Below are 56,825 nucleotides of genomic sequence, written 5' to 3' on the forward strand. Positions count from 1 at the left end.
GCGAGCGGCCGTCATCGTGCCGCCACAGGATGTCGGACTTGCCGTCGCCGTCGAAATCGTCGGGCGTGAACGGGCGGGTGACATGGTCGGGCTGGAGCGCGACGATCACGCCGGGAGTCCTGCCGCCCTGCGAGGGGGCGAGCGCCGCGATATCGAGCGCGCCGCCGCCGTTCAGGTCGAGGAGTTCGACATCGTAGATGCCCGAATCGAACAGGGGGGTCCGCGGCTGGAAGCTGGCATTGCCGTTGTTGACGAACAGCGAGGTGCGTGCGCTGCCGTTGGCGGGGAGGTTGACGGAGACGATATCGACGGTCCCGTCGCCGTTCATGTCGCCGGCCTTGATCGCCCATAGCGCCCCGCCGGCGGCGAGCGTCTGCGCCGTCGTGAATGCGCCGCTGCCGTTCCCGGTGAGGATGGAGATGGACGTGCCCGTACCCATCGCGAGATCGCTGATCCCGTCCCCGTTGAAGTCGCCGACGACAACCTTGGAAGCGCCGCCGCCGATGACGGCGCTCGTGGTATTGAAGGTGCCGTCGCCGTTGCCGAGCAGCACCGAATATCCCGTCGCGGTCGTCAGCACGAGATCGAGGAAAGAATCACCATTGAAATTGCCGCTCGCAACGCCGGTATGCTCCGGCACAACCTGCTTGATTTCGGCACCGAACGTCCCGCCGGCGGCGCCGAGGCGTACCGATACCAGCACCTGGGACGTGTAAGGATCGCTATACTGACGCTTGGTGGTTATCAGGTCGATGCCACCATCGCCGTTCAGATCGCCGAGGAGCAATGCTCCGCCGATTCCCGGATTCTGGTACCCGCCGCCGGAGGTGAAACTGCCAGCGCCATTGCCGAGGAAGATCCGGATCGCGCTCTGCCCGATGTTCGGCATCGAATAGTCAGCAGGATTGTTGAGCGCAGTCACAAAGTCGAGATGGCCGTCGCCATTCACGTCCGCGACGGCCAGGACACCGCCATTCGCGCTTTGACCACCGACTCTAACCGGCGCGCCAAAGCTGCCGTTGCCGTTGTTGGTAAGCAGCGTGAAGAAGCCGCCGCCGAAACTGCTGTCGAAATTCCGGACGAGCAGATCGATATCGCCGTCCTCGTCGAAATCGCCGCCCGCAATGTCGACCGCCGGGGTCGCCATGTTCGGAGGATTGGTCGGATAATAAACGGGCGGCTCGAATGTGGGGACGGGGGCAGCGGGCATCTTCTCGGCTCCTTGTCGTTCGCGGCACGGGCGTATCGGCCGCCATTCGGCACTTGGGCAATAACCATGACGCCGCCGCGACGGGGCGGCGGGAGCCCGGCAGGACTACCGAGCGATATCAGCACTCTATCGGCGGATGCTGTCCCAAACAAGCGAGGCAGCGACAACGCGATTGAACCCTTGTCTCAGCGGGAAGGATGCCGCCGTCGGACCTTGGCCAGCGCGCGCATTTTCGCCTAGGCTGATCGCGCCGGCAACGAGTCCGGTCCCGAGAGGAAGGTTTGGCTCAGATGAAGTTGATCGTACCGGCGGCCGCTGCGCTTGCCTTGCTGGCGCCCGCCGCCTTCGCGCAGACCGCGCCGGCCGCCGCTCCCGCACCGGCGGCAGCGGCGAAGTTCACGCTCGACACGCCGATCGAGGCGCTGGTCGCCGATCCCAAGGCCAAGGCGGTGCTCGATGCCGATCTGCCCGGCGTCACCGCCCATCCTTCCTATGACATGTTCAAGGGCATGAGCCTGCGCGCAGTCCAGCCGATGTCGAACGGCAAGCTCACCGACGAGGCGCTCAAAAAGGTCGAGACCGACCTCGCCGCGATCAAGTAGACCGAAGATACAAAAAGGGCCGGGGATCGCCCCGGCCCTTCGATATTCAGCCCTTGCGGCTCGCCTCGAACAGGAACCAGGCGCGTTCCTCGGCCTGATCGGTCCATTCGTCGACGATCCCCGAGGTCGCGTTGTCGCCGGCATCCTCGGCCGCCTGCTTCACCGCGCGGAAGCTCTCGACCAGCTTGAGATTGTCGTCGCGCAGCTCGGCGAGCATGTCGCCCGGAGCGACGAAATCCTCGTCGTTGTCCTTGATCGTCTGGCGCCGCGCGATGTCGCCGATCGAGCGAATCGTGACGTTGCCGGTCTTGCGGACGCGCTCGGCGATCGCATCGGTGACGCCGTAGATTTGCGCGGCCTGATCGTCGAGCAGCAGATGATAGTCGCGGAAATGCGGGCCCGAGACGTGCCAGTGGAAATTCTTGGTCTTGAAATAGAGCGTGAAGCAATCCGCCAGCGCGCTGTTCAGCGCGTCCGCCACGCTCCTGGTGTCGTTGCGGTTGAGATCGGTGGGCGTCGCGAGTGCCGCCTTGGTGTCTGCCATCATGTCCTCCGGAAAAACGATACGTGAGCCCAACGAAGCGCATATAGGACGGGCTCCGCGGGCTGCCACGGCAATTTTCGATGACTGCGATCAGCCCTTTCGATCAGCCGGTCAGCCGCAACGCGCCGAGGCCGATCGCCGTCCCCGCGATCAGGAACAGCGCCGAGGACGCAAACCGCAGCCAGCGCAGCGGCAGATTGCTCCATCCGGCTTCGCCCAGGACAGCGGCGACGATCGCCACGACGAGCGCGCCCAGCGTCGTGCCCGCTGCCGCGAGCCACGGATTCCCGCCGGCAGCCAGCGCGAAGGTGAAGAATTGCGTCTGCTCGCCCAATGCGAGCACGAAGACACCGAGCAACGGGGTGAACAGCGGCCCGAAGCGCCAGCGATCGAGCCGGCTCGGCAGCCTGGTGCGGATCATCCCGGTGACCGCGCCGGCCAGCAAGGCGACCGCGAGCAGCAGCGACCGGGCCTCGGGCGTGAGCGTCGGCGCGACCGCCGCTCCGGCCCATGCGGCGAGCAGGCTGCCGGCGCCATGCGCGAGCCCCGCTACGAGCGCGACCGTCAGCGGCCGCCCGAACCGATCGGCGAGGATCGCGGTCAGCAGCGCCGGCCGATCGCCGGGCTGGGCGAGCAAGGCGAGCAGAAAGGCAGGGACGATCGCTTCCATTGCCTCTTATCGTCACATCGTTCCGGCCCCGGCAACTCGTATGCGCGCCGGCTGCGAGCTGCTGCCATTGATACTTACTTGCAACAAGCCGTGCGCCGCGCTAGGCGCCGCGCCGCTTCATCAGGGGTAATCATGCGTATCCGGGTCCGTTCGCTGCTCGCCGTCTCTTCGCTCGCACTCGCTGCGCCCGCGCTCGCGCAACAGGCGCACGACCCGTCGGAAGCCGAGGAGCAAGGCGAGATCGTCGTCACCGGCGCACGCACCGTCCTGCCCGCCAACGCTCTGCCGCTGACCATCGACGTGATCGATCGCGCGGCACTCGACCAGCAGGTGGCGATCGCCGGTTCGGTGGTCGACGCGGTCGCCAATCTCACCCCCAGCTTCTCGCCGACTCGGCAGAAATTGTCGGGCGCGGGCGAGACGCTGCGCGGCCGCTCGCCGCTCTACGCGATCAACGGCATCCCGCAATCGACGCCCTTGCGCGACGGCGCCCGCGACGGATTCACCATCGATCCGTTCTTCATCGATCGTGTCGAACTGATCTATGGATCGAATGCGCTGCAGGGGATCGGAGGCACTGGCGGCATCGTCAATCAGGTCACCGTCGCCCCGCCAGCGGCCGAAGGACTGAGCGGCCGCGCGCTGGTGCAGGGCAATGCCGATACCGGCTTCCGCGACGATGGAATGGGCGGCAAGCTTGCCGGGCTGCTCGCATGGCGTTCGGGGCGCTTCGACGCGATGGTGGGCGCGGCCTATGAGAAGCGCGGCGCCTTTTACGACGGCGCGGGCCGCCGCGTCGGCACCGACCTCACCCAGGGAGAGACGCAGGATTCGCAGAGCTGGTCGCTGTTCGCGCGGCTGGGCTATGCGGTCAGCGACACGATGCGGCTCGATCTCACTGCCAGCCGCTTCGAGCTGAAGGGCGACGGCGATTATGTCGCGGTCAATGGCGATTACCGGATCGACCTGCCGACCAGCTCGGTGCGCGGCACTCCGCCCGGGGTCCCCGCGACCAACCGGACCGAGAGCGTCGCGCTGTCGCTGACCGATTCGTCGCTATGGGGCGGCAATCTGGTCAGCCAGCTCTTCTACAATCGCTCGCGCGACACCTATGGCGGCGAGATCGCCCCGATCGCCACCTTCCAGGACGCGCGGATCGCGCCGGTCGGCACCCTGTTCGATCAGTCGCAGAACCGCTCGCGCAAGTTCGGCGGCAAATTGAGCTATGAGCGCGCGATCCCGGGCTTCGAGGCGCTCACCGCCACGCTCGGCTTCGACGCATTGTTCGACAAGACCGAGCAGCGTCTGATCGCCACCGATCGCGTCTGGGTTCCGCCCGCCGAATTCCGCAGTCTCGCGCCGTTCGCGCAGGCCAATCTGGCGCTGTTCGACAAGAAGCTGCGGCTCGCCGGCGGCGTGCGCCACGAGAGCGTCAAGATCACCATCGACGATTACACCACCCTGGCGTCCTATGCCGGCGGCCATTTCGTCTCGGGCGGAAGCCCCGAGTTCAGCGACACGCTGCTCAACGGTGGCGTGATCGTCGAGCCGTGGGCGGGCATCCGGGCATATGCGAGCTATGCCGAGGGCTATACCGTGCCCGATGTCGGCCGCATCGCCCGCGCGATCAATCGCGACGGGGTCGATCTCGACCATTATCTCGATCTCACTCCGATCGTGTCGAACAATCGCGAAGTCGGGTTCGAGCTCAAGCGCGGGCCGCTCGACGCGAGCGCCAGCTATTTCTGGTCGAGCAGCGATCAGGGCTCGCTGCTCGTTTTGGTCGGCGGCTCGTACGAGGTCCAGCGCCAGCGCGTCGAGATCGAGGGGCTCGAGCTCAACCTCGCGGTGCGCACCCCGCTGGACGGGCTCAGGATCTCGACCGGCTATGCGCATCTGATCGGGCGTACCGATGCGGACGGCGACGGCAGCGTCGATCAGGACCTCGACGGCGCCAATATCTCGCCCGACCGGTTCAACCTCGCCGCCACCTATGCGGCCGGCCCGATCTCGGCGCGGGTTCAGACCCAATTCTATCTGTCGCGCCGCTATGACGGTCTCGCCCGCGTCTTCGATTTCGGTGGCTACAACGTCACCGATGCCAGCATCCGCTACCAGACCGGCTTCGGCGGAGTGACGCTCAGCGCCCAGAACCTCTTCGACGCCTTCTATATCGACTATTACAGCGACACCGTCCGCCCCACCGACAATGCCCATTATTTCGCCGGCCGCGGGCGCAACTTCACGCTCGGCTGGGACCTGCGGTTCTGACGCGATGAAGCTGCTCGATCTCCTCCACCGCTGGACCGGCGGGCTGATCGGGCTGCTGCTCGCCTTGATGGGGCTTTCGGGAGCGATCCTCGTCCATCGCGACGCGTGGGTGATGCTGCCGCACGCCGGCGATGCGCAGGTCCAGTCGACCGCGGCGATCGCCGCGGTGACCGAGAAACTGTTCGCCGATCCCGCAGCGCGCCCCCAGAGCCTCACTTTCGCCAATGCCAATTTCGGGCTCGACCGGATGGCGACGCCGGGCGGCGGCGGCGCCTATACCGATCAGGCCGGGAACATAGTGCTCAGCTGGAGCAGTCAATGGGCGCGCCCCGAGCTCTGGCTGTTCGACTTCCACCACCATCTCTTCGCCGGCGACACCGGCGAGACGGTGATCGGGGTGGCCGCGCTGATCGGGCTGTTCTTCGTGATCTCGGGCGTGATCCTGTGGTGGCGCACCCGCAAGACTTTCGCGTTTCGCCTGTGGCCCGCGCGGATGACCCGGCCGGCGATCGTCCGCCAGCACCGCGATCTCGGCGTGGTCATGGCGCCTTTGCTGGCGTTGTCGCTGCTCACCGGCGCGACCCTGGTGTTCCGGCCGCTCACTGCGGTCTTTCTCGGCCCTTCGGCGCCCGCGACGATCGACGAGGCGATGAAAGCCCCAAAGGCGCCGCCTGCGAAGCTCGCCGACCGTCTCGACTGGCGCAACATGATCGTCACGGCGCGCACGCTCTATCCCGATGCCGAAATCCGCAGCCTCGCGATGCCGCGCGGCAAGAGCGGCACGATCACCCTGCGCATGCGCAAGCCCGACGAATGGCTCCCGAACGGCCGCACCACCTTGTGGTTCGCCGCCGACACCGGTGCGCTGATCGCACATCGCGACGACTCGGCGCTTCCGCGGGTCGTGAAGGCCTACAACACGCTCTACCCGCTCCATGCCGCCAAGGTCGGCGGCCTCGGCTATCGGCTGGTGATGACGCTGTCCGGCCTCACGCTGGCGATGCTGGGGAGCTTCGCGGTGTGGAGCTTCTGGTTCCGCCGCCCGCGCCCGGTCAGGCGAGCGCCGGCCCGCGGAACGGGATATCCCGCCGCCAGTAAGTGAGCGCCCGCCACAGCCATTCGACCGGGCCGTAGCGGAAACGCCGCAGCCACCAATGCGCCAGCGCCAGCTGCGCCGCGATCGCGCCGAGCCCGACCCATAATCGGGTCAGCTGGTTCCAATCGTCGTACAATCCGAGCCCGAAGCCGTAGAAGATCGGCACGAAGATCAGCGACTGGAGGATGTACAGCGTCAACGTGGTGCGCCCGACCGCAGCGAGCGGGCGGAGCAATGCGCGCGCCGGGCTCTCGTACAAGGCGAGGAGCAACAGAAGCCACAATGTCGTCCCGGCCAGCTCGAACCAGCTGCCGAGCAGATAGGAGAGCAGCCGGTCCGACGCCTCGCCGTGATGCTGCGCGGCGAACCATGCCTTGAAGCCGTCGCGCCCCAGATAGAGCCCGACCGCCACCACCGCCGCGACCGCGAAGGCGATCCACCGCGCCCGCGCGAATTCGCCGAGCCGCGCGAAGAATCCGATCCGTCCGAGCACCATCCCGACCAGGTACAGCCCGAGGATCTGCACCATGCGTCCCGATTCGACCATGAACCACCATTTGGGCAGTTGCCCGGCCCAGAGATTGGCGCGGACATGCTCGATCCAGTTGCCGTGCAGATAGACCGCCATCGCCGGGTCGTCGAAATGGTGCGGCGGCTGGTTGGCCCAGGGCGCGCCCGCCATCGCCGCCCAGAGCTGGACCAGCATCACCGGGCTGGCGAAGCAGAATGCGGCGATCGCGATCAGCACGCGATTGTCGCATATCCGGTGGAAGGCGAGCAGCAGGAAGCCCATCAAGGCGAGCAGCTGGATGATGTCGCCGCGATAGATCACCGCATGGGCGAAACCGATGCCGAACAGGACGGTCAGCCGCCATGCGAAGCGCGCCGTGAAATCCACGCCGCGCCGGGCCGCGCGGCCCATCAGGATGAAGAAGCTGAAGCCGAAGCACAAAGCGAGCAGCGAGAAGCTCTTGCCCATGAACAGCAGATAGACCGTGTCCGACACCGGCCCATTCTTCGGATCGGCCCAATAGAGCTCGTAGCTTTCGATCATGTGGACGAGGAACAGCGCCATCAGCGCGAAGCCGCGCACGATATCCACCGATTCCAGCCGTGCGTCCGTGGCAGCGTGCCGCGCGGCCGTTGCTTCTTCCATTGGCGACTCCTTTTGCGCGGGCACGCTAGGGGGGGCTTTCGCCGAAATCCAGCAACCTGCGCGCGATCTTTACCGGTTGTTCGTCCTGCTGCCGTAGCTATCGGACATGGTCGGGGGGATCATCAGGCTGTTGCTGGCGCTTGCCGGATGCATCGCATTGCTCTGCGGTGCTCCCGCGCATGCGCAGAAGGGCGTGGCCGGCAAGCCGCTTGCGGTCTGCATCTTGCGCGACACCGGCGGCATGGATCCGGCCGCGCTGATCCGCCAGCCCGGGCGTTTCGATTGCAGAACCGACCAATATCGTTTCGGCCCCGGCAATTACTGGGTGATCTCGCAGAATATCGACCAGATTTCGCACCCCCATCTGCCGCTCAACGTGCGGGTGGCGAGCCTGTGGCAGCGGGGCCTGACGCTGCACACCCTCTATGCCGACGGCAGCATCGCCACCCAGACCACCGACGCCCGCGGCATCACGCCGCTGATCCAGCTCGGCGCGATCGCCGAGCAGCCGCTTCCCGCCCGCGAGTCGAAGGTGGTTCGGCTGCTCTGGCGGGTCGAAGGGGCCACCAATCTGCGCGGCGTGTTGCTCGGCGCGCGCCTGTCGACCGCGAAGGAGAGCGCGCACGCCAATCTGGCGATGGCGGCGCTCTATGCGGGATTTGCCGGGCTCTCGATCGCGCTGATCATCTACAATCTCGCATTGTGGGGCGCGCTGCGGCATCGCTTCCAGCTTTATTACTGCCTGATGGTCGGCTTGCTGCTGGCCTATGTCTTCTCTTCCTCGGGCGCGCTCGCCTGGGCATGGCCGGAGATCGCCAACAACACCCGGCTGCGCACCAATTTCCTTTTGCTCGGCGGCACCGGCACCGCAGCGCTCGTCTTCGCGCGCAGCTTCTTCGAGGAGCGCGTCTTTGCCGGCTGGCTCGGCCGCTACGCCACTGCAGTCGGATTCGCGATGAGTGGAATCGGGCTGTTCTATTTCCTCACCGCGCCCTTCGCGATCCGCATCTCGGACACGGCGTTCACCTGCTCGTTCGTCGCGCTCTCCGCCGCGGTCTTCCCCTTGTTGTGGCGCGCTTGGCGGCTGCGCAGCAACTATCTCTGGCTGTTCGCCTTCGCCTGGGGCGCGCCGATCCTCACCGCCGCGCTCCGCGCGGTCGCCAATCTGCATCTGATCCCATGGGGTTTCTGGATCGACAATTCGACGATCCTCGCGATGATGATCGAGGCGATCGTCTCGTCGCTCGCAGTCGCCTATCGCATCAAGCTGCTCCGCGACGAGCGCGACGACGCGATCGAGCGCGAAGTGATGATGCGCCGCCTCGCCGACACCGATCCGCTCACCGGGCTGCTCAATCGCCGCGCCTTTCTCAGCCAGGCGATCGGCCGTACCGGCGAGCAACTGCTGCTGATCATCGATCTCGACCATTTCAAGCGCGTCAACGAGACGCTCGGCCATGACGGCGGCGACGAAGTGCTCCGCGTGTTCGCGCGGATGCTGCGCACGTCGGTGCCGCAAGGCACGCTGGTTGCGCGGATCGGCGGCGAGGAGTTCGCGGTCCTCACCCCCGTCGATGCGCCGGTCGAACCCGAAGCGGTGCTCGCCCGGCTCCGCCAGATGCGCATGCCGTTCGACATCCAGGTGACCGCCAGCATCGGCACGTGCCGCGGCACGCTGACCAGCGAAGTCGAATGGAAGGCATTGTACCGCATCGCCGATTCCGCATTGTTCGACGCCAAGTCCGCCGGACGCGATCGGGTTCGCAACGCCCTGCGCGAAGCCGCCTGATTCGCTTGCCGCGCGCGGTGCCGGAGCCTATGGGCGTCGGCGAAGGGAATGGGGATGTTCAAGCGTAACCGCATCGTGCTGATCGCGTCCGCCGCGGCGCTCGCCTTGCTGGCATGGGCCTCGCCCGATCATCGCGCCGACATTCGCATCCTCGCGCATCGTCCCGGCGACCTCGCCCCGCAAAAGGCACAGGCGATCATCGATATCGGCCTCGCCTCGGTCTCGGTGCTCGTCACGTGGAGCAAGCGGCTGGGCTATTGAACGATCGCCGCGGCTTGCTTACACCCGTGTAAATGACCGATCCCGAGCACGTCTGGCGCACCGCGTTTAATCATCCGGGCCAATGGGATACCAGCTTCCCGCCCGCGTCGATGGTCGACCTTTTCGAAGCGAGCGCCACCGCGCATCCGCACGACCCGTTGCTCGACTTCATGGGCCGCAAATACAGCTATGGCGAGACGCTCGACGGGGTCCACCGCGTCGCCTGCGGACTGAAGGCGCTCGGCTATGGCCGCGGCGACCGGATCGGGCTGTTCCTGCCCAACGTCCCGCATTATGTCGCGGCCTATTACGGCATCCTCAAGCTCGGCGCGACCGTGGTCAATTTCTCGCCGCTTTACTCGGTCGAGGAACTGGCGGCGCAGGTCGAGGATTCGGGCACCCGATTGCTCTTCACCCTGTCCGCCTCGGCATTGCTGCCCACCGCGCTCAAGGTGCTCGAGCAAAGCGGGCTCGAGCGGCTGGTGGTCGGCTCGGTGGCGGGGGCACTCCCCCCCGCCAAGTCGCTTTTCTATCGCTGGTTCAAGACCAGGGAAGTCGCCGAGCGCCCCGATGATCCGCGCATCCTCGCTTTCTCGCAGCTGATCGCCAACAAGGGCGGCTGCGACCCGGTGGCGCTGGATCCCGAACGCGACGTCGCGCTGATCCAATATACCGGCGGCACCACCGGCACGCCCAAGGGCGCCGTGCTCACCCATCAGAATCTCTCGGCCAATGCCCGGCAGGTCGCCCAGCTCGACCCCGAATTCGGCAAGAACAAGGATTCGATCCTCGGCGTCCTGCCCTTCTTCCACGTCTTCGCCAATACCTGCGTGCTCAACCGCACGGTGCTGACCGGCGGCGAGATCGTCATGCTGCCGCGTTTCAACGCCAAGCAGGCGCTTGCCGAGCTGCGCCGCACCCGCCCGCGCTCGCTGCCGGGCGTCCCGACCATGTACCAGGCCTTGCTCGACGCGCCGGGAATGAAGCCCGGCGACTTCAGCTCGCTGCGTTATTGCATCTCGGGCGGCGCGCCGCTCCCGGCCCAGCTCAAGGAAGAATGGGAGCGCATCACCGGCGCACGCGTGATCGAGGGCTATGGCTTGTCCGAAAGCTCGGGCGTGGTCTCGACCAACCCCTATGACGGGATCAACAAGCCCGGCACGATCGGCCAGCCGCTCGCCGCCACCCGCGTCCGACTCGTCGACAAGGAAGACCCCACCCGGCCGCCGCCGCCGGGCGAGCCCGGCGAGATCGTCGTCTCGGGCCCGCAGATCATGCGGGGCTATTGGAACCGCCCCGACGCCGACGCCGAGACGTTCGCCGAAGTCGATGGTGAGGGGCATTGGCTGCGCACCGGCGATGTCGGGACGATCGACGCGGACGGCTATATCCGCATCGTCGACCGGCTCAAGGACATGATCGCGGTCGGCGGCTTCAAGGTATTCCCGAGCCAGATCGAGGCAGTGCTCTATCGCCATCCGGCGATCAAGGAAGCGCTCGTGATCGGCCTGCCCGATGCCTATCATGGCGAACTCCCGCACGCTTATGTCGTGCTCGACCCCGAAGCCGATCCGGTCTCCGGGCCCGAGCTCTGCCTCTGGCTCAACGGCCAGCTCGGCAAGCACGAACGCGTCTCGCAGGTCGTGGTGCGCGAGAGCCTGCCCAAGACGATGATCGGGAAATTGAGCCGCAAGGATCTGATCGCCGAGGTCTCCGCAAAGTAAAATCCTCCCTCGCGCAGCGGGGGGAGGAGTCGAACAGTGCCCTCCAGCAGGGCTTGATGGAGCGCTCAATCCCCGGCTTTGCCCCCGCCGAACATCACTGCCTTCAGGTTCATGAACTCGTGCATCCCCCAAGGGCCAAGCTCGCGCCCGTGCCCCGACAGCTTTACCCCACCGAACGGCGCTTCGGGGGTCGAGGCGAGCAAGGAATTGACCGCGGTCATTCCCGACTGAATGTCGCGCGCGAACCGCTCGATTTCGGCCTCGTCCTGCGTCCACACCGCCGAACCCAGCCCATAGGGCACGTCATTCGCCAGCGCGATCGCGGCGTCGATGTCGTCGGCCTTGTACACAGCGGCGACCGGCCCGAAAATCTCTTCCTTCGCCACATCGCTCTCCGGATCGAGCCCGACCAGCACCCCGGGCGTCATCCACGCGCCCTCACGGTCGATCTTCTCGGCGCCGTGCAGCAAGGTCGCCCCCGCCGCCCTGGCGCGTTCGACCTGTTCGAGCACGGTATCGCGCTGCCCCACGCTCGAAAGCGGCCCCATCACCGTCGTGTCGTCCATCGGGTCGCCGATCTTCACTGCCTTCATCCCCGCCGAGAATTTGTCGAGGAACGCGTCATAGATTTCGGCGTGGACGATCATCCGCTTCGCGCAGATGCAGCTCTGCCCGGCATTCTGCACGCGTGCGGTCACCGCGGTCTTCGCCGCGAGGTCGAGATCGGCCGAAGGCATCACGATCAGCGGATCCGATCCGCCGAGCTCGAGCACGACTTTCTTGAGCGCCCTGCCCGCCGCCGCCGCGACCTTGGCGCCCGCGCCTTCGCTGCCGGTGAGCGTCACTGCCACCACGCGCTTGTCGGCGATGATGTCGGAGACCCTGTCCGATTTGATCGCGAGGTTCTGGAACAGTCCGTCGGGCGCGCCCGCCGCACTCGCCAATTGCTGCATCAGCGCCGCGCAGCCCTGCACGCTCGACGCGTGCTTCAGCAGCGCGACATTGCCCGCCATGATCGTCGGCGCGAGGAAGCGCACCACCTGCCAATAGGGAAAATTCCACGGCATTACTGCGAGCACCGGCCCCATGGGGAGCCAGCGCGCCACGGCATGCCCGGCCGGAGTCTGTACTTCGGCCGGCTCGAGATAGTCCGGTCCGCGCTCGGCATAATGCCGGAATCCCGATATGCATTTCTCGACCTCGGCGATCGCGCCGGTGATCGGCTTGCCCATCTCCTTCACTGCGGTCTCGGCGAGGTGCCGCTTGTTCGCCTCCCATTGATCGGCGATCGCGGAGAGCAATTGCGTCCGCTGATCGAGCGGCGAATCGCGCCACGCCGCGAAACAGGTCTGCGCACGGCTCAGCGCCAGCTCGACGCCGTCGGCATCCAGTTCGTCGAAGCTCTCCCCGGCCTCGCCGGTCGCGGGATTGATGCTGGTGAACATGAGCGCTTCTCCTCGGATTGCGCCCTCTAGATGTGGCGCGGTCCGGCGGTTGCAACCCAATCCTCCCCGGGCTCGCTGGAGGATTTCTCTGCTCGCCCGCCGCACTGTTGCAATCCCCGCCTGCCCTGCCGCATAGCGACGACATGGCAGACGAAGCGCAGATTACGGAACTCTCGTTCGAAGAGGCCCTCAAGGAGCTCGAGCGAATCGTGAGTCGGCTCGAGAGCGGCGACGCGCAGCTTCAGGAGGCGATCGACCTGTACGAGCGCGGCGACCAGCTTCGCCGCCAATGCGCCGCACGGCTCGATTCGGCGCAGGCGCGCATCGAGGCGATCCGCACCGACGCGCAGGGCCGTGCCGTGGGCACCGCTCCCTTCGCCGCCGGCTGACCGAGTGCAGCGCGTGGCCGATGCGTCCCTCGCGCTCCAGGCGGCGCTCCGGCAAGTCTCCACCGAGATCGATCGCCAGTTCGATCTGCTGCTCGCGATTCCCGACGATCCGCGCAAAGGGCTCTATCGCGCGATGCGCCATGCCGCGATCGGCGGCGGCAAGAGGCTGCGGCCCTTGCTCGTATTCGGAACCGCGGGCCTGTTCGGCGTCAACCGCACCGCGATCGCCCGCGTCGCCACCGCGCTCGAATGCATCCATGTCTATTCGCTGATCCATGACGATCTGCCTGCGATGGATGATGACGATATGCGCCGCGGCAAGCCGACGGTGCACAAGGCGTTCGACGAGGCGACCGCGATCCTCGCCGGCGATTGCCTCCACGCGCTCGCCTTCGAGATCCTCGCCGACGATGCCACCCATCCCGATCCGTTCGTGCGGGTCGAATTGGTCGGCGCGCTCGCCCATGCCTCGGGCCCGGCGGGGATGGCCGGGGGGCAGATGATGGATCTCGAAGCCGAGAAAACCGGCTTCGACCTGCCGACGGTGACCCGGCTGCAGGCGATGAAGACCGGTGCGCTGATCAGTTGCGCGGTCGAGAGCGGCGCGATCCTCGGCCGGGTGCCGCCCGAGGGCCGCACCGGGCTGCGCGGCTATGCCCGCGACGTCGGCCTCGCCTTCCAGATCGCCGACGACATTCTCGACGCTGAGGGCGACGAGGAACTGGCCGGCAAGAAATTGCGCAAGGACGAAGCGGCGGGCAAGGAGACCTTCCTCACCTTGCTCGGGCTCGAGCGTGCCCGCGAGCAGGCCCGGTTGCTCGTCGACCAGGCGATAGCCCATCTCAAGCCTTATGGTGCGGAAGCCGACCTGCTCCGCGATATCGCACGCTACACGTTGGAGAGGGATCGATGACCATCCGCACCGGCGTCTATCCCGGCACCTTCGATCCGATCACCCGCGGCCATATGGACATCATCCGCCGCGGCGCGAAGCTGGTCGACCGGCTGGTGATCGGGGTGACCACCAATCCGTCCAAATCGCCGATGTTCACGATCGAGGAACGGATGGAGATGGTGAAGCGCGAGACCGCCGACATCCGCGGCGAAATCCACGTCGTCAGCTTCGATTCGCTGCTGATGGACTTTGCCGAGCGCGAAGGCGCCAACATGATCGTCCGCGGACTCCGCGCCGTCGCCGACTTCGAATATGAATATCAGATGGCGGGGATGAACCAGCAGCTCAACGATCGGGTCGAGACGGTCTTCCTGATGGCCGACGTCTCGCTCCAGCCGATCGCCAGCCGGCTGGTAAAGGAGATCGCGCTCTATGGCGGCGCGATCCGCAAGTTCGTCAGCCCCGCGGTCGAAGCCGACGTCGCGCGCCGCGTCTCGGAGATCGGCCGCAAAGGGTCCTGAGCCAGCCGAAACGCTGCCTTTCCGCCGCCACACCTTTGTTCTAGACCCTTTTCCGACAAGAAGATCCGAGTGGGGATATCGATGCGTTTCGTTGCCGCCCTGGCCGCTGCTGCCGCCATGATGTTTGCCGTGCCCGCCGCCGCGCAGGGCGGGGGTGGCCCGCCGGCCAAGCCGGAGATCGAGACCTTCAAGGGCGTCGCCGCCGATCCCAAGGCTGCGGTCGCCACCACCGTCGCCGCCGATCCCGAAAACACCTGGGTGCTCGATCTCTCGACCGGCGGCCGCGTCACCATCCGGCTGCGCCCCGATGTCGCGCCCAAGATGGTCGAGCAGATCAAGACGCTCACCCGCCGCAAATTCTATGACGGCACCATTTTCCACCGTGTGATCGACGGCCCCGAGAACATGGCGCAGGGCGGCGATCCCACCGGCACCGGCACCGGCGAATCCGATCTCCCCGACGTGGTCGCCGAGTTCAACAATCTGCCGCACGTCCGCGGTGCGGTCTCGGCCGCGCGGACCAAGGACCCGAACAGCGCCAACAGCCAGTTCTTCATCATGTTCGGTCCGCGCCTCGGCTTCGACCATGATTATACCGTGTTCGGCCGGGTGGTCGGCGGCATGCAATGGGTCGACAAGATCGAGCGCGGCGAGCCGCCTGCGAGCCCGACCAGGATCCTCCATGCCTATATCGCGGCGGACAATCCGCCGGCCTATCAGGCGCCGCCGGTCGCCGCTCCGGCGCTGCCGGAGGGCGAGACCAAGGTCACGCTGCCGCAATAGTGCCACGTATCAGGTGAACGTCGAACTATTCGATTTCGCGCTGCCGCCGGAGCGGATCGCATTGCGCCCGGCGGCGCCGCGCGATTCCGCCCGGCTGCTGGTGCTCGACGGCGCGGATACGCGCGATGCCCGTGTCGGCGACTTGCCCGCATGCCTGCGCAAGGGCGACTTGCTGGTGTTCAACGACACCCGCGTCATTCCCGCCCAGCTCGAGGGACTGCGCGGCGCGGCAAGGATCGGCGCGACCCTGCACAAGCGCGAGGGGCCGCGGCGCTGGCGCGCCTTCATCCGCAACGCCAAAAGGCTGCGCGAAGGCGACAGCGTGGATTTCGGCGAGGGCGTCACCGCGACCGCTTCGGACCGTGCCGAGGATGGCAGCTTCGCGCTCGATTTCGCCGGCGACGCGCCGGTCGAATTGCTCCTCGAACGCTGCGGCCGGATGCCGCTGCCGCCCTATATCGCCTCGAAGCGCCCGACCGACGCGCGCGACGCCGACGACTATCAGACGATGTTCGCCAGCGAACCCGGCGCGGTGGCGGCGCCGACCGCGGCGCTGCATTTCACGCCCCAACTGCTCGCCGCGCTCGATGCCGCCGGCATCGGCCATGCCACGCTGACTCTCCATGTCGGCGCGGGCACTTTCCTGCCGGTCAAGGCCGAGGACACCGATGCGCACAAGATGCACGCCGAATGGGGCCGGATCGACGCGGCGACCGCAGACCGGCTCAATGCGGTCCGCGCCGCGGGCGGCCGGGTGATCGCGGTCGGCACCACCAGCCTGCGCCTGATCGAGAGCGCCGCTCGCGAGGACGGCATCATCGCGCCGTTCGAAGGCGACACCGCGATCTTCATCACCCCGGGCTATCGCTTTCGCGGGATCGACGGGCTGGTCACCAACTTCCATCTGCCGCGCTCGACCTTGTTCATGCTGGTATCGGCGCTGATGGGGCTCGAGCGGATGCAGGCGGCCTATGCGCATGCCATTGCCACCGACTATCGCTTCTATAGCTATGGCGATGCCAGCCTGTTGCTGCCCTGACGAGAGGATGAGGATGCGCCTGTTCCTGATGCTCGCCGCGCTCGCCGCGACGCCCGCTTTGGCCCAGCAGGCGCCGGTCACGCCGGTCGTCCCCGGCCCGCAGGCCCAGCCCGCCGCGACGGTGATGGTCGAGCCGGTCGGCATGATGATCGCGGCGTTCGACGGCGACGGCGACGCCAGGGTCAGCCGCGCCGAATTCGATGCCGGGCTGCGCCGCAGCTTCGACAGCGTGGACACGGGCAAGACCGGGTCGCTCGGCTATATCGCCTTTTCCGACTGGTCCGAGCGCTGGCTCGGGGACCGCAATACCTTGCCCAGCCCGTTCGAGACCGACCGCGACGGCGACAATCGCATCACCTGGGACGAGCTCGCCGCGCGCTTCGACCTGCTGTTCGCGCGGTTCGATGCCAACAAGGACAATGCGATCACGCGCAGCGAATTGCTGACGCTGCGTCCGCAGCTGTTCGACCGGGATCGCCGCGGGCGGCCGATGGGCAAGTCCGCCCGGCCGCGTAATTGAGGTCCTAGCATCTCATGCGCATGCCCGGCTAAACCAGCTGCAATGGCGGGACATCACGACCACGATCATCACCACGCGCACGGGCCGGCCGATTTCGGCCGCGCCTTCGCTTTGGGCGCCACGCTCAACATCGGGTTCGTGGCCGTCGAGGGCGCTGCCGGCTTCCTGACCGATTCGGTCGCGTTGCTCGCCGATGCCGGGCATAATCTCTCCGACGTGCTCGGTCTGCTCGTCGCCTGGGCCGGCGCCGAACTCGCCAAGCGCCCCGCCCCGAAGCGGTTCACCTATGGCTTTCGCGGCAGCTCGATCCTCGCCGCGCTGACCAATTCGGTGTTGCTGCTCGTCGCGGTCGGCGCGATCGGCTGGGAAGCGATACAGCGTTTCGCCGATCCTCCCGCGATCCCCGGCAAGGTGGTGATGATCGTCGCGGCGGTGGGCATCGTCGTCAACCTGTCGACTGCCTTGCTGTTCGTGCGCGGGCGCAAGCACGACATCAACATCCGCGGCGCATACCTCCACATGGCGACCGACGCCGCGGTCTCGGCCGGCGTGGTGATCGGCGGCGCGCTGATCCTGCTCACCGGCGCGCGCTGGATCGATCCGGCGATCAGCCTGATCATCGTCGCGGTGATCCTGTGGAGCAGCTGGGGCCTTGCGCGCGAATCGCTGACCATGGCGCTGCAGGCAGTGCCCGAAGGAATCGACGCCGACGCCGTCGAACGCGCGCTGACCGGGCTGCCCGGCGTGGCGCGTGTCCATGATCTCCACATCTGGCCGATGAGCACCACCGAAGCGGCGCTGACCGCGCATCTCGTGATGCCGGACGGCCATCCCGGCGACGCGTTCCTGATCGATCTCCAGCACCGGCTGGCGCATGATTTCCGCATCGATCACATCACCGTCCAGATCGAGCTCGGCGAAGGCGCCGAATGCCGCATGCACGGACGCGCCCATGGTTGAGACGGCGCCCGCGACCGGCACCCACGGCCCGCCGATCCGGCTGGTGATCTTCGATTTCGACGGCACTTTGTCCGACAGCGGCGACTGGTTCCTGTCGGTGGTCGATCAGCTCGCCCGCCGCTTCCGCTTCCGCACCGTCGCCCCCGACGAGGTCGAGATGCTGCGCCACCGGAGTTCGCGCGAAGTGATCGATTTCCTCGGCATCTCGCGCTGGAAGATGCCGCTGATCGCGCGGCATCTGCGCAAGCTGGTCGGCCTCAATGCGCATCAGATCGAGCTGTTTCCCGGAACGCCCGATCTGCTCGAGCAATTGGCGGAGACCGGCGTGAAGATCGCGCTCGTCACCTCCAATTCCGAAGCCAATGCGCGGAAGATCCTCGGCGAGCAACACGCCGCCCGGATCGACCTCTACGCCTGCGGCTCTTCACTGTTCGGCAAGGCCCCCAAATTCCGCCGCGTGCTCAAGAAGATGGCGATCCCGGCCGGCGCAGCGCTGGCGATCGGCGACGAGACCCGCGACATCGACGCGGCGCGCGAGGTGGGGATGCGCGCCGGCGCGGTCTTATGGGGCTATGCCAGCGAGGCAGTGCTCACCGCGCACGCGCCCGACACCTTGTTTCGGGCGCCGCAGGACATTCTCGACTACGTCGCCACGCATCGCGGCTGACGCGTTCGCTCCTCAATCGAGGTGCACCGCCAGCCAGACCGTCGGACGGTCCTTTGCAGTCCATGTCACCCAATGCTTCTGCCCCGCGGCGATCCAGACATGGTCGCCGGCGTGCAGCGCCACTTCGTTCGAATCCTCGATTCGAAGCCCCGCTGCGCCTTCGAGCAACAGCACCCATTCGTCCTGCGCCTGCACCATCGGCGCGTCCTCGGGCGTCGCCTGCCCGCGCGAGACGATGCGCTCGACGCGGACGCCCGGGCGCGCGAGCAATTCGGTGAATGCCTCCGCCCGTTTCGCCGCCGGCAATCTGGTGAGCAGATTCTCAACCTTCACCTTGAAGCGTGGCTTCGGCCTGGGTTTGGACGCGGCTTTGGCCTTTGGTTCGGCCTTGGGCTTCGGCCGCGGTGTCGTGGAGCCCGCGGATTTGCTCCATGCATTGCTCGTCGCGCCGCGCAGATACTCCTCGATCGCCTCGGCGCTGGCGGTGAGGCCGTCCGCCCCCACCCCGAACACCGGCTCGCCCTTTGCGTCGTTCAATCCATATTTGCCGAAATCGCCCCCGGGCTTGCGCCGCCGCGACGCGACCAGCTTGAACCCGCGATGCACCGCCATCTCGCGCAGCTTTTCGGTGGCCTCGTTCGGCATGCTTCCTCCAAAAACCCTCTCCCACCGGGAGAGGGACAGAGCCGGCGGAAGGGTGAGGGTGAGCGGCTCGCCCTCACCCTGCCCACCTTCCCGCTCCCGACGGGAGCGGGAGAATGGACACATTGCGACGAAAGCGCCACAGCAACGCGCCATGTCCACCGCTCGTTTCCAGTTCACCATCCACGCGACCGACGGCAAGGCCCGGCAGGGTACCATCGCGATGCAGCGCGGCGAGATCCGCACCCCCGCCTTCATGCCGGTCGGCACCGCCGCCACGGTCAAGGCAGTCAAGCCGCAGGACGTGCGCGCGAGCGGCGCCGACATATTGCTCGGCAATACCTATCATTTGATGCTGCGCCCCACCGCCGAGCGCGTCCACAAGCTCGGCGGGCTCCATAAATTCATGGGTTGGGACCGGCCGATTCTCACCGATTCGGGCGGCTATCAGGTGATGAGCCTGTCCGAACTGACCAAGCGCAGCGAGGAAGGCATCGTCTTCAAGTCGCATCTCGACGGCTCGCGCCACATGCTCAGCCCCGAACGCTCGATGGAGATCCAGCGGCTGCTCGGCTCGAACATCGTCATGGCATTCGACGAGCTCGTCCCGACCACGTCGACGCGTGAGGTTCAGGCGGCGGCGATGGAGCGTTCGATGCGTTGGGCGAAGCGCAGCCGCGCGGGCTTCGACGCAGGCGGCGCGCATGCAGAGAGCAATGCCCTGTTCGGCATCCAGCAAGGGGCGCTCGACGAAGGCCTGCGCAAAGCATCGGCCGATGCCTTGCTCGATATCGGCTTCGATGGTTATGCCATCGGCGGCCTCGCCGTCGGCGAGGGGCAGGAGGCGATGTTCGGGGTGCTCGATTACGCCCCCGGTCAGCTCGATGCAGCCAAGCCGCGCTATTTGATGGGCGTCGGCAAGCCCGACGACATCGTCGGCGCGGTCGAGCGCGGCGTGGACATGTTCGATTGCGTGCTTCCCACCCGCTCGGGCCGCACCGGCCAGGCGTTCACCCGCACCGGCCCGATCAACATCCGCAACGCGAGGTTCGCCGAGGATCAGGGCCCGCTCGATCCCGCTTGCGCCTGCCCGACCTGCGCCGGCTGGAGCCGGGCCTATGTCCACCATCTCGTCCGCGCGGGCGAGATCCTCGGCGCGATGCTGATGACCGAGCATAATCTGTGGTTCTACCAGCAATTGATGGCCGATCTGCGCGCCGCGATCGCCGAGGGCCGGCTCACCGCCTTCGCCGACGACTTCCGCCGCGACTATCGCAGCGCGCCCAAGGCTTAGCTTAACCATCTTCTGTTCCGCGCCGGGACGCCGCAGAATCGGGGGGCGCCCTGTTCACGATTAGGCGATATATGGAGTGCCTTCGGGGCCCATCGGCTCGCACGAGGCACGCGATTTGTTCTGGCGGCGTTTTACTCGAATGCAGATGCGCGGGCTGACCGCCGGGGCGATCGTATCGCTCGTCGGCGCCGGTTTCTCCGCGCAGGCGCTGAGCCCCGACGCGCCGGGCGCCGCCCCCAAGCCGGTCGTCACCGGCTATGAAGCCGAAGATCATTTCCCCGGCGCAGCTTTCTATACCGCAGTTCCCGACGAGGCCGCCATGGCAGCCGGCACCACCGGCACGATCGCATTGCCCGATCTGCCGGTCCCCGAAAACGCGATCATCGATTCGTCGATCCAGCCGGCCGCGCCGTTCCGCCTTGCCGGCAGCGCCACGGACAATGCCCGCGCGCTCCAATGCCTGACCCAGGCGATCTATTACGAAGCGGCGAGCGAACCCGATGACGGCCAGCGCGCCGTCGCGCAGGTGGTGCTCAATCGCGTGCGGCACCCCGCTTTCCCCGCCACCGTGTGCGGCGTGATCTTCCAGGGCTCCGAGAGAAGCGGCTGCCAGTTCAGCTTCGCCTGCGACGGCGCAATGGCGCGTATTCCGTCGCGCACCGCATGGGATCGTGCCGCGCGCGTCGCCGGGGCGGCGCTCGCCGGCAGCGTGTTCGCGCCGGTCGGCATGGCGACGCACTATCACACCTATGCGGTGACTCCGTCGTGGAACCGCAGCCTCGTGATGACCGGGGTGTTCGGCGCGCATTTCTTCCATCGCTGGAAAGGCTGGTGGGGAATGGCCGCGGCGTTCCGCCAGCCCTATCGCGGCGGCGAGCCCATCCCCGCGCCGCACATGGCTGCGGCTCCCGCGCCTTCCGCAGCCACGCCGGTTGCGGTCCCCGCCGCCACTCCCCGCGAGCCCGCACGCGATGTTCAGCCCGGCTATGCCGAGAGCGGCACGCCGACCGCCGCTTATGCGGAGGCGACGCTGCCCGATTCGCAGATTCTCGACAAATGGAAGGACAGCGGCAAGCCGCTGCGCTGAACGGGCGACGCCCGCGCGTCTTGGTCAATCCCGCGTCAAGCGCCGTCTCTTAGGGTAAGCGGGCGCTCTCGTTGCATGGGGCATTGAGAGCGCCCGCGCTGTCGCGTCCTGGTCATCCGGGGGGAAATGACACGCGACAGCTATCGGAAACAGCGGGACCGGCGGGCGCAGCGCCGGAACGTCCGGCACCAGCTGCGACACGCATAGGATTACGCCACAGATCAGCGAGTCATCGCGGCGCGATCGAAACCGTGATGAGGTCGCTGTAGAGGCCGGCGCGCTTGCCCGCGACGCTGCCGATCACGAAGCGCATCGGCAGTGCGTCGCGCGTCGGATCGGTTCCTGCCGAATTATAGTTCGCCGTCGATGCCAGCGAGAGCGTGCTCTCGCCGATCATCAGTTGATAGGGCACGCTCCAATCGGCATTGGCCATCTTGAGCAGGCCATTGTTCTTCGAGGCGAATTCGAGCCGATAGGCGCGCGTGCTCGCCACGGTCATCTGCAGCGGCACCTTGGCGACGCCTTCGCTCAGTTCGCCGAGATCGACCAAAGCCTGGCCGCCGTTGCGGCGATACTGGCCCGACAATCCGAGCACCGCCGAAGGCAACACGTTGACGCCGAGCACGAACGAGCGCGAGGCGAGCAGGTCGCCACGCCCCTGCTGCTCGGCAACGAGCATCACGCGCTGGCTGTAGAGCCCGTCGGCGACCAGCCCGTCCTCGTTCGCCGCGAACTGGAAGCGCACCAGCTGCTGGCTCCGCGGCTGGACGACGACCGGGCGCTGCGTCGCGCGGGCGATCGTGCGGCCCGAGACCGGCGTCGCGTTGCTGTTCGAGAATTGGTCGAGCAAGGTATAGGTGACGCGTCCGGCGCTGCCCTCGCGCGCCAGACCGAACGGCTCCTGATCGACCACGAAGGCGGGAGCGAACACGCAGGCCGCGCCGCCTTCATTGTTGAACACCACGTCGAACGTCGCGATCGGCACGTTGGTCGCGAAGGGATCATAGCCCTGGATGATCCAGTTGCTCGCGCCGCTCTCGATGCGGAGCGCGCAATCGGCGCGCGATGCGACCGACGCGGACTGCGCCCATGCCGGGCTCGACGCCAGCGCCGCAGCGGCTGCCAGAGTGGCCGAAATCAGGGTCTTCATGGTCACCTCAATTCGCCGGCTTCAGGACTATAGTTTTAAGATCGACGAGACCAGTGGTATCGGCCGGCACCTTGAACTCGAACACCGTCGGTCCTGCGCCGAGTTCGACGCGATAGTCGGCCGCGGGGCGCAGATTCTGGATCGCGAAGCGCCCCACCGAATTGGTGAAGAAGGGAAGCGGCTCCTTGTCCTTGCCGTCGCGCGCGATGACGCGCCCGCCGGCGAGCGCCACCGGCTTGCCGTCGGGGAAGGTCAGCACGCCCGCCGCGCTGACGAATGCGTCGGTGCCGATCTTGAGCTTGTAGCCGCTGTGATAAGGCGGGTTCACCCGCACCGTGCCCGCACCGGTATCGTAGCCGACCGGCGGATTCTCGACATCATACTGGATCGGCTGGTTGACGTAGCTGTTGAGATAGCCGTTGACCGCCGCGCCGAAGGTGCCGCTCTTGCTCATATAGTCGCTGCTGACCAGCGACTGGCCGGCGACGACGCTGTGCCCCTTCAGATTCTTGTGCGGATAGAGCAAAGCGAAGCTGTCGTTGACCCGGCGTCCGACGCCGACGACGCCGTCGGCAAAGGCGATCGAGGTGCCGACGCGCACCGACGAGACATTGACCTGGCCGAACCCGCCGAGATTGGGGCCATAGCTCGAATGGCTCACGGTCGCATCGAAGCGATTGGCGATATAGTCGGCAAAGCCCTGCGCGGCGACGGTGCGGTCGTCGCGGCTGACCACCGCGCCATAGCCGAGGCTGCCGATCTGGTTCGACGAGGCGTGGAGATAGGAGAGCGAGCTGGTGTCGGTGCTGCTCTCGTGGCGCGCCTCGAAACGATCGCGGAAGCTGGGCTGGAACACCAAAGCGATGTTGAATCCGAGCCCGCGGCCACGCCCGATCGTGGTATCGAACTTCGAATATTCGACACCGGCGCGGACGCTGACGCGGCGGTCGAAATAATAATTGGCCGAAGCGCCGATGCGATAGCTGTCGCCGCGATTGCGGCTCTTGAGATAGCTGCCGGTGATCAGCGCCGACAGGCGCTGGTTGATCTGGCGGGTATATTGGCCGCTGATCGTGATCGAGCTCGAATTGTCGGCTCGCGGCGAAGACAGAAAGGCATAATGCCGCGACAGATAATCGGCGCGGATGCTGGCCGAATCGACCAGTCCGCCACGATCGATCAGCTGGTCGAAGCCGATTCCGGTGGAAAAGCCTTCGCCGACTTCGCGCGAATGGCTGACGCCGCCGTCGAGCAACAGCCGCGAGCCGCCGCCGAGCACGAACTGGGTCTGGCCGGTCAGCGTCTGGACCTGCGCGCTTGCCTGCAGCCCGACGCCGATCGCCGGCGCGTCGACGAACGCCTTGCGGAAGAATCCCGAGAAGGCGACCGGACCGGTATAATTGGGCGAACGGCCGAACCGGTTGCTGGTCGGCCCGATATAGGCGGCATATTCGAAATCGCCGGGCACCAGATCGATCGGATCGAGATATTGGCTGTAGGCGATCGACTGGACCGATCCGCTATTGTCGCGGACCTCGATCTGGACGTCGTTGCTGCCCGCGAGCAGCGGCAGCGAGCTGAAATCGTACGAACCTGCGTCGAGCCGCAGCTCGCGATACAGCACGCCGTTGCGCAGGATGCGGACGCTCGCGTCGCGCTGGAGCACGAGCTGGCGATTGCCCTGCAACACCGACGAACGATACGGATCGAAGCGCTGGCGCTGGCGGCTGACGCCGACGCCGCCGATCTGGACATAGCCTTGCTGGCCGCGCACTTCGGGATTTAGATCGCCCAGATACCAGCGGCGATACGCGGTCGGCTCGTCATAGACGAAGCGCGCATAATTGCGATCGAAGCGATAGGATCCGCCGCTGAAGCCCTGATTGCCGAACTGGCCATCGGCTTCGAGCACCACGCCGCCATAGCGCATCGCGCCGCTGAGCGCGATCGAGGGAGGGCCGTTGGCGGACGTGCCTTCCCAGGCCCGGGCATAATAGCCGTTGATGTTGAGAAACGCCGCGAAATCGGCCGGTGCGAGATCGATGCTCTCGTCGCCGGGGCTGGGCGGCGCGAACAATTGCTCGAGTGCGCGCTTCGACGGATCGATCGTCAGCACCACCACCGCGAGGCTGCTCGGATCATACTCGAACGAGATGCCGAGCGGTTTGAGATCTTCCGATTCGAGCCGTTCCTTGCCCGCCGCCGCCTTCAGCAATTGGTCGCGCGCCTCGGGATTGAGCAGCGGACCGATCAGCCCTTCGAACGGCTTGCGCTCGGCCAGTAGGCGATCGTCATAGGTGAGCCGGATCGGCATATCGCCGAGCGCACGCTGCTTGAACAGCAGCGGCACGGTCAGGTCCATGTCGCGATCGTACGGGTTGATGTCGGGACGGCCATATTTGCCGATCGGCAGCGCCGCGGTGCCCGTCTGCCCGACCACGGGCAGCGCGTCGATGTCGGGCCTGGCGCCGGGCAAAGGCACCGTCGTGCTCTGCGGGGGCGCCGATGTCGGCGGCGTGGTCTGCGGCGCAGGCTGCGTGCGCGGCAACGGCACAGAAACCTGCGCCGCGGCGGTTCCGCCGGTGAGGCAGAACCATGCCGTCGCGCTGAGCAGCCTGCCGCGCTTCATTTCAGGAACTTGACGTTGATCGGTCCCGGGCCGAACGCCTTGACGAGCGGCAGGCGGAAGACGCGCGTGCCGCCGCCGCCGGCGACATAGCCGCTGCCGACGATGCGGTTGAGTTCCTCTTCGGAAATCAGGATCCTGAGCGGCTTGCCGGCGACATCCTTGCCCTCGAGCCCCCATTTGAGCGCCGACATCATCGCGTGGCGACGCCCGGTATTCTTCATGACGATCTCGACGCCGGGCACCTTGGGCGGCAGCGGATCGCCCTGCTTCGCGGCGGGCGGCTGATAGTCGATCGTCTTCACCGAAGCCGCCGCGACATTGGGCTGGGCGTTCGGCGGCGCGACCACGATCAGCGCCTTCATGTGATAGACCACCTGCACCTGCGCAGCCTGCGCGCCTGTCGTCGGATCGGCGGGAATCGGGAGCTGGTTCACCGACAAATAATAGGCCTGCGAGGTCGGGATCTCGGCGCCGCCGACCCATTGCAGACGGACGACCTGGCGCGCGCCCTGCGGCAGCATGCCCTGCGGCGGGAAGACGATGAAATCGGCATCGGCGGGCGTTTCGCTCGGCACGCCATTCTCGTCGAAATTGAGGCGGGTGATACGGGTCTCGAACGGCAATTTGCCCGCGTTGAGATTCTGCACTTCCACGCGCGCGACCGAATCGCTGCCCGTAGTGGTCATCTCGACGATCATCGGCGAAACGCGCATCGCGTAAACCGTGGCGGCACCGGCGACCAGCGCGGTCGCGACAATGGCCGAACGGACGGCCGTCCGCTGGAAACTGCTATACACTGGCGAGGCCCCCACCCCTATGACTACGCGCGAACTACGCACGCATTCTTACGCAATACTCAAAAGGGGGAGGATTGTCTCCTCCCCCTTCCTTAAGTCGACATTACTGCCGGACTTGCTGGATCAGAGAGCCTTGAGCTCGACGGTCAGCGTGTCCGAGTAGTTGCCGGCGACCAGCGCCTTGCCGGTCGGGTTCGGCGCGTTGATCGTCAGGGTCATGTCCGAGCGCCATGCGCCACCGGTCCAGACCTTCGACGCGTCGCCTTCGGCGGCGGTCACGGTCAGCGGGCTGCCGACGGCACCGGCCGAGGTGTTGGTGGTGGCGGTGAAGCTGGCGCCGACCGAGTAGGGGATGTTCGCCTGGAACTGGTTGCTGTCATAGCCGCCAGCCGCGAGGTTACGCAGACCCTGCGCGCCGTTCGCCTTGGTCAGCGTCACGGTGTTGTTGAAGTTGCAGCCCGCGGTGGTCGAGTTGACGACGGCGCTGGCCGGCGAAACCATCTCGAACGCGCTGTTCACGTTGGTGTTCGAGTTGGTGTTCACGCCGATCGTGCCGAAGTCGAGCGTGTGCGAGGTGCTGCTGCCGCCGTAATAGGAGCAATCCTTGGTGACGGTGCCCTTGATCAGCCAGGTGTTGGTGACGGTCGGCGACGCGGTCTGCGTGTTGCCGTCGTTCAGACCCCACTGGTTGTAGCCGACGCCGCCGCTGAGGGCGAGGCCGATGCCGTAGCCGAGCAGCGACGAGTGATCGGTGGTGCCGCCAAAGATGCCCGGGGTCTGACCCGAGAACGCGATGTCGTTGGCCTGCGCGACGCCGGCGGTCGAGAGCAGCGCGACAGCGGCTGCCGAGAGAAGCTTCTTCATGTGCAAATCCCCACTTCTGGTTCGGCGCCCCCCGGCATTATTGCCGAGTCGTTCACCGACGGTTGATATTTAACAAGTATCCGCAAACGTTCAACAATTATTTAGTTTGCGTTAACCACTATTGCTTCAATAGAGAAACAACAATGATGGCATTTGATCTTCACTAGATTGAACCAGTGCCGACCTTAACTCGACCCGTTATTTTAGGTTTTATTTTTGAATATTAATTCGGCGCGATGGTGATCTCGATCACTTCACCATATTGACCGGCAAGAAGCCCCGCCTCGCTGGAAACGCTGCCGAGGCTGAGCCGCAGCAACAGCCCGTCGACGGCGATGCCGCCGGCGCTCGAAATGGCCTGGCCGCCGGTCAGCGAACGCCCCTCGAACACCTTGGAGATCATCTCGGTGGTCGGGCGCCGCACCGGCAGCTCGATGTCGAGGCTGTATGGAACCGATCCCGCATAGGGACCCTGGCCGTGCGGCATGGCCGAATGGGTGAGCGCGCCGTTCTGCGCCTTGATCAGCATCGTGAACGGCATGTTGCAGTCGAGCGCGACCTTGGCCGCGGCCGACTTGCCCGGGCGAGTCAGATCGCCGAAATCCGCGGTCGGGATTGCGCCCATCTGGCAGCGCTGGACAATGCTGCCCTGCACCGCGATGTCGACCGACTTGACGTTGGAGATCTCCTGCGCCGCGGCAGGCGCCGCGGTCGCGCCGAGAACAAGCGCGACGCCGAGCGCCACGCTGCCGAGACGCGAACGCACCGATGCGCGGAGTCGATCTGCAAAGCTGACTGGAAATGTTTCGCGCTGCGCGCCCTGCGGTGCCGCGCTCACCCAATAGTCCGCCGCTGCACCCACCAAACCGCTCTTCTGCGCGCCTCCAGGGGCGCGCAGGCTCTCGGTTCGCGGATGGCGCGGGCGGCTCCCCCCGGAGCACATACCCTCAACTCCCCGTCCATCGTTAAAACTTTAATAAGGTTTTAGCGGGCAAGAAGTCGATCGAATTAAGTGGTTAACTCGTCCCGGATGCGCACATCGGGAGTTTTCCGGAATGTTTCCAACCGTTTAAGTGCGTATTTTTTTACGCAGGCAACGACCGATGGCAGGCGAAAAAGCCCGATCAGGACCCATCCACCTGTCGCGACTCGGCAGCCCGTCGAGTCGAACCAACGCCTCGCCGCAGATCGTGGACCATTTAGGAACGGTCTCTTTGCCCCTGTCGTTGATACATTCTTAGATCATTAACCTTCCGTATCAATCATATTTTCAACGGGGCATGAGATCAGGCCTGATCAGACAGCAACGGGTGTAACGATGCCGATCAGATCTCTACCCAAATACTCTGCGGTACTCCTGCTGTTGTGCGGATCCGCCGCGGGCGCGGAATCCACTGCTACGGGCACGTTCAACATCCGCTTGACCGTGCCGGTAATCTGCACCGTGAGCCATCAGAGCGCGATCAGCGCGGCCGGCGCCGGCTATCGCCTCGGCGAGCTGCGCGAATTCTGCAATTCGCCCGGCGGTTACGCTTTGGTGGTGAACTATGCGCCCGGATCGATGAAGGGCGCAGTGGTCGCGGTCGGTGAGGAGCGCGTCGTGCTCGACGGCTCGGGCCGCGCCGTGATCGGGCGCGCATCCGGCCCGCAGATCCGCGATCGCGAGATCTTCGCCGAGCCCGGCGCCGCCGGGTTCGACACCGACCGGCTCGAATTCAACCTCGAAACCGCCTGAGAATAGCGGGCGTCCGCGTCCGACTGTCCCGGATTGAACCTGCTGCCCTTCCGGAATCCGTTGCGCGGCTTCCGGAAGGGCTTCTAATTTGCGGCATGGAAACGCCCGTTCATCCCGAAGATCTCGGCGAGATCGTCGAAACGCTGATCGAGGCGCAGGCGCTGCTCGCTTCCTCCATCTATGTCGACCTCGTCAATCTGGGCCTGCTCGAAACCGACGCCGCGGCCCGCCGCCTCCACGCGCTCGGCGACATCGCCGCGAGCCCCCTCCAGCGCCATCCGGCGGTAGCTGCCGCACTGGGCGCGCGGATTCGCGATTATGCCGAAGGGTTCGATCAGGCGCATCGCAGCGGTTCCCGGCCCCGCTTCCAGCTCCAGCTGGTCCGCGGCGGCAAGGCCTGAGTCTCACAAGGCCTGGGTTTCAGGCGCGCTGGCGGCTGTCCTCGACGGTGGCGCCGTCGCTGTGCGGACGGCTGCGGCAAAAATCGGCCTTGAGCGCCCAGCCCTGGCCGCGCACCGACTGGATGAAGTCCCGGCCGCCGCTGGCCAGCTTGAGCTTCTGACGAAGATTGGAGACGAACACGTCGATCGTCCCGATCGTCGCCTGCTCGCCATCCGCATAGAGCGCCTGATGGATGTGCCGGCGTGAGACCGGCTGGGGCATCGCCTGCCAGAGCAGGTCGAGTACCCGCTTCTCCGATTCGGTCAGGCCGACCTGGCGCCGGCCGACGCGATACTGGTTCTCCTCTTCGCGATAGACGAGCGAATTGAGATAATCGGTTCGCGTCTCGCGCGTCCTGCCGCTCTGCTCGAGCGCCGAAAGGACCAGACCGACCAGTTCGTCGCGGTGCGAATCGAGCACCGCCTGAAGCGCAGGCGTCTCGCCTTCCGACGGCGCCTGCGCCAGGCCCGATGCACGCCTTACCAGCTCGAGCGCATCGTCCACGCTGCGCCGGCTCTCGACGAGGCGCGCTTCGCAATCGCGCAGCAGCCGGGCGATCGAGTCGCTAGCGGCCGGCACGAAAGCGGCTCCCGAAGTTGTTCGCGCGTTCGTCAGCCGATTTGTCGACAGCCGCACCGGGCTGGGCAAATTCACTATATGCCGCCTTGGGCAATCCTGACGCAACTTGAGTCACTGTAAGCCACTACCCGTCTGAAGATAGGAACGCCTTTCGACATTCGTTTCTTATTAGACACAATCCGCCATTATGATCGCGGACGCAAGTGTGAAACCAGTACCTTTAAGTACTAAACTATACTTAATTATTTAATAATTGGTTAATTTCTGGTAACGATTTATTGAAGGTTGAGCAGTGGGCGGCGCGGCGCCGTCTCTTGCCCCGTTGACGCGGCAGGGCTAGCGCTCGGCGATGACCGACTCCGCAACCGCGCTCGCTTATGTCGAGAGCCATCTCGACGACAGTCTCGATCGCCTGTTCGCGCTGATGCGCGTGCCTTCGATCTCCACCGATCCGGCCTATGCCGAACAATGCCGCGCCGCCGCGCAAATGCTGACCGACGAATTGACTGCGCTCGGCTTCGCCGCGCGCGTCGCGCCGACACCGGGACACCCGATGGTGGTCGCGCATCACGACGGCGACGGGCCGCACGTGCTGTTCTATGGTCATTATGACGTCCAGCCGGTCGATCCGCTCGAACTCTGGAAGCGCGATCCGTTCGATCCGGTGCTCGAGACGCGCGCCGACGGCTCCAGGGCGATCGTCGGGCGTGGCGCCTCGGACGACAAGGGCCAGCTGCGCACCTTTATCGAGGCTTGCCGCGCGTGGAAGGAGACCGCGGGCAGACTGCCGGTACGCGTCACCATCTTGTTCGAAGGTGAGGAGGAATCGGGCTCGGAGAGCCTCGAACCGTTCCTCCACGCCAATGCCGACGAGCTGCGCGCCGATTTCGCTTTGATCTGCGACACCTCGATGTGGGACACCGCGACGCCTGGCCTCACCATCGGACTGCGCGGCATGGCCGGCGGGCAGGTGACCGTCCGCGGCCCGTCGCGCGACTTGCATTCGGGCCTCTATGGCGGACCGGCCCGCAATCCGATCCAGGTGCTGACCAACATTCTCGCCGAGCTCAAGGGTGCCGACGGCCGTGTCAGGCTGCCCGGCTTCTACGACGGCGTGCATCCGCTCAGCGCGGACGTCCAGGCGAGCTGGGACGCGCTCGGCTTCGACTCGAAGCAGTTCCTCGGCGATGTCGGCCTGAGCGTTCCCGCCGGCGAGGCAGGAATCGGCGTGCTCGAGCAGAGCTGGGCGCGCCCGACCGCCGAGATCAACGGCATCTGGGGCGGCTATACCGGCGAGGGATTCAAGACCGTCATCCCTGCCGAGGCGCATGCGAAAGTCAGCTTCCGGCTGGTCGGCGATCAGGACCCCGACCAGGTGTGGAACGCATTCGAGGCGCATGTCCGCGATCGCCTGCCGGCCGACTGCACCGCCGAGTTCAACGTCCGCGGCGGATCGCGCGCGATCAGCCTCGCGAGCGACAGCCCGCCGCTCGCCGCGACCCGCGCCGCGCTCGACGCCGAATGGGGCAAGTCGGCATTGCTCGCCAGCGGCGGCTCGATCCCGGTGGTCAATTCGATCCGGTCGATCCTCGGGATGGACAGCGTGATGGTGGGCTTCGCGCTCAACGACGACAATATCCACTCGCCCAACGAGAAATACGACCTCAACAGCTTCCACAAGGGCGTCCGGTCATGGGTGCGCATCCTCGACGGGCTGGGCGCGATGGCATCCGCGGACAGGCCGGAGACCGCAACGACCTGATCGAAAGGGCAGAGCAATGGCGATGCAGACCTGGTGGCTCTACGTCACTGCGGTGTTCCTGATCGCAGGAACGCCGGGACCCAATATGCTCCACGTGATGGTACAGAGCATCCATCACCGCCCGCGCCGCGCGCTGTTTTCGATGGCCGGGCTGATGAGCGCGGTGTTGCTGTGCCTGCTCGCCTCCGCCGCCGGGCTCGGCGCATTGCTCAAGGCATCGCCGGCCTTGTACGACATATTGCGCTATGCCGGCGTCGCCTATCTCGTCTGGCTGGGGATCAAGGCGTGGCGCGCGCCGGTGGGCACCGCGGCACGCGATCCGCACACGCGTCGCTCGGCGCACGCGCTCTACGCGACCGGGCTCGCCACCGGCCTGTCCAATCCCAAGCTGATCATCTTCGCCGCGGCGCTGTTTCCGCAGTTCATCGACATGAACCGGCCGTTCTGGAGCCAGCTGGCGATATTGGTGGCGAGCTTCGTGGTGATCGAAGGATTCTGGTACGGCGTCTATGCGCTGGGCGGACGCTCGCTCGCGGCTTGGCTGGCGCCGGCCAATCGCCAGAAATTGTTCAACCGCGCGACGGGCATGATGTTCATCGGCTTCGGCGGCGCGCTGCTCGGCAGTCGCGTATAGTCAGGCGTCCAGATACGCCCGATAAAATATGGTGCGGAACTTGCGCGTCCATGGGACGAACACGCGCGGTTTCGCCTTGAGCGCGCTCTTCACCATCTGTTTGGCTGCCCAGAGCGGATGATCGGTGCGGCGGCTGAAATGCTCGATCCGCCCGAAGCCCAGCCTGCCCAGCGTCTGCTTCATCTGCTCTATCCCCGAGAAGACCAGATGGTCGGGCAACAGCAACTCGCCGGGATAGTCGGCGCGCGAGGGCAGATCGCCGCCATTGCCGGTCTCGATGAACAGCGAGCCGCCGGGCTTGAGGCGCGCGCGAATCAGCCCGCCGAAATGCTGGAAGTCGGGGATGTGCGAGAAGACGTTGATGATCGAGATCACATCGTAGCGGCCGGTCACTTCCTCGAGTGTCTGTGCAGTGATCGGTACGCCGCGTTGTTGCGCGCGCGCGACCTTCACTTCCATCGGATCGATGCCCATCGCTTCGGCGTCGGGGAGCGCGCGCCGCACCGCCTCGACGAACTCGCCATTGCCCGCACCGACATCGAGCCAGCTGAGACCCTTCTCGCCCTCGAAGAAGCGGCGGACGATGCCAGCATAAAAGGGCACCTTCCAACCCTGGCGGTGGAGTCGCTGGTCGAGCACGCCCTCGTCGGTCGGGTGGACGCCGTCGCGCGCCGCCGCAGAAATTTCTTCGCAACGCGGGCGCTGACGAATGTAGACCGTGCCACAACCGACGCATTTTACAGCATTATACCCGTTCTCGGACGCCCAATGATCATGCTCGTCGCCGTCGCAACACGGACAATCGATCGTCTCCAGCTGCGCGCGCTGCAACATGGCGGCATTTTCCTTACGCAATACTTCGCGCCCTGCGTCTCACGACTTGCGAGGCGAGAGAAGCGGCGCTGCGTCGTCCTGCCCCGCGCCCGCGACGGATCGCGCGGGCGCGTGAATCTCGCGCCGGAGGGTTGACCTCGCCCGCACTCTGGGGTTCGAGCCTCTTCGCACCATGAACGGAAATCCATGACCACCGATCTCGAACAATTGCGCGGCGATCTGCTCGCCTCGATCCAGGCCGCGGCGGGGCTCGACGCCGTCGAGGCGCTGCGCGTCCATGCGCTCGGCAAGCAGGGCGCGGTCACCGGCCTCCTCAAGACGCTGGGCGGAATGAGCCCCGAGGAGCGGCAGGAACAGGGCCCGCGCATCCACGGCCTGCGCGAGGCAGTGACTGCGGCGCTGGCCGAGCGCAAGGCTGCGCTGGAACGGCTGGCGCTCGACGCGCGACTCGCCGCGGAGACGCTCGACATGACGCTGCCGGTGGACGGCGTCGCCCCGGGTTCGGTGCATCCGGTCAGCCAGGTGATGGACGAGCTCGCCGAGATCTTCGCTGATCTGGGCTTCGCGGTCGCCACCGGCCCCGAGATCGAGGACGACTGGCACAATTTTACGGCGCTCAACATCCCCGAAAGCCATCCCGCGCGGGCGATGCACGACACTTTCTATCTGGCCGGCGAGCACGACCAGCCGATGGTGCTGCGCACCCATACCAGCCCGGTGCAGATCCGCACGATGATGGCGCAGAAACCGCCGATCCGGATCATCGCGCCCGGCCGGGTCTATCGCTCCGACTCGGATGCGACGCACACGCCGATGTTCCATCAGATCGAAGGTCTGGTGATCGACAAGGGAATCACGCTCGGCCATCTCAAATGGACGCTGGAGACCTTCCTCAAGGCATTCTTCGAGCGTGACGATATCGTGCTCCGCCTGCGCCCGAGCTATTTCCCGTTCACCGAGCCTTCGGCCGAAGTCGATGTCGGCTATTCGGTGGTCAACGGCAAGCGGGTGATCGGCGGCTCGGAAGGCTGGATGGAAGTGCTGGGTTCGGGGATGGTGCATCCCAAGGTGATCGCGGCTTGCGGCCTCGATCCGAACGAATGGCAGGGCTTCGCCTTCGGCACCGGCGTCGATCGCCTCGCGATGCTCAAATACGGAATGGACGATTTGCGCGCCTTTTTCGACGGCGACCTGCGCTGGCTCAGGCATTACGGCTTCTCGGCGCTCGACGTGCCGACCTTGTCCGGGGGCGTAGGCGCATGACCCACAGCCGTCATCCCGGCGCAGGCCGGGATCTCCGCGTGGCGCGCACTGCGCCTGGCCTCATCAAGACCCCGGCTTCCGCCGGGGCGACGGATATTGCGAAATGAAGTTCACGCTGAACTGGCTCAAGGAGCATCTCGAAACGACCGCCTCGCTCGACGTAGTCGTCGAGACGCTGACTCGCGTCGGCCTCGAAGTCGAAGGCGTCGAGAATCCGGGCGAGAAGCTCGCCGCATTCCGCGTGGCGAAAGTGCTCACCGCCGAGCGCCACCCGCAAGCCGACAAATTGCAAGTCCTCACCGTCGATACCGGCGAAGGTGCGCCGCTGCAGGTCGTGTGCGGAGCGCCCAATGCGCGTGCCGGGCTGGTCGGCGTGCTCGGGCTTCCCGGCGCGGTGGTCCCCGCCAACGGCATGCAGCTCAAGGTCGCCGCGGTACGCGGTGTCGAGTCGAACGGCATGATGTGTTCGACGCGCGAGCTCGAGCTCGGCGACGATCATGAAGGGATCATCGAGCTTCCCGCCGACGCCCCGATCGGCAAATCCTATCCCGATTATGCCGGGCTCAACGACGCGGTGATCGACGTCTCGATCACCCCCAACCGGCAGGACTGCATGGGCGTGCGCGGCATCGCCCGTGATCTCGCCGCCGCCGGGCTCGGATCGCTCAAGCCGCTCAAGGTCGATCCGGTCGCCACCAGTGGCGCCGGACCGGAAGTACGGATTGAAGCCCCCGAGGGTTGCCCGGCCTATTTCGGCCAGACCGTCACCGGCGTGACCAACGGCGCTTCGCCCGACTGGATGCAGCGTCGCCTCAAGGCAATCGGCCAGCGTCCGATCTCGGCGCTGGTCGACATCACCAATTATGTGATGATCGATCTGGGCCGTCCGCTGCACGTCTATGACAAGGCGAAGCTCTCCGGCGCGTTGGTGGTGCGCAAGGCGAAGCCGGGCGAGCAGGTGCTCGCGCTCAACGAGAAGACCTATACGCTCGACGAGAGCGTCACCGTGATCGCCGACGACACCGGCGTCCACGATATCGGCGGGATCATGGGCGGCGAGGATACCGGCGTGTCCGAAGCGACCACCGACGTGGTGATCGAATGCGCCTTTTTCGATCCCGACCATATCGCCCGGACGGGGCAGAAGCTCAATTTGACCAGCGACGCGCGTTCGCGCTTCGAGCGCGGCGTCGATCCGGCATTCCTCGGAGACGGCATCGCGATTGCGGCGCGCTATGTCGTCGATCTGTGCGGCGGCAGCGCGAGCGAGGTCACCTGCGCCGGGCAGGCCCCGACCGAAGCGCGCAGCTATCGCTACGATCCGCAACGCGCCGAGACGCTGGGCGGCCTCGCAGTGCCCGCCGATCGGCAGAAGGCGATCCTCGAAAGCCTCGGCTTCGTCGTCGACGGTGGCTGGAACGTCACCGTGCCGAGCTGGCGCCGCGACGTGGATGGGCCCGCCGACCTCGTCGAGGAAGTCATCCGCATCGAGGGCATCGACAAGGTGCCCTCGACTCCGCTCGATCGCGTGCCCGGCGTCGCACGCCCGACCGCCACTGCCGAGCAGAAACTCGAACGCAAGCTACGCCGCACCGCGGCGGCGCGCGGGCTCAACGAAGCGGTGACCTGGAGCTTCATCTCCGAAGCCGAGGCAGCGCCGTTCGGCGGCGGGGCGTGGAGCCTCGCCAACCCGATCAGCGAGGACATGAAGGTCATGCGCCCGTCGCTGCTGCCCGGCCTGCTCGCCGCGGCCGGGCGCAATGCGAAGCGCGGCGCGACCGGAGTCCGGCTGTTCGAGATCGGCCGCCGCTATCTCGCCGACAAAGAGAGCCTCACGCTTGCGGTGGTGCTCGCCGGCTCGGCTGGCCCGCGCGACTGGAAGAGCGGCAAGGGGCAGCCCTTCGGCGCGTTCGACGCCAAGGCCGAAGCACTCGCGCTGCTCGAAGCCGCCGGCGCGCCGGTGGCGAACCTGCAGGTGATGGGCGAAGCCGGCCAGGTCTATCACCCCGGCCAATCGGCGACGTTGCGGCTGGGGCCCAAGACGGTGCTCGCCGCATTCGGCATGGTGCATCCGTCGGTGCTCAAGGCCTTCGACCTCGATGGCGACGTCGCCGCAATCGAGATCTACGTCGATGCACTGCCCGCAAAGCGCAGTGCCGGTTTCATGCGCCCCGCTTACACGCCCCCGGCGCTACAGGCCGTCACGCGCGACTTCGCCTTCCTCGTGCCGGCGGAGCTGGCGGCGGGCGATCTCGTCCGCACCGTGAAGGGCGCCGACAAGACGGCCATCGTCGATGCGCGGCTGTTCGACCTGTTCACCGGCACCGGCGTGCCCGAGGGGCAGAAGAGCCTCGCGGTCGAAGTGACGCTCCAGCCGGGCGAGAAGAGCTTCACCGACGTCGAGCTCAAGGCCGTCGCCGACAAGGTGGTCGCTGCTGCCGCCAGGCTCGGCGCGAGCTTGCGGGGCTGATCGCGTGATCGAACGGTTCCTCCACGGTCTTCGCGAGAAGATGGAGGACCCGGACGTCTATGAGATCATGACCGTGGTCGTCCCCGGGGACCTCGACCCGTTCGATCGCCACTATCGCTTCAGCATCCATATCGACGCCGAACTTCGGCTCGCCGGGCTCGGCTGCAGCGTCGGCGGTGGCACGCTCTATCGCAATGTGGAGTTCGAATCCGATGAGGAAGGCGAGGACGAGATCGTCTCGTGCATTCTCGACGTCGATGCCACCGATGTCGACGGTGCGCGGGCGCTGATCCGGCTGCACATGCCGGAGCTCGGCGCGCCGGCGGGAACGCTCGTCCAATATGGCGATCACGAAGACAGATATGACGGGGAGCGCTGGCATCTCGGCGAGCCGCGCAGCATCGAGGAGATCTGAAACATGCCCACCGTTCTCATCACCGGCGCGACCGCAGGCATCGGCGAGGCGTCGGTTCGCGCCTTCGCCGCTGCGGGCTGGCATGTCGTCGCCACCGGGCGCCGCAAGGAACGGCTCGACGCGCTTGCGGCGGACATGGGTGCGGATCGCGTCCACACCCTCGCCTTCGACATCCGCGACGAGGCGGCGCGCGACGAAGCGCTCGCGTCGCTTCCCGCACCGTTCGGCGAGATCGACCTGTTGATCAACAATGCCGGCCTCGCGCTCGGCCTCGAGCCGGCGCAGCAGGCCAGCCTGTCCAACTGGACGACGATGATCGACACCAACATCACCGCGTTGGTCTCGATCACCCACAAGCTCCTGCCGCAATTGGTGGCGCGCAAGGGCGCGATCATCAACCTGTCGTCGGTAGCGGCCAACTATCCCTATCCCGGCGGCAATGCCTATGGCGCGACCAAGGCCTTCGTCCGCCAGTTCAGCCTCAATCTGCGCTCGGACCTGATCGGTACCGGGGTGCGGGTCTGTTCGATCGAGCCGGGCATGGTCGAGACCGAGTTCAGCCTGGTGCGCACCGGCAGCCAGGAAGCTTCGGACAAGATCTACACCGGGGTGAATCCGATGACTGCAGAGGATATCGCCAAAGCGATGCTGTGGGTCGCCGAGCAGCCGCCGCACCTCAACATCAATGCGATAGAACTGATGCCGGTCAACCAGGCCTGGTCGCCCTTCCTCGTCCACCGCGAGGGCTGAGCGATGGCGGAGCCGTGGATCGAGATCGCCAGCGCGGAGTTGGCTGCCGCGATCAATCTGTTCGGGGCGGAACTGTCATCGCTTCGCGACGCCGACGGGCGGGAGCTGATGACCGACGCCGATCCTGCTTTCTGGGCCGGCCGCGCGCCTTTGCTGTTCCCGATCGTCGGGCGGCTGATGGACGACAAATACCGGCTGGACGGCAAGGAATATCCGCTGCCCCAGCACGGCTTTGCCCGGCGGCAGGCGTTCGCGCTGATCGAGCAATCCGCCGACCGCGCGGTGTTCCGCCTGACCGACAGTGCAGATACGCGCGCAGTCTACCCCTTCGCCTTCACCCTCGACGCGGCATTCACGGTGAGCGGCGCGACGCTGGCGACAGACATCAGGGTGACCAACGCCGGCGATCGCGACATGCCCGCCAGCTTCGGCTTCCACCCCGCCTTCGCGTGGCCGCTGCCGTTCGGTCGCCCACGGGCCGAGCATCGCATCCTGTTCGATAAGGACGAGCCGGCGGACCTGTCTGCGATCGTGCTCGGCGGCTGGATCGCGCCCGAGACATGGCCCAGCCCGCTCGACGGCCGCGCGCTGAAGCTCGACGACGAACTGTTTGCGCGCGATGCGCTCGTCTGGGACAGTCTCGAAAGCGAGTCGCTGCGCTATGACGGCGGCGATGGCCCGGCGCTGGATATCGCCTTCGCCGGCATGCCGAAGCTGGGCATCTGGACCAGGCCCGGAGCGCGCTTCGTCTGCATCGAGCCGTGGCACGGCATCGCCGACCCGATCGGCTTCGCCGGCGAGATCTGGGACAAGCCCGGCATCCTCCGCTTCGCGCCCGGCGAGTCGCGCACCTTCAGCATGCAGGTGACGCTGGCGGGTTGATTGCTCAATGTTTCCGTCACCCCGGACTTGTTCCGGGGTCCACTCTGCCTCCCGCGAGCAGCAAGGGGTTCGTACATTTCGCCCGGTATCCCGGTGGACCCCGGCACTTCGGCCGGGGTGACGATGGGGTATTAACCCGCTAGAGCGCCGCGATGCCTTCCGACCATATCAACGACCGCCGTACCTTCGCGATCATCTCGCACCCCGACGCCGGCAAGACCACGCTGACCGAGAAATTGCTGCTGTTCGGCGGCGCGATCCACTTGGCTGGCGAGGTCAAGGCGCGCGGCGCGGCGCGGCGCGCGCGCTCGGACTGGATGAAGATCGAGCAGCAGCGCGGCATCTCGGTCACGTCGAGCGTCATGACCTTCGAGCGGGAAGGGGTGACCTTCAACCTGCTCGACACCCCGGGCCACGAGGATTTCAGCGAGGACACCTATCGCACGCTGACCGCGGTCGACTCGGCGGTGATGGTGATCGACGTCGCCAAGGGCATCGAGAGCCAGACCCGGAAATTGTTCGAGGTCTGCCGGCTGCGCAACGTCCCGATCATCACCTTCGTCAACAAGGTCGACCGCGAGGGCCGCGAGGTGTTCGACATCCTCGACGAAGTGGCGAACCTTCTCGCGCTCGACGTCACCCCGATGACGTGGCCGGTCGGCATGGGCGGCAATTTCGAGGGGATTTACGACCTCGCCACCAAGCGCCTGCTGCTTCCCGAGGGCAATAGCCGCGAATTCCAGGGCAAGGTGATCCAGACGACCGGGCTCGACGATCCGCAACTCGACGCGATCCTGAGCGCCGACAACCTCGCCAAGCTGCGCGAGGATGTCGAGCTCGGCCAGGCCGGCTATCCCGAATTCGACCCCGAGGCCTACCGCCACGGCGACCTGACTCCGGTCTATTTCGGCTCGGCACTCAAGGAGTTCGGCGTCGATTCGCTGATCGAGGCGCTCGCCGGCTTCGCGCCGCCGCCGCGGGCCCAGCCGGCCGAACCCGCGCCGGTCGAGCCCTCGCGCGACGAAGTCACCGGCTTCGTGTTCAAGGTCCAGGCCAATATGGATCCCAATCACCGCGATCGCATCGCGTTCATGCGATTGTGCTCGGGCACCTTCAAGCGCGGCATGAAGCTGACACCCAGCGGGCATGGCAAGCCGATCGCGATCCACTCGCCGATCCTGTTCTTCGCGCGCGAACGCGAGCTCGCCGACGAGGCTTATCCCGGCGACATCATCGGCATCCCCAATCACGGCACGCTGCGGGTGGGCGACACGCTGTCCGAGCGCGCCGATGTGCGCTTCACCGGCCTGCCCAATTTCGCGCCCGAAATCCTCCGCCGCGTCGTGCTCAAGGATCCGACCAAGACCAAGCAGCTCCGCAAGGCGCTCGACGACATGGCCGAGGAGGGCGTGACGCAGGTCTTCTATCCCGATATCGGCTCCAACTGGGTCATCGGCGTGGTCGGCCAGCTCCAGCTCGACGTGCTGCTCAGCCGGCTCGATGCCGAATACAAGGTCGCGGCAGGGCTCGAGCCCGCGCCGTTCGAGACGGCGCGCTGGGTTTCGAGCGAGAATCCCAAGGACCTTGACGAGTTCATGGCGCTCAACCGCGGCGCGATGGCCAAGGACCGCGACGGCAACCCGGTGTTCCTCGCCAAATCGGCATGGGAAGTCGGCTATATCGCTGACCGCTATTCGAAGGTGAAGTTCGCGGCGACCAGGGAGCGGTAGGACGCCGTGCTCCTGCGAAAGCAGGGGCCAGGTTACAAAGGACGTCGCTTATGAACCCTGGGCTCCTGCTTTCGCAGGAGCACGGAGATCACTCCACCCAATCGCGCGCCAGGAACCGGCTCGCCAGCGCCATCAGTGCGCCCGCGGCGACATACAGGCCCAGCCCCGCGGCGATCGCATAGCGCAGCGCCTCGTCGCCGTAGGTCGGGGCGAGCGCCTTCGACAGCGATCCGATCGCCCAGCTGCCAAGCCCCAGCCCGATCAGATTGTTGATCAGCAGGAAGCTCGCCGACGCCGTGGCGCGCATATGCGCCGGAACGAGATGCTGGACGGCGGTGAGCACCGGGCCGAGCCATACATAGACCAAAGCCTGCGGGAGCAGAAACAACGCGAATGCCAGTGGCCAGCTGCTCGATAGGACGCCCGCGACGAACAACGGCGCCCCCGCGACATAGCAGATCGCCGGCGCCAGCGCGTACCAGCGACGGTTTCGCGCGCCGAGCCGGTCGCCGAGCCAGCCGCCGAGCAAGATGCCCGCGACGCCCCCGGTCAGCAGCAATGCGCCGAAGAACTGGCCGGTCTCCACCAAGGTCAGCCCGAAGCTGCGCTGCATCAGGCTCGGCAGCCAGAAGGCGACGCCATAGCCGCACATCGATCCCGCCGCCGCGCCGAACGCCATCAGCCAGAAGCCGGGTTTGGCAGCGAGAATGCCGAACACCCGCGCGACCGGGACCTGATCGACGGAAGCCGGGACGCGCGGGCGATCGCGAACGACGAGGCGAAAGATCGGCGCGATCGCCACGCCCGCCAGCCCGACCGCGATGAACGCCGTTCGCCATTCGACATTCTGCGCGATATAGCCGCCGAGCAGCACGCCGCCGGCGGCTCCCAGAGGAATGCCGAGCGAATAGATCGACAGCGCCCGCGCGCGCTTCCCGGGCGGGAAATAGTCCGAGATCAAGGCATAGCTAGGCGCCACGCCGCCGGCCTCGCCCACCCCGACGCCCAATCGGAACAGGAACATCTGGGCGAAGTTCTGCGCAAACCCGCAGAGCGCGGTGAACGCGCTCCACACGCCGAGCGAAATCGTGATCACCCATGTCCGGCTGGTCCGGTCGGCAAGCAGGGCCAGCGGGATCGCCAGCGTCGAATAAAGCGCCGCGAAGGCGAGCCCGCCGAGCATGCCCAGCTGCGCATCGTCGAGCCCGAGATCCTTCTTCACCGGCTGAGCGAGAATGCTCAGGATCTGCCGGTCGAGGAAGTTGAAGGTGTAGACGAGCAGCAGCATCGCGAGGACGATGGCGGGGTACTTCCCCTCTCCCATCGGGAGAGGGAGGGGCCCGCTCGGCGAAGCCGGGCGGGAGGGTGAAGGTAACCGGAAGTTCATTCGTTGCGCACCGCTTTTGGACCCTCACTCTTCCCCCCGCTACGCGGCGGACCCCTTCCCTCTCCCGACGGGAGAGGGAGGTTGCAATCAGAACTTGACCGTCCCGGTCACGAACACCTGGCGCGGATTGCCGTAATATGCAGTGAGCACGCCCTCGGTGCCGAGCGTCGGGACATAGGCGCCGGCCGGCGTGCGCAGGAACTCCCCGGTATCGGGGTTCTGCGCGAGGAAATTATAGCCCGACACGATGTAGCGCTTGTTGGTCAGGTTGCGGCCATGCACCCCGAGCGAGAAGGTCTGGTTGATGTCCCACACCAGATTGGCATCGAGCAAGGTATAGGCCGGCTGATCGAGCAAGGGCGTGCGCAATTCGAACTGCTGCGAATCGCCGCGATACGAGACGGTGGTGCTCGCGCTGATCGAGCCCTCGCCGACCGGCACCGTATAGGCCAGGGTGCCGCTCGCGGTCAGGTCCGGGGTATTCTGAATCTTGCGGCGGTCCGCCACGTCGATACCGCGCGCATCGATGAAGCGCAGATATTTCGCGTCGAGATAGCCGAGCGTCCAGCTGAGGTTGAGCGTGCCGCCGGGCGCGCCGAGATCGCGCGAGGCGACCACATTGCCCTCGAATTCCACGCCCTTGATCCGCGCCTTGCCGGCATTGGTGGTGACGCCGATAAAGGTCTGCTGGCCGTTCACCGTGGTGCCGATCGAGCCGGGCACCTGAACGTCGGTATAGTCCGACTGGAAGGCGGCGATCGCCAGATTGACCCGCCGGTCGAACAGGCCTGTTTTGTAGCCCACCTCATAGGTCGTGACCTTTTCGGGATCGAAAGCGAGGAAATCGTATATCTGCTGCGGCGTGCACGCCCCGCCCGCCGGGGTGCGGCACGCGGTCGACTGGCCGCGCGGATCGAAGCCGCCGCCCTTGAAGCCCTTGGCCCAGCTCGCATAGAGATTGTGATCGGCATTGGGCTTGAAGCTGATCGAGGCGCGCGGGGTGAACTGCGCAAAATCGGCCTCGCCGCGGAAGTTGGACGTGGTGGCGAACAAGGTGCCGGCGCCGCCGAAGAAAGGCGAGCCGCCGCCGAGGAAGGTCTGGCGCAGCACCGTCGACTGGCGCTGATCCCAGGTATAACGCCCGCCCGCCGAAACGCTGAACATCTCGCCGAGATCATAGGTGAAATCGCCGAAGATCGCGACGGTGTCGGTGAAGACATTGCCATAGGTCAGCGCGGTCACCCCGCCCGGCAGCCGCACGTCGAACACGGTGCGCGCCTCGGCGTCGAGATAATAGACGCCGAGCAGGCCCGAGAAGGATCCGGTGTCGACGAGGAGTTGCGCTTCCTGGCTGAACTGCTTGTTGTTGTAGAAGGCCGGTACGTCGACCTGCACCGCGGCGAGCGAATCGAAGTCGATCGGCGTCGCGCTGTCGTCCTTGCGATAGCTGGTGATCGAGCGGAAGGTCAGCCAGTCGGCGGGCTTCAATTCGATCAGCCCGGTGACGCCCCATGCCTCGACTTCCTGCGCCGGACTGGTGAGGCCGGCGCGGGTGTCGTAGACATCGTCGAGCACGGGCGCGCCGGTGGCGATGCCGGGGATCAGGCGGTGGCCGCCGCGCGGCTGGCTGGTGTCCTTGGTATAGTCGCCCGAGATGCGGAAGAACGCCTCGGCGCTCGGCTCGAACTCGACCGTCCCGCGCGCGGCCCACAGATCCTTGTCGTAATTCTCGGAGCCGGTCGTCAGATTCTCGCCGAAGCCGTCGCGCGTGAGCCTCGCATATGCCGCCCCGACGCGCAGCCCGCTATTGCCGATCGGGGCGCTGGCGCTGACCACGGCGTCGATCTGGTTGTACGAGCCATAGCTGCCGCGCAGCTTGACCGTCGGCGTGTCGCCGAGCCGGCGCGTCACATATTTCACGGCGCCGCCGATGGTGTTGCGACCATAGAGCGTGCCCTGCGGCCCGCGCAGCACTTCGATCCGCTCGACATCGTAAATGTCGAGCACCGCGGCCTGCGGACGGTTGAGATAGACGTCGTCGAGATAGATGCCGACACCGGCTTCGAACCCGGCGACCGGATCCTGCTGGCCGACGCCGCGAATGAAAGCGGACAGCGTCGAATTGGTACCGCGCGACACTTCGAGCGTGACGTTGGGGGTTGTGTTCGAGATGTCGGTGATGTCGAGCGCACCCGATGCCTCGAGCTGCTCGCCGGTAAAGGCAGTGACGGCGATCGGCACGTCACGCAGCGTCTCCTCGCGGCGGCGTGCGGTGACGACGATCTCGCCGTCATACCCTTGCGTCTCCGCTTGTTCTTCGACCGGCGCGGCAGTGCCGGCGTCCTGCGCAAGCGCCGGAAACGCGGCGAGCGCGGCCAAGGCGGTGCCGGCGTGGAGAATCGTGCGGGCAGACGGCATCAGGCGTGACATGGTTTTCCTCCCCAGAATTCGACCCGGTCTTGTGCGGGTTGTAAGCTGTCGAAGGACGCTATACTGAAACCTGAACCGGGTTTCAACTTGGAAGAACAGGAGGGGTGACGATGACGAGCGAGAGGGGCACGAATGCCGCATCGCACTCCGCGGCGACTGCCGAGGCGGCGAGCGCCGGCAAGGAGCCGCGCACCGCGCGCGGCCGCAAGACGCTGCGCGCGATCCTTGACGCGGCGGCCGAGGAGTTCGGCGAAAAGGGTTTCCACGAGGGCTCGATCAGCGGGATCACCCGCCGCGCCGGCGTCGCGCTGGGCAGCTTCTACACCTATTTCGATTCGAAGGACGACGTGTTCCGCGCGCTCGTCCGCGACATGTCCGAACAGGTGCGTGAGCATGTCGCGCCGGCGCTCAAGGGCGCGCCGGGCCAGATCGCGGCCGAGCAGGCGGCGCTGCTCGCCTTCATCCGGTTCGCGCGCACCCACAAGGAGATCTACCGGATCATCGACGAAGCCGAGTTCGTCGACCCCGAGAGCTTCCGCATGCATTATGCCACCACCGCCGATCGCATCGCCAGACGTCTGCGCGCCGCCGCGGAACGCGGCGAGGTGCGCGACGATGTCGGCGAAGTTCATGCTTGGGCGATCATGGGCATGAACGTCTTTCTCGGGCTGCGCTACAGCGTCTGGGAAGAGGACGTCGCGCCCGAGGCGATCGCCGAGACCGTGGCGGCGATGCTGGCGCGGGGAATCGCCACCAGCACCTGATCTGCGAGCACAAGGCGCGACCTGCCCCCGGCGGCGTTCGGATGCGTCACGCCGCTGCCCCTTCATGACAAGCAATGAACTTCCGGATGGCTCGCGCTGTTCTTCCTTCATGGCACCGGAGGAAAGCGCCTTCCCCGGATTTGAATCGCTCTGGCTCGATTCCGGTCGAGAGCCGATCTTCGTGCGCCGGGGCGGCACCGGGCCCGCCGTGCTTCTGCTGCACGGCTTCCCCCAAACCGGCCTGATGTGGCGTGAAGTCGCGCCGCTGCTCGCAGCCGGCTTCACGGTCTTCGTCGCGGACTTGCCGGGATATGGGCGCAGTGGCTGCCCCCGCGACAGGGACGACCACGCCTCCATGTCCAAACGCGCAATGGCTGCGACGCTCACACGCGCCATGGGAAATGCCGGGTACGAACGCTTCGCGATCATCGGCCATGACCGCGGCGGCCGCGTCGCCTATCGCGCGGCTCTCGATCACCCCGATCGCATCTCGCATGTCGCCGTGCTCGATGTCGTCCCGACTTACGAAGTGTGGGACCGCGCAGACGCCCGCCTCGCCTTGGCGTTCTGGCCATTCTCCCTGCTCGCGCAGCCGGCACCGCTCCCCGAACGTCTGATAGCGGCGGCGCCGGATGCCGTTGTCGACAATGCGATCACCCATTGGGGATCGTCGCCGGACGCATTTCCCGCCTGGATTCGCGAAGCCTATGTCGAGGCGCTGCGCGACCCCGCGCATGTCCACGCCATCTGTGAGGAATATCGCGCCGCGGCGGGCGTGGATCGGGAGGTCGACAAAGCCGATCTCGACGCGGAGCATCGCATTGCCTGCCCGCTCCTGGCGCTATGGAGCGACCAGGGAGGACTCGCGGCCTGGTATGAGGATGCGGGGGGACCGCTCGGCCTGTGGCGGCGCTGGGCCGATGCGGTGCAAGGCCAGCCGGTATCGGGTGGCCATTTCTTCCCCGAGGAACATCCGGCCGGGACGGCGATGCTCCTCCGCAACTTTCTGACGCACCGCGGTTAAGGCTAGCGGCCCTGCGCGCGCTTTTCAGTCCTTGCCGAGCTTGCCCTTGAGCGCAGCGGCAAGGGGACTCAGCGGCCCCGCATCCTCGTCGCTGATCACGCCGGCCTGCCGGAGCACTTCCGCCGCGTTCGGACTGCGCGGAAAGGGATCGAGCGCGAGCGCGAGGGTCTCCGCCGCCGCCTCGCCGAGATCCAGAACGCTCCCGATGTAAAACACGGTGTCCATCTCTTCCTCGTCGAGTTCGACATCGTCATGGCTTTCCTCTCCCTCGGGCTCGGGCAGGAAACGGATCGCGAAATCCTCGTCGATAGTCGCGGGCAGCGGATCGCCGGTGACGCCGCAGGACTGAGTCACCGCCGACGACAGATGGCCGGTCGCGAGAATTCCGATCGCGTCGCGGCGAAGCGCGAAGCGCGCGGCCAGCCGATCGATGCCGACCAGATCGAAGCGCCGGGCGAGCGCGGCGCATTCTTCGGGCGTGGCTTCTATCTCGACGGCGGTTTCGCCGGCGCCGATCTGGTCGAGCCGATGCGGGCGCGGGAATTCGGAGGTCATTGCGGCACCTCCCCGGCGAGGACGGCGGCGGTGGGCAGGGCCGCCAGCCTGTCGCGCAATCCGAGCAAGTGCGTCTCGACATGGGCCAGCGCGGCGTCGGTCGGCGGATGCCCGCGATAGAGGTTGCGAACCAGCGCCGGGCCCAGCCCGTCACCCGCCAGGCCGGCGCGATAGGCGTCGAGCCGGCCGCCGACCATGCCCATCATCCGCCCCATATGCTTGCCGACGACGATATCGCCGATGCCGATCTCGCGCAGTTGACCGTCCATGTCGTCGATGAAGCATTCGGCGAGCGCGGTGCTCGGCGCGATCGCTTGCGGATCGCTCTCGAGCCGCAGCAGCACCAGCGACAGAATCGCGGCGATCATGTCGAAGCGGCCGTCGATCGTGTCGGGAACTTCGCCTTGCAGATACCAATGCGGGGCGCGGCCGGCGGCGACGATCGCGTCATAGAGCTTCGGCGCCGTGCCGCGATCGGAGGCGCCGAACAGGCGCTTGAGCAGTCCCATGTTGGTTCTTCGTCCGTGTGAAAGCGGGCGCGACCTTGTTTGGCCGCATTTTGCCGCATATTGAGGCGAATGGCGCGCGATGCAATGCGCGCCGGTGCTCGCGTTGCCCTGGAGATTTCGATGCCCTTCCCCGTTCGCCTTGCCGGTTGCGCCGCGCTCCTCGCCGCCATGGGCAGCACCGCCTGCGCGCCGATCAAGTCGCACCAGGGCTATGTGATCGACAAGGAGCTGGTCGATTCGGTGCAGCCCGGGGTCGATACCCGCGAATCGGTGATGCAGACGCTCGGCCGCCCGACGCTGACCAGCCAATTCAACCAGGGCGAATGGTATTACGTGTCGCGCGACAGCCGGAATTTCGGCTATAGCGATCCCAAGGTCCGCGAGCAGACCACGATCCGCGTACGCTTCGATGCGGCCGGCAACGTCGCCGCGGTCGACCGGATGAACCAGGATCTGATCGCATCGGTCGATCCCTACGGCAAGACCACCCCGACCCTCGGTCGCAAGCGCAGCTTCTTCAGCGATCTGTTCGGCAATATCGGCACGGTCGGCGCGCCGGGCACCGGCGGCGCGGGCGCACCCGGTGGTTCGGGTCAGTAAGCTTGCTGATTGCTGACCGCGGCATTCCCGCGCGGTTCAGCGAGCCTCCTCCAGAGTGCGAAGGTGCCGGAGAAAACCGGCCTGTGTCCGGAGGAACGACATGAAGAAGATCATCACCGCAGCCTTGCTGGCCGCCGTCGCGATGCCGGCGGTGGCGCTGCCGACCACAGCGAGCGCACAATCGAACCGCGAGCTGCGCCGCGACCGTCAGGATATTCGCGAGGAACAGCGCGAGCTGCGCGACGCCCGCCGCCGCGGCGATCGCAGCGACATCCGCGACGAGCGCCGCGACGTCCGCGAGGCCCGTCAGGAATATCGCGAGGATCTGCGCGACCGCAATCGCCGCTGGGGCGACAATGACTGGCGCGACTATCGCGGCCGCAACCGCGGCGTCTATGCCCGCGGCAATTGGCGCGCGCCGTTCGGCTATACCCGCTTCCGCAGCGGCGTGCGGATCGCGCCGAATTATTGGGGTTCGCGCTACGTCATCTCCGATCCGTGGCGCTATCGCCTGCCCTCGGCCGGCCGCTATCAGCGCTGGGTGCGCCATTATGACGACGTGCTGTTGATCGACACGCGCCGCGGCATCGTGATCCGGACGATCCCGGGCTTCTATTGGTAAAGCCCCACCCCGGAGCGGCGGCGTCGCTCCGGGGTTCGGCCGCGCCGATTGCGGCAGCGCGGCCGGTGCCCGTGAGCACAGTCCCGAAAGGGGTAGGACCGCGCGATTGAACGCGCGAAAAAGCATTTCGCTCCCGTAGCGACTTTCGAATTTCGGCGGCCGAATTTCAGCGAATCGTGAAGAGGATCTGATCGACCACCCGGCCGCCGAGATCCACCAGCTTGAGCCGGTGCTGGCCGCGCCGCGGGAGGATCAGCGGCCGGGTATCGGCGGTGCCGAGATCGTCGCGATCGAGCAGCAGGCGATGCCCGGCGACTTCCCCTGCCACGGCGATCGCGAGGCGCTGGCGGTCGAGCGGAATATCGGGATCCAGCGCATAGACGCTTCCCGCCACCGGGTTGACGATGTGGGGGCGCCGTGCCGCGGCAGGCGCCGAGGCGACTTCGCTGAGCGCCGTACCCTTTATGAAATATTCGCGGCGCGGCTGCTCGATGCCTTCGGCAAAACGGATCGTCCGTGACTCGATCCCGGGCGGCGGTGGCGACGCTCTTCCGGGGGTGGCGCTGTGCAGTGCCATCATGACGTCACGCCAGACCGGCGCCGCGCCGCTGGTTCCCGAGACCGCGCGCATCGGATCGCCCTCGAGATTGCCCACCCAGACGCCGACCGTGAACCGGTCGCTGAAGCCGATGCACCAATTGTCGCGCATCGCCTTTGAGGTGCCCGTCTTGGCTGCCGCCCAGAATGGCAGCCGCAACGCCGAATCGACTCCGAAGGTGCCGGCGCGGGCATTGGGATCGGCCAGAATGTCGGCGACGATCCATGCCGCCTCCGGCGAAACGATCTTCCGCAGCGGCGCCTTGTGCGTGGCGCGAGTAAGTCGCAGCGGCGACCAGCGTCCGCCGAGCGCGAGGCTGCGAAACGCAGCAACCTGTTCTAGCAAAGTCACTTCCGCCGAGCCCAGAGCGAGCGAATAGCCGTAATATTGGCCGTCCTCGACCAGCCCGCGATAGCCGGTATCCCATAGCCGGTCGCGAAACGCATCGACTCCGGTGAGCAGCAAGGCGCGCACCGCCGGCACGTTGAGCGACCCCGCCAGCGCGACCCGCGCCGAGACCGGCCCCTTGAACGCACGATCGTAATTTTGCGGGACGTATAGCCCCGAAGCAGTGTCGAGCTGGACCGGCGAATCGTCGAGGATCGAAGCAGCGGTGAGATAGCCCTTCTCGATCGCCTGCGCGTAGAGGAACGGCTTGAGCGTCGAGCCCGCCTGCCGGTACGCCGACGCGCCGTCGACAGCGGCCGCAGTCGATTCGCCGCCGATCCCGCCGACATAAGCGAGCACGTCGCCGCTGGCATTGTCGACCACCACCACCGCGCCGTCGCGTGCGCGGGTGCCGCCCAGCCCCTGCAGCTGCCGCCGCAGCGCCGCGATCGCGACCGACTGGATCCGCGCGTCGAGCGTGGAGGTGATCCGTGCGCCGGGCTTGTCGAGCAGCTTGGCCGACAGATGCGGCGCGAGCCCCGGATCGAGCGCGAGGCTGCGCGCCGGCCCCAGCATCGACGCCGCTGCGCCGGCGAAACGGCTGCAATCCTTGTCGTGGCCGAGCGCGCAGGCGCGCCGCGCGACTTCGGTCGATCCCGCCCCCGGATTGGGCAGCAACGCCGCGAGCAGCAGCGCATCGTCGCGGGTGAGCGTCGCCGGGGTCTTGCCGAACAGCCCGAGCGCGGCGGCGGCGATCCCCTGCGCCTCGCCGCGAAAGCCGGCGAGGTTGAGATACGCCTCGAGGATCTGGTCCTTGCTCCAGCGCGCCTCGAGCCCTGCACCCGCGCGCATCTGGCGGAGCTTATCCCATGTGCCGCGATGCCCCGGCGCGGCGAGCTCGGGGGCGAGATAGGCGGCGACCTGCATCGACAAGGTCGAGGCGCCGCGCGCGCGCTTGCCCTCGAGCCGGTCGCGGAGCGCGCCGCCCAGCGCCCACCAGTCGACGCCGTCATGGCTGCGGAAGCGCCGGTCCTCGGCGGCGACCAAGGTGTCGCGCGCGACTTGCGAGACGTCGGCGAGCCGGACCCAGCCGAGCCGGCGCGCCCGATAATCGACGCGGCTGCTGTCTATCAGGCGACCGTTGCGGTCGTACAGCCAGGCTTCAGACGGCTTCCAGTTGGCGACCACCGCGGCATAGCCGGGCAGCGGCGGCGGGCGGGTGATCCATGACAGGGTGACGAAGGTGCCGATCAGCAGCGCGGCAGCGGCGAGCACGATGCGCATCGGGGTGAAGACCCCGCGCCAGCCGCGTTCGCGAAAAGCGGCGCGCTGGCCACGTGCCCATGCGGCGAGCGCTTCGGGGAAGCGGTCTATCCTGCCGGCGACGACGCCAAGTGCCGCCAGCAGATCTCCGAAACGACGCATCAGCCTAGGTTCGTGCTCCTGCGGAAGCAGGAGCCCAGAGTCCCGAGCGCACGGCTTGCCGCCCTGGGCTCCTGCTTCCGCAGGAGCACGAAGATATTACGATGCCACGCATCACCGCTCCGCCACCGTCATCACCGCATTGGGCAGCTGTGCGCGGATTTCGGGCGAATACATCGCTTCGACGCGCGTCGCCGGCAGGCTGAACCGGCCCGCGGCATTGAGCCGCATCACGTAGGAGATCGTGAAGCTGCCGCGCGGCACCCAGCCATAATAAGCCCGCCACGAGCCCTGGCCGCGCTCGATCCAGTTGGGCGAGACGCCTTCGGCGGTTCCGGCTTGCTGGTTGAGCATTTCGGATTGGCCGCCAAGACTGCCGATCACCGTCGCGCCGCTCGGCACCGGATCGTTGATCACCACCCAGTTGCGTTCGGCCGAGGCCTCGACGCTGATCGTCACCTTGATCACGTCGCCGCGGGTGTGGCGCCCGGGCGCGAGCCCCTGCACCACGCTGACCTGCTTCGTCATCTTGTACCCGGCCATCAGCGGCTGGGTGAGCGGCACCGCCGCCTTGACCCGGACGAACGCCCACGGCCCCGCACCGCCCGACTGACGCATCACCAACGGCGTCGCCGCCGTCGGCAGCGGCAGGCTGAAGCTGCGCTGCGGCTCGAGCAAGGGCCAGGGGCGGCTGACGCTGGCGCTGCCGAGGCTGGCGGTGGTGATCCCCGCGATCGCCTCGGCCGGATAGGCCGCCATGAATTTGCGCGCCGCGATCGTCCCCCAGGCGTTGCCGGTGGTGGTACCCCAATGACCGCGCTGCTGGCGCATCGCCACGCCGACCATCATCTTGGGCGTGTCGGCCTGCCAGCCGGGGCGGCCGAGCGTCACCATCACTGCCTTGATCGCCGCTTCGTCGTCCGACGACATCAGCCACCACGGCATGTTGCCCTTGTCGCTCAAGTCGATCCGGGTGCCTTCATAGACCAATCGGGTGCGCAGCACCTGCTCGGCATCGGCGCGGAGCTGCGTGCCGTTGGCGAGGCCGGGCACCTTGGCCAAGGCTGCGAGATAATCGGCGAGCGACGAGGTCGGCATTTCGTTCGGCGCGATGCCGAGCTGGCCGAGCATCGCAGCGGTCGCCGCGCCCTGCCGCGCGAGCGCCGAGAATGCCGCGATCCGCTGGAGCCGGACATCGCCATAATCCTCGCGGCGCAGCCGACCGTCGAGCACTGCCTTCATCGCGTCGATCGCCTTGGCGCGCGGGCCGTCGGGCAGCGGCAGCCCCGCCTCGGCGGTGATCGACAGGATATAGGCAGTGAGCGCTTCCGATCCCGCCCATTCGCCGGGGAAGTAACGCAGCAGCCCGTCACCGTCCTGATAGGCGGGAAGCTCGCCGGCAATGCCGTTCCACATGCCGGTGTCGCCGAGCGCGATCGCGCGCGAGGTGCGCTGCTCGAGGCAGCCATAGGGATAGGCCGCCATATAATCGCGCACCCCCTGCAGCGGCGGCGCGAGCGTGTCGGCCAAGGTCACGTCGACCATGCCCAAGCCCGGCAAAGCGCCCGCCGGCGGGGCGATCGAGAAGCTGGTGCCTTCGCCGACCCGGGCGAGCGTCGCCGCCCAGGTCTCGACCGGTACCGCGGGGATCACGTCCTGCGCCACCGTCACCTTGTCGACTGCCTTGCCGTCGGCCGACCTGGCCGAGACGGTCCAGCTGAGCTGGCCCGCCGCGTTCGGCGCGGTGAGGTTCCAGCTGACCGGCGCGGCGCCGCCCGCCGGGATCTCGACGGTCAGCGGCTTGCCTTGGGCGACCGCCGGAGTGAGCGCGACCGTCGCGGTCACCCGCATCGGCTTGTCCGATCCGTTGCGCAGCGTGAACATCGCCCCGAACGTGTCGCCGGTGCGCACCACCTGCGGCACGCCCGGATAGATGCTGAGATCCTGATGGGTGCGGACGCTCGCTTCGCCGGTGCCGAAGAGTTGCGCGCCGTTGGTGGCGATCGCAACCAGCTTGAACGAAGTCAGCGCATCCGACAGTGGCACCTGCACTCGCGCGTGGCCCTTGTCGTCGAGCGGGACCTTGCCCTTCCACAGCAATACCGGCTGGAAATTCTCGCGGTTGAGCCCCGAGAGATCGCCGCCACCGCCGCCGCCGGCCTCGACCGCCTTCTTGCCGTAATGGCGCTTGCCGACCACCTGGGTCTGCGCCGTCGAGGTCAGCACCGAGATCGGCCGATCGCCCATCATCGCCGTCAGCACGTCCCAGCTCTCATTGGGGGCGAGCTGGAGCAGCGCCTCGTCGACCGCAGCGAACGCCACGTCCGCCTCGCGTGCCGACGATCCGTCGGGGTTCTTCACCTGAATGTCGACGTTGGCCATGTCGCGCGCCGCATAGGTCGCCTTCTCGGCCTTGACCGCGACGCCGAGCCGATGCCCTTCCCAGCCGACCTTCACCTTGGCGATGCCGAGCCGATACGCCGGCTTGGCGAGGTCGACCGTCGCGGTCGGCTTGCCGCCATCCTGCGAGAAGGGCAGTCCCCAATCGCGCGCAAGGTTCGAGCGCCAATTGGCGAAGCCCGAAACACGCCCGCGCACTGCCATCACCGAAACGTAGACGTCGGGCGCATAGGCGGCCGGCATCGGGACTTCGATCACCGGATCCTTGCCGCTCAGCCCGACGACGAAGCTCGACAGCACGCCCTCCCGCTCGACCGTGACCAGTGCGGTGGCCTCGCGGAACGGCATGCGGACCTGGAATTTGGCGGTCTCGCCGGCCTTGTACTCGAGCTGCTCGGGGATGACGTCCATGCGGTCGCCATTGTCGCCGCCAAACCACCAATCGTCGTCGCCGACCAGCCAGGTCGAGCGCGTCGCGCGCGCGACATTGCCTTCTGCGTCCCTGGTCGTGGCGACGGCATAGACCTCGCCCGACACGCCCGGGTCGAGCTGGCAGCTCGCCAGCCCCTGCGCATCGGTCGTCGCGGAGCAGGTCGCGCCCAGCTTCGTCGTCTTCATCTGATTGTCGTACGCGTAGAAGCCGCCGATCAGCCGGCGCCGCGCCGTCAATATCTCGCGGCTGTACAGCTCGACGGATATGGCCTGATTGGCGATCGGCTTGCCCGAGGTATCAAGCGCGACGAAGCGCAGCCGCAAATCGTCCTGCTTCATCAGCCAGCCGTCGGTCTTGATGCCGAGCTGGACCGCGCTGGTGTAGATCGGGATTCGCCGCGATGCGGTCAGGATCTCGCCATTGGCGTCCTGATAATCCATCTCGATCTGCATATTGGTCGGCTGGTCGAGACTCTGCGGCACCTCGACCGAGGTCCGCGCAGTGCCGTCGCCGCCCAAGGTGACCGGCAAGGTCTGGGTCGGCGGCAGCGGAGTCGATTCCTCGTCGGTCTCGTCGTCGCCATTCAGGGGTTTGACGCCTTCGGTCAGCGCGCGGCCGCCGAAGCTGTAGCTGTCATAGCCGTCCGGAGTGCTGATTCCCTCGAACCAGCCGACGCGGAGCTCGACCGGCAGATTGCCCGCGCCGCCGCCCGACAAATAGCCGACGAACAGGTCGAGCGGCAGCGTGCTTGGCCGCACCGCGGCTTCCTTGGGCCCGGCGACCGAGGCCTTCATCGTCGGGAGCTTGTATTCGTCGATCTTGAACGACTGGCTGGTGTAGACGACTTTCTCGTCGCCATCCTCGGTGCGCACGACCTGGACGTCGTAATCGCCCATCTTGGCGCCCTGCGGCGCGGTCCATTCGGTCTCGCCGATGCCGTTGGCGTCGATGCTCAGCGGCAGATCGTACTTGGTGTCCGAGCCGCGATGCGACAGGCGCAGCGTGCCGGTAAAGGCCGGCGACGTGCCGAAGCCGCCGGCGATCGGCTGGCGGACGATGTGCTTCATGTGGATCGTCTCGCCCTGGCGGACGAGCGCGCGATCGAACACCGTGTGGAAAATCTGCTCCTGCTTCTGCCAGCCATAAGGCAGGTCGAAATCGAAGGGGCGGATGCCCTCGCCCCATTGGGTCAGGGTGAAGCTGAAATCGTCGGCCTTGCGCGCCGAGATCATCAGTGGCGAATCATTGCCGCCTTCGCAGCTCGAATAGGTCTCGGGCTCAGGTAGTCCGGCAGGAACGCCGAGCCGGCCCGACGCATCGGTGGTGCCCTTGGCGAGGACCTGCCCGGTACAGCTGTCGGTGATGCGCACCTCGGCGCTGCCGACGCCCTTGCCGCTGTCGAGCGCAGTCACCCAGACCAGCGACTGGTCGCGGCCCCATTTGAAATGCACGCTCATATTGGTGACGAGCGCGCCAGCCGCGACGTAGCGCGGGCTGTTGCGGCCGAGCAGCGCATTGCCGAGCCGCGGGCTGGCGAGCTCGACGACGTAGAATCCGGGCTTGGTCAGCGGGATCCCGACGACTTCGAAATCCTTGCCCTTGCCGGGGAGCGAGACCTGGAACGGCTTGCCGGTCGCCGGGGTGAGCAAGGGCTTCGCCCCCGTCTGGTTGATCTGGATCGTCTCTTCGCCGCGCCGGATGTTGTCGCTCTTGGTCTCGGCGGCATCGTCGATCGCGCGCAGCCATCTGGCGATCTCGCCGTCGCCGCCCTCGACCTTGAGGCTCTGGCCGCCGACCGCCATCTGGTTGCCGGCGAGCTGGCCCTCGACGTTGCGCACGGTGACCGGGAGCACTCCGCCCTCGGCGGCTTCGAGGATGCCGAAATCGGCGGCGAACTTTACCAGCGGCGGCGCCTCGTCGAAGCGCACGTCGAGCGGGAAGCGCTCGCCATTGGAGAGTTTCCGGCCGCTTTCGTCGGTGACATTGGCCGGCAGCGTCAGCTTCGCGGTCACCGCCGCAGGGAGCGGCGCCTTGAACTTGACGTCGGCGATCGTAGCCTTGCGCTTCTCCTCGTCGGAGAAGACCGGGGTCAGCGCCTTGCCGTCGGGCAAGGTGATGCGGATCGCCTCGGCCTGCGCGCGCGGGATCGGCGCCGAGAAGCGCACCCATGCGTCCTGCACCGGGCTGCAGCCGGCCTGCGCATTGACTCGCGAGCATTCGAAGCGCGCGGCGAACGGCTTGCGCACGGTGAAGTCGAAGCGCTGGTCGGTGCCCGCGGTGCGGGCGCCGGCCGCAATGTCCTTGCCCCAGACCAAGGCGACGTCGCGGCCCGGCGGGAGCGGCCGGCGGCATTTGAGCGCGACGACGCTGGCGGTCGCTTTGGCGCGATCGGCCTCGCTGGCGGGAAGCGCCTTGGGCAGCCCGGCTTCTTCGAGGAAGCTCTGCACTGCCCATTGATCGGTGCCGAGCCCGGCGAGCAATTTGCCCGGCACGTCGGCGGGAAGCACGTCGACCGGGATCTTCTCGCCGACGCCGTCGACCGCGCAATAGGCATGCGCGCCGACCGAAGCGCGATCCGGCGCGATGTTGGCGGCGACGAGGAACGTCTGGTCCTCCTCGATCTGCCCGCCATAGCGGCTCGGCAGTACCGCGCGGGCGATCGGGCCGCCGCTGTCGACGGTGAATTTGGTCTGGCCGGTCAGCGCGTAGCCGGCGAGGCTCTTGAGCTTGTCCCTCAGGGTGAAGGTGCAGGTCACCCCGCCGGGGAGCGGGCTGGCGAATTCGTGGACGAAGGTCTGCTGGTCGACCCAACGCCCTTCGCCCCCGACCGGGCATTCGACGTTGAACGGCCCTGCCGCGCGCGGATCGCCGAGGGGAACCATCGCCTGGTTGAACCGCGCGGTGAACCGCTCGATCGCGCCGCCCCCGACGCCGGGCGTGGCCATTTCCACCTGCGGGCTGTTGTCGCCCATCGCCAGTGTCGCGCCGAGCGGCGCGGCGATCAACGCCAGGATCCCCAGCCGGGCAGCGAGCTTCATTGCAACCAATCCCCCAAAAGGCGCGCGCACCCTAGCCGTCACGGAGAGTCAGGCCAACGCCGAATTGACTGACTCCGAAACGGACAGGAATCGACCTGCGCACGCGCCAGTCAACTTGATCATTTAATAAACAATGCGGAAGATGACTGCATCCGA

50 protein-coding genes (1 of these 50 running past the window's edge) are annotated in these 56,825 nt (G+C 66.7%); 30 read left to right on the forward strand and 20 right to left on the reverse strand.

The window, feature by feature from the left end; genetic code table 11:
* A partial coding sequence (locus Q9Q95_RS20345; RefSeq protein WP_306098993.1) for a VCBS repeat-containing protein occupies positions 1-1,210 on the reverse strand: 1,210 nt, incomplete at its 3' end.
* 290 nt (positions 1,211-1,500) lie between these two features.
* Between Q9Q95_RS20345 and Q9Q95_RS20350 the strand changes: the two genes are divergently transcribed.
* The gene (locus Q9Q95_RS20350) at positions 1,501-1,812 is read left to right on the forward strand and encodes a hypothetical protein (RefSeq protein WP_306098994.1); all 312 of its coding nucleotides are present in this window, start codon (positions 1,501-1,503) and stop codon (positions 1,810-1,812) included.
* 46 nt (positions 1,813-1,858) lie between these two features.
* On the opposite strand, the gene Q9Q95_RS20355 is transcribed toward Q9Q95_RS20350, so the two are convergent.
* Together Q9Q95_RS20355 and Q9Q95_RS20360 are read right to left on the reverse strand one after the other, a co-directional pair.
* Positions 1,859-2,356 (reverse strand): Dps family protein, encoded by a 498-nt coding sequence (locus Q9Q95_RS20355; RefSeq protein ID WP_306098995.1) that lies wholly within the window; start codon positions 2,354-2,356, stop codon positions 1,859-1,861.
* A gap of 103 nt (positions 2,357-2,459) precedes the next feature.
* On the reverse strand, positions 2,460-3,026 hold the full coding sequence (locus tag Q9Q95_RS20360) for a TMEM165/GDT1 family protein (protein WP_306098996.1): 567 nt from the start codon (positions 3,024-3,026) through the stop codon (positions 2,460-2,462).
* Positions 3,027-3,158: 132 nt separating this feature from the next.
* On the opposite strand from Q9Q95_RS20360, the gene Q9Q95_RS20365 reads away from it, so the two are divergent.
* Positions 3,159-5,297 (forward strand): TonB-dependent receptor, encoded by a 2,139-nt coding sequence (locus Q9Q95_RS20365; protein ID WP_306098997.1) that lies wholly within the window; start codon positions 3,159-3,161, stop codon positions 5,295-5,297.
* Between the two features lie 4 nt (positions 5,298-5,301).
* Entirely contained in the window at positions 5,302-6,399 is a 1,098-nt protein-coding gene (locus Q9Q95_RS20370; RefSeq protein ID WP_306098998.1) for a PepSY domain-containing protein, read from the forward strand.
* On the opposite strand, the gene Q9Q95_RS20375 is transcribed toward Q9Q95_RS20370, so the two are convergent.
* Positions 6,350-7,549: a DUF418 domain-containing protein gene (locus tag Q9Q95_RS20375; RefSeq protein ID WP_306098999.1), complete on the reverse strand. Its 1,200-nt coding sequence runs from the start codon at positions 7,547-7,549 to the stop codon at positions 6,350-6,352. The genes Q9Q95_RS20370 and Q9Q95_RS20375 overlap by 50 nt on opposite strands.
* 106 nt (positions 7,550-7,655) lie before the next feature.
* Here Q9Q95_RS20375 and Q9Q95_RS20380 point away from each other — a divergent pair, with 106 nt between their 5' ends.
* From Q9Q95_RS20380 to Q9Q95_RS20390, 3 genes are read left to right on the forward strand one after another with little or no spacing between them, the layout of a single operon-like run.
* Entirely contained in the window at positions 7,656-9,338 is a 1,683-nt protein-coding gene (locus Q9Q95_RS20380; protein ID WP_306099000.1) for a diguanylate cyclase, read from the forward strand.
* 54 nt (positions 9,339-9,392) lie between these two features.
* Positions 9,393-9,599 (forward strand): hypothetical protein, encoded by a 207-nt coding sequence (locus Q9Q95_RS20385; RefSeq protein ID WP_306099001.1) that lies wholly within the window; start codon positions 9,393-9,395, stop codon positions 9,597-9,599.
* Between the two features lie 32 nt (positions 9,600-9,631).
* Positions 9,632-11,323: an AMP-binding protein gene (locus Q9Q95_RS20390; RefSeq protein WP_306099002.1), complete on the forward strand. Its 1,692-nt coding sequence runs from the start codon at positions 9,632-9,634 to the stop codon at positions 11,321-11,323.
* A 65-nt stretch (positions 11,324-11,388) separates the two neighbouring features.
* Here the strand turns inward: Q9Q95_RS20390 and Q9Q95_RS20395 are convergent, their stop codons facing one another.
* Complete coding sequence (locus Q9Q95_RS20395; RefSeq protein WP_306099003.1) at positions 11,389-12,768, reverse strand: NAD-dependent succinate-semialdehyde dehydrogenase; 1,380 nt, start codon at positions 12,766-12,768, stop codon at positions 11,389-11,391.
* A 143-nt stretch (positions 12,769-12,911) separates the two neighbouring features.
* Between Q9Q95_RS20395 and Q9Q95_RS20400 the strand changes: the two genes are divergently transcribed.
* The 8 genes from Q9Q95_RS20400 (at position 12,912) to Q9Q95_RS20435 (ending at position 18,542) form a co-directional block, all read left to right on the forward strand.
* Entirely contained in the window at positions 12,912-13,157 is a 246-nt protein-coding gene (locus Q9Q95_RS20400; protein WP_306099004.1) for an exodeoxyribonuclease VII small subunit, read from the forward strand.
* Between the two features lie 13 nt (positions 13,158-13,170).
* Positions 13,171-14,070: a polyprenyl synthetase family protein gene (locus tag Q9Q95_RS20405; RefSeq protein ID WP_306099005.1), complete on the forward strand. Its 900-nt coding sequence runs from the start codon at positions 13,171-13,173 to the stop codon at positions 14,068-14,070.
* A 2-nt stretch (positions 14,071-14,072) separates the two neighbouring features.
* Positions 14,073-14,573, forward strand: coding sequence for a pantetheine-phosphate adenylyltransferase (gene coaD / locus Q9Q95_RS20410; RefSeq protein WP_306099082.1), 501 nt, complete (start codon positions 14,073-14,075; stop codon positions 14,571-14,573).
* 81 nt (positions 14,574-14,654) lie between these two features.
* On the forward strand, positions 14,655-15,356 hold the full coding sequence (locus Q9Q95_RS20415; RefSeq protein ID WP_306099006.1) for a peptidylprolyl isomerase: 702 nt from the start codon (positions 14,655-14,657) through the stop codon (positions 15,354-15,356).
* A 13-nt stretch (positions 15,357-15,369) separates the two neighbouring features.
* Positions 15,370-16,395 (forward strand): tRNA preQ1(34) S-adenosylmethionine ribosyltransferase-isomerase QueA, encoded by a 1,026-nt coding sequence (gene queA, locus Q9Q95_RS20420; protein ID WP_306099007.1) that lies wholly within the window; start codon positions 15,370-15,372, stop codon positions 16,393-16,395.
* A 13-nt stretch (positions 16,396-16,408) separates the two neighbouring features.
* Positions 16,409-16,915 carry an EF-hand domain-containing protein gene (locus Q9Q95_RS20425; RefSeq protein ID WP_306099008.1) on the forward strand — a complete coding sequence of 169 codons (507 nt, stop codon included), beginning with the start codon at positions 16,409-16,411 and terminating at the stop codon, positions 16,913-16,915.
* Positions 16,916-16,957: 42 nt separating this feature from the next.
* Complete coding sequence (locus tag Q9Q95_RS20430; protein ID WP_306099009.1) at positions 16,958-17,875, forward strand: cation diffusion facilitator family transporter; 918 nt, start codon at positions 16,958-16,960, stop codon at positions 17,873-17,875.
* The gene (locus Q9Q95_RS20435) at positions 17,868-18,542 is read left to right on the forward strand and encodes an HAD-IA family hydrolase (protein WP_306099010.1); all 675 of its coding nucleotides are present in this window, start codon (positions 17,868-17,870) and stop codon (positions 18,540-18,542) included. The genes Q9Q95_RS20430 and Q9Q95_RS20435 overlap by 8 nt, the downstream gene beginning before the upstream one ends.
* Before the next feature lie 12 nt (positions 18,543-18,554).
* On the opposite strand, the gene Q9Q95_RS20440 is transcribed toward Q9Q95_RS20435, so the two are convergent.
* Entirely contained in the window at positions 18,555-19,187 is a 633-nt protein-coding gene (locus tag Q9Q95_RS20440; protein ID WP_306099011.1) for a cupin domain-containing protein, read from the reverse strand.
* Between the two features lie 151 nt (positions 19,188-19,338).
* On the opposite strand from Q9Q95_RS20440, the gene tgt reads away from it, so the two are divergent.
* Both tgt and Q9Q95_RS20450 read left to right on the forward strand, forming a co-directional pair.
* Entirely contained in the window at positions 19,339-20,478 is a 1,140-nt protein-coding gene (gene tgt / locus Q9Q95_RS20445; protein ID WP_306099012.1) for a tRNA guanosine(34) transglycosylase Tgt, read from the forward strand.
* Positions 20,479-20,617: 139 nt separating this feature from the next.
* Positions 20,618-21,565: a cell wall hydrolase gene (locus Q9Q95_RS20450; protein WP_306099013.1), complete on the forward strand. Its 948-nt coding sequence runs from the start codon at positions 20,618-20,620 to the stop codon at positions 21,563-21,565.
* 229 nt (positions 21,566-21,794) lie between these two features.
* On the opposite strand, the gene Q9Q95_RS20455 is transcribed toward Q9Q95_RS20450, so the two are convergent.
* The 5 genes from Q9Q95_RS20455 to Q9Q95_RS20475 form a co-directional block, all read right to left on the reverse strand.
* A complete protein-coding gene (locus tag Q9Q95_RS20455; protein WP_306099014.1) occupies positions 21,795-22,715 on the reverse strand; it encodes a hypothetical protein in 921 nt (306 codons plus the stop codon).
* A gap of 7 nt (positions 22,716-22,722) precedes the next feature.
* Complete coding sequence (locus tag Q9Q95_RS20460) at positions 22,723-25,344, reverse strand: hypothetical protein (RefSeq protein ID WP_306099015.1); 2,622 nt, start codon at positions 25,342-25,344, stop codon at positions 22,723-22,725.
* Positions 25,341-26,141, reverse strand: a complete 801-nt coding sequence (locus Q9Q95_RS20465) for a fimbria/pilus periplasmic chaperone (protein WP_306099016.1) — start codon at positions 26,139-26,141, stop codon at positions 25,341-25,343. The genes Q9Q95_RS20460 and Q9Q95_RS20465 overlap by 4 nt, the downstream gene beginning before the upstream one ends.
* Positions 26,142-26,264: 123 nt before the next feature.
* Entirely contained in the window at positions 26,265-27,005 is a 741-nt protein-coding gene (locus Q9Q95_RS20470; protein ID WP_306099017.1) for a hypothetical protein, read from the reverse strand.
* A 223-nt stretch (positions 27,006-27,228) separates the two neighbouring features.
* Positions 27,229-27,867: a hypothetical protein gene (locus tag Q9Q95_RS20475; RefSeq protein ID WP_306099018.1), complete on the reverse strand. Its 639-nt coding sequence runs from the start codon at positions 27,865-27,867 to the stop codon at positions 27,229-27,231.
* Between the two features lie 582 nt (positions 27,868-28,449).
* Between Q9Q95_RS20475 and Q9Q95_RS20480 the strand changes: the two genes are divergently transcribed.
* Together Q9Q95_RS20480 and Q9Q95_RS20485 are read left to right on the forward strand one after the other, a co-directional pair.
* Complete coding sequence (locus Q9Q95_RS20480; protein ID WP_306099019.1) at positions 28,450-28,740, forward strand: hypothetical protein; 291 nt, start codon at positions 28,450-28,452, stop codon at positions 28,738-28,740.
* Between the two features lie 95 nt (positions 28,741-28,835).
* Positions 28,836-29,141, forward strand: coding sequence for a hypothetical protein (locus Q9Q95_RS20485; RefSeq protein WP_306099020.1), 306 nt, complete (start codon positions 28,836-28,838; stop codon positions 29,139-29,141).
* A gap of 19 nt (positions 29,142-29,160) precedes the next feature.
* On the opposite strand, the gene Q9Q95_RS20490 is transcribed toward Q9Q95_RS20485, so the two are convergent.
* Complete coding sequence (locus Q9Q95_RS20490; protein WP_306099021.1) at positions 29,161-29,760, reverse strand: helix-turn-helix domain-containing protein; 600 nt, start codon at positions 29,758-29,760, stop codon at positions 29,161-29,163.
* A 349-nt stretch (positions 29,761-30,109) separates the two neighbouring features.
* Here Q9Q95_RS20490 and Q9Q95_RS20495 point away from each other — a divergent pair, with 349 nt between their 5' ends.
* Positions 30,110-31,522, forward strand: a complete 1,413-nt coding sequence (locus tag Q9Q95_RS20495; protein WP_306099022.1) for a M20/M25/M40 family metallo-hydrolase — start codon at positions 30,110-30,112, stop codon at positions 31,520-31,522.
* A 16-nt stretch (positions 31,523-31,538) separates the two neighbouring features.
* Complete coding sequence (locus tag Q9Q95_RS20500) at positions 31,539-32,156, forward strand: LysE family translocator (RefSeq protein ID WP_306099023.1); 618 nt, start codon at positions 31,539-31,541, stop codon at positions 32,154-32,156.
* Here Q9Q95_RS20500 and Q9Q95_RS20505 read toward each other — a convergent pair whose 3' ends face one another.
* Complete coding sequence (locus Q9Q95_RS20505; protein ID WP_306099024.1) at positions 32,157-32,990, reverse strand: bifunctional 2-polyprenyl-6-hydroxyphenol methylase/3-demethylubiquinol 3-O-methyltransferase UbiG; 834 nt, start codon at positions 32,988-32,990, stop codon at positions 32,157-32,159.
* A 186-nt stretch (positions 32,991-33,176) separates the two neighbouring features.
* Between Q9Q95_RS20505 and pheS the strand changes: the two genes are divergently transcribed.
* The 6 genes from pheS to Q9Q95_RS20535 all read left to right on the forward strand — a co-directional run bounded on the left by pheS (position 33,177) and on the right by Q9Q95_RS20535 (position 40,500).
* Entirely contained in the window at positions 33,177-34,253 is a 1,077-nt protein-coding gene (pheS, locus tag Q9Q95_RS20510) for a phenylalanine--tRNA ligase subunit alpha (RefSeq protein WP_306099025.1), read from the forward strand.
* Between the two features lie 103 nt (positions 34,254-34,356).
* Positions 34,357-36,723 carry a phenylalanine--tRNA ligase subunit beta gene (gene pheT, locus Q9Q95_RS20515; protein WP_306099026.1) on the forward strand — a complete coding sequence of 789 codons (2,367 nt, stop codon included), beginning with the start codon at positions 34,357-34,359 and terminating at the stop codon, positions 36,721-36,723.
* 4 nt (positions 36,724-36,727) lie between these two features.
* The gene (locus Q9Q95_RS20520) at positions 36,728-37,138 is read left to right on the forward strand and encodes a hypothetical protein (protein ID WP_306099028.1); all 411 of its coding nucleotides are present in this window, start codon (positions 36,728-36,730) and stop codon (positions 37,136-37,138) included.
* Between the two features lie 3 nt (positions 37,139-37,141).
* The gene (locus tag Q9Q95_RS20525) at positions 37,142-37,888 is read left to right on the forward strand and encodes an SDR family NAD(P)-dependent oxidoreductase (protein WP_306099029.1); all 747 of its coding nucleotides are present in this window, start codon (positions 37,142-37,144) and stop codon (positions 37,886-37,888) included.
* 3 nt (positions 37,889-37,891) lie between these two features.
* On the forward strand, positions 37,892-38,770 hold the full coding sequence (locus Q9Q95_RS20530; RefSeq protein WP_306099030.1) for an aldose 1-epimerase family protein: 879 nt from the start codon (positions 37,892-37,894) through the stop codon (positions 38,768-38,770).
* A 152-nt stretch (positions 38,771-38,922) separates the two neighbouring features.
* Positions 38,923-40,500 carry a peptide chain release factor 3 gene (locus tag Q9Q95_RS20535; protein ID WP_306099031.1) on the forward strand — a complete coding sequence of 526 codons (1,578 nt, stop codon included), beginning with the start codon at positions 38,923-38,925 and terminating at the stop codon, positions 40,498-40,500.
* Between the two features lie 88 nt (positions 40,501-40,588).
* Here the strand turns inward: Q9Q95_RS20535 and Q9Q95_RS20540 are convergent, their stop codons facing one another.
* Both Q9Q95_RS20540 and Q9Q95_RS20545 read right to left on the reverse strand, forming a co-directional pair.
* Entirely contained in the window at positions 40,589-41,824 is a 1,236-nt protein-coding gene (locus Q9Q95_RS20540) for an MFS transporter (RefSeq protein ID WP_306099032.1), read from the reverse strand.
* Between the two features lie 150 nt (positions 41,825-41,974).
* Positions 41,975-44,317: a TonB-dependent receptor gene (locus Q9Q95_RS20545; protein ID WP_306099033.1), complete on the reverse strand. Its 2,343-nt coding sequence runs from the start codon at positions 44,315-44,317 to the stop codon at positions 41,975-41,977.
* 110 nt (positions 44,318-44,427) lie between these two features.
* Here Q9Q95_RS20545 and Q9Q95_RS20550 point away from each other — a divergent pair, with 110 nt between their 5' ends.
* Together Q9Q95_RS20550 and Q9Q95_RS20555 are read left to right on the forward strand one after the other, a co-directional pair.
* Positions 44,428-45,081: a TetR/AcrR family transcriptional regulator gene (locus tag Q9Q95_RS20550; protein WP_306099034.1), complete on the forward strand. Its 654-nt coding sequence runs from the start codon at positions 44,428-44,430 to the stop codon at positions 45,079-45,081.
* Between the two features lie 208 nt (positions 45,082-45,289).
* Positions 45,290-46,105, forward strand: a complete 816-nt coding sequence (locus tag Q9Q95_RS20555; RefSeq protein WP_306099035.1) for an alpha/beta fold hydrolase — start codon at positions 45,290-45,292, stop codon at positions 46,103-46,105.
* A gap of 24 nt (positions 46,106-46,129) precedes the next feature.
* Here the strand turns inward: Q9Q95_RS20555 and Q9Q95_RS20560 are convergent, their stop codons facing one another.
* Entirely contained in the window at positions 46,130-46,660 is a 531-nt protein-coding gene (locus tag Q9Q95_RS20560) for a YceD family protein (RefSeq protein ID WP_306099036.1), read from the reverse strand.
* Positions 46,657-47,169: a ubiquinol-cytochrome C chaperone family protein gene (locus Q9Q95_RS20565; RefSeq protein ID WP_306099037.1), complete on the reverse strand. Its 513-nt coding sequence runs from the start codon at positions 47,167-47,169 to the stop codon at positions 46,657-46,659. The genes Q9Q95_RS20560 and Q9Q95_RS20565 overlap by 4 nt, the downstream gene beginning before the upstream one ends.
* 120 nt (positions 47,170-47,289) lie before the next feature.
* On the opposite strand from Q9Q95_RS20565, the gene Q9Q95_RS20570 reads away from it, so the two are divergent.
* Positions 47,290-47,769, forward strand: a complete 480-nt coding sequence (locus tag Q9Q95_RS20570) for an outer membrane protein assembly factor BamE (RefSeq protein ID WP_306099038.1) — start codon at positions 47,290-47,292, stop codon at positions 47,767-47,769.
* 100 nt (positions 47,770-47,869) lie between these two features.
* The gene (locus Q9Q95_RS20575) at positions 47,870-48,391 is read left to right on the forward strand and encodes an RcnB family protein (protein WP_306099039.1); all 522 of its coding nucleotides are present in this window, start codon (positions 47,870-47,872) and stop codon (positions 48,389-48,391) included.
* 166 nt (positions 48,392-48,557) lie between these two features.
* On the opposite strand, the gene pbpC is transcribed toward Q9Q95_RS20575, so the two are convergent.
* The 3 genes from pbpC to Q9Q95_RS20590 all read right to left on the reverse strand — a co-directional run.
* The gene (gene pbpC / locus Q9Q95_RS20580) at positions 48,558-50,660 is read right to left on the reverse strand and encodes a penicillin-binding protein 1C (protein ID WP_306099083.1); all 2,103 of its coding nucleotides are present in this window, start codon (positions 50,658-50,660) and stop codon (positions 48,558-48,560) included.
* 252 nt (positions 50,661-50,912) lie between these two features.
* The gene (locus tag Q9Q95_RS20585) at positions 50,913-56,669 is read right to left on the reverse strand and encodes an alpha-2-macroglobulin (protein WP_306099040.1); all 5,757 of its coding nucleotides are present in this window, start codon (positions 56,667-56,669) and stop codon (positions 50,913-50,915) included.
* Between the two features lie 119 nt (positions 56,670-56,788).
* A protein-coding gene (locus Q9Q95_RS20590; RefSeq protein ID WP_306099090.1) for a hypothetical protein crosses the window boundary here: on the reverse strand, positions 56,789-56,825 show its end. It continues 185 nt past the right edge of the window; only the last 37 of its 222 coding nucleotides appear in the window; the start codon falls outside the window, past its right edge; it ends in the stop codon at positions 56,789-56,791.

It is taken from the genome of Sphingomonas sp. DG1-23 (assembly GCF_030730875.1).
Taxonomy (GTDB): Bacteria; Pseudomonadota; Alphaproteobacteria; order Sphingomonadales; family Sphingomonadaceae; genus Sphingomonas.

What these genes read in the sequence shown, in the direction of transcription:
- Q9Q95_RS20485 (WP_306099020.1), top strand. Translation starts at nt 28,836, where the DNA reads ATGGAAACGCCCGTTCATCCCGAAGATCTCGGCGAGATCGTCGAAACG.
- Q9Q95_RS20495 (WP_306099022.1), top strand. Translation starts at nt 30,110, where the DNA reads ATGACCGACTCCGCAACCGCGCTCGCTTATGTCGAGAGCCATCTCGAC.
- Q9Q95_RS20440 (WP_306099011.1), bottom strand. Translation starts at nt 19,187, where the DNA reads ATGCCGAACGAGGCCACCGAAAAGCTGCGCGAGATGGCGGTGCATCGC.
- Q9Q95_RS20545 (WP_306099033.1), bottom strand. Translation starts at nt 44,317, where the DNA reads ATGTCACGCCTGATGCCGTCTGCCCGCACGATTCTCCACGCCGGCACC.
- Q9Q95_RS20450 (WP_306099013.1), top strand. Translation starts at nt 20,618, where the DNA reads ATGCAGATGCGCGGGCTGACCGCCGGGGCGATCGTATCGCTCGTCGGC.
- Q9Q95_RS20500 (WP_306099023.1), top strand. Translation starts at nt 31,539, where the DNA reads ATGGCGATGCAGACCTGGTGGCTCTACGTCACTGCGGTGTTCCTGATC.
- Q9Q95_RS20365 (WP_306098997.1), top strand. Translation starts at nt 3,159, where the DNA reads ATGCGTATCCGGGTCCGTTCGCTGCTCGCCGTCTCTTCGCTCGCACTC.
- Q9Q95_RS20560 (WP_306099036.1), bottom strand. Translation starts at nt 46,660, where the DNA reads ATGACCTCCGAATTCCCGCGCCCGCATCGGCTCGACCAGATCGGCGCC.
- Q9Q95_RS20355 (WP_306098995.1), bottom strand. Translation starts at nt 2,356, where the DNA reads ATGGCAGACACCAAGGCGGCACTCGCGACGCCCACCGATCTCAACCGC.
- Q9Q95_RS20535 (WP_306099031.1), top strand. Translation starts at nt 38,923, where the DNA reads ATGCCTTCCGACCATATCAACGACCGCCGTACCTTCGCGATCATCTCG.
- Q9Q95_RS20570 (WP_306099038.1), top strand. Translation starts at nt 47,290, where the DNA reads ATGCCCTTCCCCGTTCGCCTTGCCGGTTGCGCCGCGCTCCTCGCCGCC.
- Q9Q95_RS20540 (WP_306099032.1), bottom strand. Translation starts at nt 41,824, where the DNA reads ATGGGAGAGGGGAAGTACCCCGCCATCGTCCTCGCGATGCTGCTGCTC.
- Q9Q95_RS20435 (WP_306099010.1), top strand. Translation starts at nt 17,868, where the DNA reads ATGGTTGAGACGGCGCCCGCGACCGGCACCCACGGCCCGCCGATCCGG.
- pheT (WP_306099026.1), top strand. Translation starts at nt 34,357, where the DNA reads ATGAAGTTCACGCTGAACTGGCTCAAGGAGCATCTCGAAACGACCGCC.
- Q9Q95_RS20565 (WP_306099037.1), bottom strand. Translation starts at nt 47,169, where the DNA reads ATGGGACTGCTCAAGCGCCTGTTCGGCGCCTCCGATCGCGGCACGGCG.
- Q9Q95_RS20350 (WP_306098994.1), top strand. Translation starts at nt 1,501, where the DNA reads ATGAAGTTGATCGTACCGGCGGCCGCTGCGCTTGCCTTGCTGGCGCCC.
- Q9Q95_RS20430 (WP_306099009.1), top strand. Translation starts at nt 16,958, where the DNA reads ATGGCGGGACATCACGACCACGATCATCACCACGCGCACGGGCCGGCC.
- Q9Q95_RS20395 (WP_306099003.1), bottom strand. Translation starts at nt 12,768, where the DNA reads ATGTTCACCAGCATCAATCCCGCGACCGGCGAGGCCGGGGAGAGCTTC.
- Q9Q95_RS20585 (WP_306099040.1), bottom strand. Translation starts at nt 56,669, where the DNA reads ATGAAGCTCGCTGCCCGGCTGGGGATCCTGGCGTTGATCGCCGCGCCG.
- Q9Q95_RS20530 (WP_306099030.1), top strand. Translation starts at nt 37,892, where the DNA reads ATGGCGGAGCCGTGGATCGAGATCGCCAGCGCGGAGTTGGCTGCCGCG.
- Q9Q95_RS20375 (WP_306098999.1), bottom strand. Translation starts at nt 7,549, where the DNA reads ATGGAAGAAGCAACGGCCGCGCGGCACGCTGCCACGGACGCACGGCTG.
- Q9Q95_RS20470 (WP_306099017.1), bottom strand. Translation starts at nt 27,005, where the DNA reads ATGAAGAAGCTTCTCTCGGCAGCCGCTGTCGCGCTGCTCTCGACCGCC.
- tgt (WP_306099012.1), top strand. Translation starts at nt 19,339, where the DNA reads ATGTCCACCGCTCGTTTCCAGTTCACCATCCACGCGACCGACGGCAAG.
- pheS (WP_306099025.1), top strand. Translation starts at nt 33,177, where the DNA reads ATGACCACCGATCTCGAACAATTGCGCGGCGATCTGCTCGCCTCGATC.
- Q9Q95_RS20460 (WP_306099015.1), bottom strand. Translation starts at nt 25,344, where the DNA reads ATGAAGCGCGGCAGGCTGCTCAGCGCGACGGCATGGTTCTGCCTCACC.
- Q9Q95_RS20505 (WP_306099024.1), bottom strand. Translation starts at nt 32,990, where the DNA reads ATGTTGCAGCGCGCGCAGCTGGAGACGATCGATTGTCCGTGTTGCGAC.
- Q9Q95_RS20380 (WP_306099000.1), top strand. Translation starts at nt 7,656, where the DNA reads ATGGTCGGGGGGATCATCAGGCTGTTGCTGGCGCTTGCCGGATGCATC.
- Q9Q95_RS20455 (WP_306099014.1), bottom strand. Translation starts at nt 22,715, where the DNA reads ATGAAGACCCTGATTTCGGCCACTCTGGCAGCCGCTGCGGCGCTGGCG.
- Q9Q95_RS20415 (WP_306099006.1), top strand. Translation starts at nt 14,655, where the DNA reads ATGCGTTTCGTTGCCGCCCTGGCCGCTGCTGCCGCCATGATGTTTGCC.
- pbpC (WP_306099083.1), bottom strand. Translation starts at nt 50,660, where the DNA reads ATGCGCATCGTGCTCGCCGCTGCCGCGCTGCTGATCGGCACCTTCGTC.
- Q9Q95_RS20550 (WP_306099034.1), top strand. Translation starts at nt 44,428, where the DNA reads ATGACGAGCGAGAGGGGCACGAATGCCGCATCGCACTCCGCGGCGACT.
- Q9Q95_RS20525 (WP_306099029.1), top strand. Translation starts at nt 37,142, where the DNA reads ATGCCCACCGTTCTCATCACCGGCGCGACCGCAGGCATCGGCGAGGCG.
- Q9Q95_RS20385 (WP_306099001.1), top strand. Translation starts at nt 9,393, where the DNA reads ATGTTCAAGCGTAACCGCATCGTGCTGATCGCGTCCGCCGCGGCGCTC.
- Q9Q95_RS20390 (WP_306099002.1), top strand. Translation starts at nt 9,632, where the DNA reads ATGACCGATCCCGAGCACGTCTGGCGCACCGCGTTTAATCATCCGGGC.
- Q9Q95_RS20575 (WP_306099039.1), top strand. Translation starts at nt 47,870, where the DNA reads ATGAAGAAGATCATCACCGCAGCCTTGCTGGCCGCCGTCGCGATGCCG.
- Q9Q95_RS20360 (WP_306098996.1), bottom strand. Translation starts at nt 3,026, where the DNA reads ATGGAAGCGATCGTCCCTGCCTTTCTGCTCGCCTTGCTCGCCCAGCCC.
- Q9Q95_RS20370 (WP_306098998.1), top strand. Translation starts at nt 5,302, where the DNA reads ATGAAGCTGCTCGATCTCCTCCACCGCTGGACCGGCGGGCTGATCGGG.
- Q9Q95_RS20425 (WP_306099008.1), top strand. Translation starts at nt 16,409, where the DNA reads ATGCGCCTGTTCCTGATGCTCGCCGCGCTCGCCGCGACGCCCGCTTTG.
- Q9Q95_RS20400 (WP_306099004.1), top strand. Translation starts at nt 12,912, where the DNA reads ATGGCAGACGAAGCGCAGATTACGGAACTCTCGTTCGAAGAGGCCCTC.